53 protein-coding genes and 1 riboswitch (1 of these 54 running past the window's edge) are annotated in these 54833 nt (G+C 74.1%); of the genes, 29 read left to right on the forward strand and 24 right to left on the reverse strand.

The genetic code is table 11. The annotated features are described in order from the left end of the window. Positions 1-225: 225 nt before the first annotated feature. Positions 226-960, forward strand: coding sequence for an MgtC/SapB family protein (locus tag ACIPLC_RS29245; RefSeq protein WP_400476021.1), 735 nt, complete (start codon positions 226-228; stop codon positions 958-960). A 65-nt stretch (positions 961-1025) separates the two neighbouring features. Next, complete coding sequence (locus tag ACIPLC_RS29250) at positions 1026-1703, forward strand: YoaK family protein (RefSeq protein ID WP_400476022.1); 678 nt, start codon at positions 1026-1028, stop codon at positions 1701-1703. Between the two features lie 93 nt (positions 1704-1796). Here the strand turns inward: ACIPLC_RS29250 and ACIPLC_RS29255 are convergent, their stop codons facing one another. From ACIPLC_RS29255 to ACIPLC_RS29265, 3 genes are all read right to left on the reverse strand, one after another. Next, a complete protein-coding gene (locus ACIPLC_RS29255; protein WP_400476023.1) occupies positions 1797-2453 on the reverse strand; it encodes a hypothetical protein in 657 nt (218 codons plus the stop codon). 1741 nt (positions 2454-4194) lie between these two features. Further along, on the reverse strand, positions 4195-4647 hold the full coding sequence (locus ACIPLC_RS29260; RefSeq protein ID WP_400476024.1) for an NUDIX hydrolase: 453 nt from the start codon (positions 4645-4647) through the stop codon (positions 4195-4197). 45 nt (positions 4648-4692) lie between these two features. Further along, the gene (locus ACIPLC_RS29265) at positions 4693-6201 is read right to left on the reverse strand and encodes an SDR family NAD(P)-dependent oxidoreductase (RefSeq protein WP_400476025.1); all 1509 of its coding nucleotides are present in this window, start codon (positions 6199-6201) and stop codon (positions 4693-4695) included. Between the two features lie 279 nt (positions 6202-6480). Between ACIPLC_RS29265 and ACIPLC_RS29270 the strand changes: the two genes are divergently transcribed. Beyond that, a complete protein-coding gene (locus tag ACIPLC_RS29270; RefSeq protein WP_400476026.1) occupies positions 6481-7920 on the forward strand; it encodes a GuaB1 family IMP dehydrogenase-related protein in 1440 nt (479 codons plus the stop codon). On the opposite strand, the gene ACIPLC_RS29275 is transcribed toward ACIPLC_RS29270, so the two are convergent. The 3 genes from ACIPLC_RS29275 to ACIPLC_RS29285 form a co-directional block, all read right to left on the reverse strand. Next, the gene (locus tag ACIPLC_RS29275; protein WP_400476027.1) at positions 7881-8933 is read right to left on the reverse strand and encodes a DUF5995 family protein; all 1053 of its coding nucleotides are present in this window, start codon (positions 8931-8933) and stop codon (positions 7881-7883) included. The two genes, ACIPLC_RS29270 and ACIPLC_RS29275, sit on opposite strands and share 40 nt — an antisense overlap. 95 nt (positions 8934-9028) lie before the next feature. After that, complete coding sequence (locus ACIPLC_RS29280; protein WP_400476028.1) at positions 9029-9226, reverse strand: DUF3224 domain-containing protein; 198 nt, start codon at positions 9224-9226, stop codon at positions 9029-9031. Positions 9227-9344: 118 nt separating this feature from the next. Beyond that, entirely contained in the window at positions 9345-10433 is a 1089-nt protein-coding gene (locus tag ACIPLC_RS29285) for a PP2C family protein-serine/threonine phosphatase (RefSeq protein WP_400476029.1), read from the reverse strand. Positions 10434-10560: 127 nt separating this feature from the next. Between ACIPLC_RS29285 and ACIPLC_RS29290 the strand changes: the two genes are divergently transcribed. The 3 genes from ACIPLC_RS29290 (at position 10561) to ACIPLC_RS29300 (ending at position 13415) form a co-directional block, all read left to right on the forward strand. Then, positions 10561-11529 carry a pseudouridine synthase gene (locus ACIPLC_RS29290; RefSeq protein WP_400476030.1) on the forward strand — a complete coding sequence of 323 codons (969 nt, stop codon included), beginning with the start codon at positions 10561-10563 and terminating at the stop codon, positions 11527-11529. Between the two features lie 72 nt (positions 11530-11601). Further along, positions 11602-12351 carry an SDR family NAD(P)-dependent oxidoreductase gene (locus ACIPLC_RS29295; protein WP_400476031.1) on the forward strand — a complete coding sequence of 250 codons (750 nt, stop codon included), beginning with the start codon at positions 11602-11604 and terminating at the stop codon, positions 12349-12351. Next, entirely contained in the window at positions 12348-13415 is a 1068-nt protein-coding gene (locus tag ACIPLC_RS29300; RefSeq protein WP_400476032.1) for an S-adenosylmethionine:tRNA ribosyltransferase-isomerase, read from the forward strand. The genes ACIPLC_RS29295 and ACIPLC_RS29300 overlap by 4 nt, the downstream gene beginning before the upstream one ends. Positions 13416-13434: 19 nt before the next feature. On the opposite strand, the gene ACIPLC_RS29305 is transcribed toward ACIPLC_RS29300, so the two are convergent. The 4 genes from ACIPLC_RS29305 to ACIPLC_RS29320 all read right to left on the reverse strand — a co-directional run bounded on the left by ACIPLC_RS29305 (position 13435) and on the right by ACIPLC_RS29320 (position 19878). Then, entirely contained in the window at positions 13435-13839 is a 405-nt protein-coding gene (locus ACIPLC_RS29305; RefSeq protein WP_400476033.1) for a nuclear transport factor 2 family protein, read from the reverse strand. 154 nt (positions 13840-13993) lie between these two features. Continuing rightward, a complete protein-coding gene (locus tag ACIPLC_RS29310; RefSeq protein WP_400476034.1) occupies positions 13994-17674 on the reverse strand; it encodes a SpoIIE family protein phosphatase in 3681 nt (1226 codons plus the stop codon). A gap of 84 nt (positions 17675-17758) precedes the next feature. Further along, positions 17759-18238 carry a hypothetical protein gene (locus ACIPLC_RS29315; protein ID WP_400476035.1) on the reverse strand — a complete coding sequence of 160 codons (480 nt, stop codon included), beginning with the start codon at positions 18236-18238 and terminating at the stop codon, positions 17759-17761. A 164-nt stretch (positions 18239-18402) separates the two neighbouring features. Then, positions 18403-19878 (reverse strand): MFS transporter, encoded by a 1476-nt coding sequence (locus tag ACIPLC_RS29320; RefSeq protein ID WP_400476036.1) that lies wholly within the window; start codon positions 19876-19878, stop codon positions 18403-18405. Positions 19879-19999: 121 nt separating this feature from the next. Here ACIPLC_RS29320 and ACIPLC_RS29325 point away from each other — a divergent pair, with 121 nt between their 5' ends. Continuing rightward, the gene (locus ACIPLC_RS29325) at positions 20000-20542 is read left to right on the forward strand and encodes a winged helix-turn-helix transcriptional regulator (protein ID WP_400476037.1); all 543 of its coding nucleotides are present in this window, start codon (positions 20000-20002) and stop codon (positions 20540-20542) included. 114 nt (positions 20543-20656) lie between these two features. Here ACIPLC_RS29325 and ACIPLC_RS29330 read toward each other — a convergent pair whose 3' ends face one another. From ACIPLC_RS29330 to ACIPLC_RS29355, 6 genes are all read right to left on the reverse strand, one after another. Then, complete coding sequence (locus tag ACIPLC_RS29330; RefSeq protein WP_400476038.1) at positions 20657-21946, reverse strand: alpha/beta hydrolase family protein; 1290 nt, start codon at positions 21944-21946, stop codon at positions 20657-20659. 139 nt (positions 21947-22085) lie between these two features. Continuing rightward, positions 22086-23273: a thiolase family protein gene (locus ACIPLC_RS29335; RefSeq protein WP_400476039.1), complete on the reverse strand. Its 1188-nt coding sequence runs from the start codon at positions 23271-23273 to the stop codon at positions 22086-22088. A gap of 100 nt (positions 23274-23373) precedes the next feature. Next, positions 23374-24138, reverse strand: a complete 765-nt coding sequence (locus ACIPLC_RS29340; protein ID WP_400476040.1) for a hypothetical protein — start codon at positions 24136-24138, stop codon at positions 23374-23376. 326 nt (positions 24139-24464) lie between these two features. Continuing rightward, positions 24465-25553 (reverse strand): serine hydrolase domain-containing protein, encoded by a 1089-nt coding sequence (locus tag ACIPLC_RS29345; RefSeq protein WP_400476041.1) that lies wholly within the window; start codon positions 25551-25553, stop codon positions 24465-24467. A 176-nt stretch (positions 25554-25729) separates the two neighbouring features. Then, a complete protein-coding gene (locus ACIPLC_RS29350; RefSeq protein ID WP_400476099.1) occupies positions 25730-26797 on the reverse strand; it encodes a glycoside hydrolase family 19 protein in 1068 nt (355 codons plus the stop codon). Positions 26798-27113: 316 nt separating this feature from the next. After that, the gene (locus tag ACIPLC_RS29355; protein ID WP_400476042.1) at positions 27114-27527 is read right to left on the reverse strand and encodes an HIT family protein; all 414 of its coding nucleotides are present in this window, start codon (positions 27525-27527) and stop codon (positions 27114-27116) included. Positions 27528-27694: 167 nt separating this feature from the next. On the opposite strand from ACIPLC_RS29355, the gene ACIPLC_RS29360 reads away from it, so the two are divergent. After that, positions 27695-27883, forward strand: a complete 189-nt coding sequence (locus tag ACIPLC_RS29360; RefSeq protein WP_400476043.1) for a YegP family protein — start codon at positions 27695-27697, stop codon at positions 27881-27883. A 198-nt stretch (positions 27884-28081) separates the two neighbouring features. Here ACIPLC_RS29360 and ACIPLC_RS29365 read toward each other — a convergent pair whose 3' ends face one another. Further along, positions 28082-28777 (reverse strand): MSMEG_1061 family FMN-dependent PPOX-type flavoprotein, encoded by a 696-nt coding sequence (locus tag ACIPLC_RS29365; RefSeq protein WP_400476044.1) that lies wholly within the window; start codon positions 28775-28777, stop codon positions 28082-28084. Between the two features lie 139 nt (positions 28778-28916). Here ACIPLC_RS29365 and ACIPLC_RS29370 point away from each other — a divergent pair, with 139 nt between their 5' ends. The 11 genes from ACIPLC_RS29370 to ACIPLC_RS29420 all read left to right on the forward strand — a co-directional run bounded on the left by ACIPLC_RS29370 (position 28917) and on the right by ACIPLC_RS29420 (position 38538). Further along, positions 28917-29231 carry an antibiotic biosynthesis monooxygenase family protein gene (locus ACIPLC_RS29370; protein WP_400476045.1) on the forward strand — a complete coding sequence of 105 codons (315 nt, stop codon included), beginning with the start codon at positions 28917-28919 and terminating at the stop codon, positions 29229-29231. A gap of 180 nt (positions 29232-29411) precedes the next feature. Next, a riboswitch (FMN riboswitch) is annotated at positions 29412-29539 on the forward strand. A 209-nt stretch (positions 29540-29748) separates the two neighbouring features. Continuing rightward, complete coding sequence (locus ACIPLC_RS29375; RefSeq protein ID WP_400476046.1) at positions 29749-30411, forward strand: riboflavin synthase; 663 nt, start codon at positions 29749-29751, stop codon at positions 30409-30411. Positions 30412-30467: 56 nt separating this feature from the next. Further along, entirely contained in the window at positions 30468-31055 is a 588-nt protein-coding gene (locus ACIPLC_RS29380; protein WP_400476100.1) for a nicotinamide riboside transporter PnuC, read from the forward strand. Beyond that, positions 31052-32359, forward strand: coding sequence for a bifunctional 3,4-dihydroxy-2-butanone-4-phosphate synthase/GTP cyclohydrolase II (locus ACIPLC_RS29385; RefSeq protein WP_400476047.1), 1308 nt, complete (start codon positions 31052-31054; stop codon positions 32357-32359). The genes ACIPLC_RS29380 and ACIPLC_RS29385 overlap by 4 nt, the downstream gene beginning before the upstream one ends. Before the next feature lie 50 nt (positions 32360-32409). Then, the gene (ribH, locus tag ACIPLC_RS29390; protein ID WP_400476048.1) at positions 32410-32883 is read left to right on the forward strand and encodes a 6,7-dimethyl-8-ribityllumazine synthase; all 474 of its coding nucleotides are present in this window, start codon (positions 32410-32412) and stop codon (positions 32881-32883) included. Between the two features lie 99 nt (positions 32884-32982). Further along, on the forward strand, positions 32983-33255 hold the full coding sequence (locus tag ACIPLC_RS29395) for a phosphoribosyl-ATP diphosphatase (RefSeq protein WP_400476049.1): 273 nt from the start codon (positions 32983-32985) through the stop codon (positions 33253-33255). Between the two features lie 45 nt (positions 33256-33300). Continuing rightward, a complete protein-coding gene (gene hisG / locus ACIPLC_RS29400; RefSeq protein ID WP_350883551.1) occupies positions 33301-34149 on the forward strand; it encodes an ATP phosphoribosyltransferase in 849 nt (282 codons plus the stop codon). Positions 34150-34349: 200 nt separating this feature from the next. Further along, entirely contained in the window at positions 34350-34790 is a 441-nt protein-coding gene (locus ACIPLC_RS29405; RefSeq protein WP_400476050.1) for a PH domain-containing protein, read from the forward strand. A gap of 276 nt (positions 34791-35066) precedes the next feature. Further along, entirely contained in the window at positions 35067-36410 is a 1344-nt protein-coding gene (locus ACIPLC_RS29410; protein WP_400476051.1) for a hemolysin family protein, read from the forward strand. Next, entirely contained in the window at positions 36407-37453 is a 1047-nt protein-coding gene (locus ACIPLC_RS29415) for a hemolysin family protein (RefSeq protein ID WP_400476052.1), read from the forward strand. Before ACIPLC_RS29410 ends, ACIPLC_RS29415 begins: the two co-directional genes overlap by 4 nt. 98 nt (positions 37454-37551) lie before the next feature. Beyond that, on the forward strand, positions 37552-38538 hold the full coding sequence (locus ACIPLC_RS29420; protein WP_400476053.1) for an NAD-dependent epimerase/dehydratase family protein: 987 nt from the start codon (positions 37552-37554) through the stop codon (positions 38536-38538). Positions 38539-38565: 27 nt separating this feature from the next. On the opposite strand, the gene ACIPLC_RS29425 is transcribed toward ACIPLC_RS29420, so the two are convergent. Next, a complete protein-coding gene (locus ACIPLC_RS29425) occupies positions 38566-40515 on the reverse strand; it encodes an AAA family ATPase (protein WP_400476101.1) in 1950 nt (649 codons plus the stop codon). Positions 40516-40923: 408 nt separating this feature from the next. Then, a complete protein-coding gene (locus tag ACIPLC_RS29430) occupies positions 40924-41556 on the reverse strand; it encodes a uridine kinase (RefSeq protein ID WP_400476054.1) in 633 nt (210 codons plus the stop codon). A gap of 209 nt (positions 41557-41765) precedes the next feature. Between ACIPLC_RS29430 and ACIPLC_RS29435 the strand changes: the two genes are divergently transcribed. Further along, the gene (locus tag ACIPLC_RS29435; protein ID WP_400476055.1) at positions 41766-42929 is read left to right on the forward strand and encodes an acyl-CoA dehydrogenase family protein; all 1164 of its coding nucleotides are present in this window, start codon (positions 41766-41768) and stop codon (positions 42927-42929) included. 173 nt (positions 42930-43102) lie between these two features. On the opposite strand, the gene ACIPLC_RS29440 is transcribed toward ACIPLC_RS29435, so the two are convergent. Next, the gene (locus ACIPLC_RS29440; RefSeq protein WP_400476056.1) at positions 43103-43591 is read right to left on the reverse strand and encodes a hypothetical protein; all 489 of its coding nucleotides are present in this window, start codon (positions 43589-43591) and stop codon (positions 43103-43105) included. A gap of 229 nt (positions 43592-43820) precedes the next feature. Between ACIPLC_RS29440 and ACIPLC_RS29445 the strand changes: the two genes are divergently transcribed. The 5 genes from ACIPLC_RS29445 (at position 43821) to fxsA (ending at position 48839) form a co-directional block, all read left to right on the forward strand. After that, positions 43821-44261, forward strand: coding sequence for an Lrp/AsnC family transcriptional regulator (locus ACIPLC_RS29445; protein ID WP_350883567.1), 441 nt, complete (start codon positions 43821-43823; stop codon positions 44259-44261). A gap of 31 nt (positions 44262-44292) precedes the next feature. Beyond that, a complete protein-coding gene (locus ACIPLC_RS29450) occupies positions 44293-45906 on the forward strand; it encodes an amidohydrolase (protein WP_400476057.1) in 1614 nt (537 codons plus the stop codon). 74 nt (positions 45907-45980) lie between these two features. After that, complete coding sequence (locus ACIPLC_RS29455; protein ID WP_400476058.1) at positions 45981-46463, forward strand: GNAT family N-acetyltransferase; 483 nt, start codon at positions 45981-45983, stop codon at positions 46461-46463. A 101-nt stretch (positions 46464-46564) separates the two neighbouring features. Continuing rightward, positions 46565-48205 (forward strand): apolipoprotein N-acyltransferase, encoded by a 1641-nt coding sequence (lnt, locus tag ACIPLC_RS29460; protein ID WP_400476059.1) that lies wholly within the window; start codon positions 46565-46567, stop codon positions 48203-48205. Between the two features lie 55 nt (positions 48206-48260). After that, the gene (fxsA, locus tag ACIPLC_RS29465) at positions 48261-48839 is read left to right on the forward strand and encodes an FxsA family membrane protein (protein ID WP_400476060.1); all 579 of its coding nucleotides are present in this window, start codon (positions 48261-48263) and stop codon (positions 48837-48839) included. Between the two features lie 97 nt (positions 48840-48936). Here fxsA and ACIPLC_RS29470 read toward each other — a convergent pair whose 3' ends face one another. From ACIPLC_RS29470 to ACIPLC_RS29480, 3 genes are all read right to left on the reverse strand, one after another. Next, entirely contained in the window at positions 48937-49311 is a 375-nt protein-coding gene (locus tag ACIPLC_RS29470; protein WP_030306127.1) for an RNA polymerase-binding protein RbpA, read from the reverse strand. A gap of 275 nt (positions 49312-49586) precedes the next feature. After that, on the reverse strand, positions 49587-51203 hold the full coding sequence (locus tag ACIPLC_RS29475) for a hypothetical protein (RefSeq protein ID WP_400476061.1): 1617 nt from the start codon (positions 51201-51203) through the stop codon (positions 49587-49589). A 112-nt stretch (positions 51204-51315) separates the two neighbouring features. Beyond that, on the reverse strand, positions 51316-51510 hold the full coding sequence (locus ACIPLC_RS29480; RefSeq protein ID WP_063346460.1) for a hypothetical protein: 195 nt from the start codon (positions 51508-51510) through the stop codon (positions 51316-51318). 433 nt (positions 51511-51943) lie between these two features. Here ACIPLC_RS29480 and ACIPLC_RS29485 point away from each other — a divergent pair, with 433 nt between their 5' ends. The 4 genes from ACIPLC_RS29485 to ACIPLC_RS29500 all read left to right on the forward strand — a co-directional run bounded on the left by ACIPLC_RS29485 (position 51944) and on the right by ACIPLC_RS29500 (position 54628). After that, positions 51944-52360, forward strand: a complete 417-nt coding sequence (locus ACIPLC_RS29485; protein WP_400476062.1) for an ankyrin repeat domain-containing protein — start codon at positions 51944-51946, stop codon at positions 52358-52360. A 24-nt stretch (positions 52361-52384) separates the two neighbouring features. Beyond that, a complete protein-coding gene (locus ACIPLC_RS29490; protein ID WP_400476063.1) occupies positions 52385-52897 on the forward strand; it encodes a GNAT family N-acetyltransferase in 513 nt (170 codons plus the stop codon). A gap of 45 nt (positions 52898-52942) precedes the next feature. Beyond that, positions 52943-54016, forward strand: a complete 1074-nt coding sequence (locus ACIPLC_RS29495; protein ID WP_400476064.1) for a serine hydrolase domain-containing protein — start codon at positions 52943-52945, stop codon at positions 54014-54016. A 114-nt stretch (positions 54017-54130) separates the two neighbouring features. Then, the gene (locus tag ACIPLC_RS29500; protein ID WP_400476065.1) at positions 54131-54628 is read left to right on the forward strand and encodes an NUDIX domain-containing protein; all 498 of its coding nucleotides are present in this window, start codon (positions 54131-54133) and stop codon (positions 54626-54628) included. A gap of 7 nt (positions 54629-54635) precedes the next feature. Here ACIPLC_RS29500 and ACIPLC_RS29505 read toward each other — a convergent pair whose 3' ends face one another. Beyond that, positions 54636-54833, reverse strand: the end of a protein-coding gene (locus ACIPLC_RS29505) for a vitamin K epoxide reductase family protein (protein WP_400476066.1). It continues 453 nt past the right edge of the window; the window shows 198 of its 651 coding nt (coding positions 454-651); its start codon lies beyond the right edge, outside the window; it ends in the stop codon at positions 54636-54638.

Genomic DNA, 54833 nt, shown 5'->3' on the forward strand with positions numbered 1-54833 from the left:
ATGCCCCCGCTGGAGACCCTCGGCAAGCCGGTCATGTCCACCGCCCGCAAGGTCGGCATGGGCGCCCTGCGCGCCTACCTCCTGGTCGCGATGGTGATGGTCATCATCAAGATCGTCCAGACCGCGCTCAACCACTGAGCCGCCGACCGCAGCCCGAACGGACGGGTGGTGGGCAGCGGCCCACCACCCGTCCGTCTCCCAGCTCCCAGTGAAGGAGGTGCCGTCGTGCACACCCTGACCACCGTCGACTTCCTCGTCCGGCTCGCCACCGGGGTCGCCTGCGGCGCGCTCATCGGCGTCGAACGCCAGTGGCGGGCCCGGATGGCCGGCCTGCGCACCAACGCCCTGGTGGCCGCCGGCGCCACCCTGTTCGTGCTGTACAGCGAGGCCGTCGGTGACATCGGCAGCCCCACCCGGGTCGCCTCCTACGTCGTCTCCGGCATCGGCTTCCTCGGCGGTGGCGTCATCCTGCGCGACGGCGCCGGCGTGCGCGGCCTCAACACCGCTGCCACGCTGTGGTGTTCGGCCGCCGTCGGGGTGCTCGCCGCGTCCGGGAAGTTCGAATTCGCCGTCCTCGGCACGCTCGGCGTCCTCGCCGTGCACCTGATCCTGCGCCCGGCCGGCCGGATGCTCGACCGGGCCCCGCAGTCCGGCAGTGACCCGGACTCCACCGTCCGCGCCACCGTCCACCTGGAATGCGAGCGCAAGGCCGAGACCCACATCCGTGCCCTGCTGCTCCAGGCCCTGTCCGCCTCCGGCCTGGCCCCCACCGGCCTGCGCGCCCGCCGCACCGACAACGGCGACGCCACCAGCCTGCGCGCCACCGTGGCTATCACCGGGCAGGTCGCCCCGGCCCTCGAACAGGTCGTCAGCCGGCTCTCCCTCGAACCCGGCGTCCGCGACCTGCACTGGCACCTCGACGACGAACCCGACGACCCGAGCCGCCCCGCGCTCGCCTGACGGAGGCGGCCCGCCCGGGGGAGGTAGAACGGAAGCACCGTCACGAGGCCGACCAGGAGGTCCCGATGCTCACCCCCGACCCCAGGCACGGACCGCTCGTGCCGATGCTGCTGGTGCTCACCGTCGTCACCGGGTTGGTGGACGCGGTGAGCTACCTCCAGCTCGGCCACGTCTTCGTCGCCAACATGACCGGCAACGTGGTCTTCCTCGGCTTCGCCCTGGCCGGCGCCGCCGGACTCTCCGCCACCGCCTCGCTGAGCGCCCTCGCCGCCTTCGTGCTCGGCGCCCTGGTCGGCGGCCACCTCGCCCGGCGGCTGCCCGACCACCGTGGGCGGCTGCTGACCGCGGCGGTCGCCGGCCAGGCGGTGCTCGTCGCCGCGAGCACCGTCCTGGCCGCCCTGGCCGGCCACACCTCCGAGCCGGCCCGCTACAGCCTCATCGGGCTGCTCGGCTTCGCCATGGGCGGCCAGAACGCGGTGGTCCGCTCCCTCAAGGTCCCCGACCTGACCACCACCGTGCTCACCATGACCATCACGGCCCTCGCCGCCGACCGCACCGGCCCCCGCCGCCTGGCCTCCGCCGTCTGGATGTTCGTCGGCGCCCTCGTCGGCGCGCTCCTCATCCGCCACGCCGACGTCCCCACCGCCCTGACCCTGGCCCTCACCCTCCTCGTCGTCGTCGCCGCCCTCACCCACCGTGCCGCCACACCTCACCCCGCCCCCGCCTGGACCCACCCTGTCTGACCTGGCCCGCCTGGACCCACCCCGTCTGACCCACCCCGTCTGACCTGGCCCCGGCGTCCCTCCGCCCGCTGGCTTTCGCTCGTCCGGAGGGGGTCAGTCGTCGTGGCGGTGGCCGGCGCGGCCGCTCCAGAGGGGTTCGAGGCGGGCCCAGCCCCGGGTCCAGGCTTCGTCGGTGCGGCGGTCGAGGGCGTTCAGGCGCAGGCGCAGGGCGAGGGTGAGCAGGGCCAGGAGGGAGAGGAGGACGCCGGCGCCGGTGCAGACGGCCGAGACGGCGACGGCGGCGCGGTTGGTCGGGGGTGAGGAGAGGGCGCCGGCGGGGTCGACCCAGACGGGGACGACGGTGCCGGTGGTGGCCGTGCGGGGGGCCTGGACGGTGCCGGTGTGCGACTGGCCGTCGGGGGAGGTCCAGGAGGCCTCGGCGTCGACGCGGCTGCCGTAGCCGCCGGAGAAGCGTCCGCCGGTGTCGGAGCCGTGGTCGGGGAGGGTGAGCACCACGGCGTCGACCTTGTGGAGGCGCAGGCGGTCGCTGTCGGCCTGCGGGGCGGTGGAGTGGTAGGCGAGCAGGGCGCTGCCGGTGGCGAGGGCGAGGGAGAGCAGGGCTCCGAGGGAGGCCAGCAGCCAGGCGCGGGCGCGGGCCCGGTCGACGGGCCGGACCAGCGGTTCGTGCTGGGTGCCGAAGGCCCGCCGCAGCCGGCGGCCGGTTCGCGGCGGGCGCGACGAGGGCCGGGCGGGGCGGGGTGTGCTGGACACGTCGACGGCTCCTCAGGGGTGTTGGGGCGGCGCGGTGGTGGGGCGCGGGGCTTCGTCACCCAATTTCCACCCGGCGGCCGCCCGCGCACAAGAGTCGTGCGGGCTCGTACCACCGGGACCTCCGGACGGCGCCGCCGCGCGCCGGTCGTGTTCCGGGCCGCGACCGGCGCGCGGCCGCCCGGGCACCCCGACCGCGCACCCGGGACGTTCGGCCCTCGGCAGCGGCCGGCGGGCCGGGCAGGCTTGGGTCCGGCCGCATCCTTCGTGCGAGGGGACGGCTTGGCCCGGTTGACCGTGGGGGTGCCGGGCCGTGGTGCGGTGCAGGGGGTGAGCGTGGGGCTGCCTCCTGCCCGCCCGCACCCGGGTGACGGTGTTTCCGACGGGGTTTCCGCAGAGCGTCCGACAGGGTTTCCGGCGGGGGTTCCGCAGACAGGGGCCGTATGCGTCCTGGCCGTACCGCTGGCCTCGGCGGTGGCGGCCCGGTTCGCGCTGCGCCGGGTCACCATCTCCCCGCTGGGCGTCAGTCGCCGGGTCACCCCGCAGCCGCCCCGGGCCTGGCGGCTGATCCCGCTGCTGGCCGGGCTCGCGGAGCTGGTGTACTTCATCGGCCGCCGCCCGGCCACCGGGAACGGGCAGGCGGCGGCCTACCTGCCCGGGTTCCTGCTGGTGATGCTGGGCCTGGTGATCGCCGGGTCGTGGCTGACCATGGTCGCCGCCCGGACAGTCGCCCGCCGGACCAGCCGTCCGGCCACGCTGATCGCGGTGCGCCGGCTCGCGGACGACCCGAAGGCCGGGTTCCGCGCGGTCAGCGGCCTGATCCTGGCGCTGTTCGTCACCACGTCGATGATCTGCATCATCGGCACGATCAACGCCAACCGGGACTCGCCGGGCGGCGATCAACTGTCCCGCGCGTCCGTCGTGCAGGGTGAGTACTGGGACGACAAGCCGCTGACGGGTTCGGTGCCGGAGCAGGTCCTGGCCAAGGTGCGGGCCGTACCGGGCCTCCGGGGTCTCGCGGTGGTCCACGGAAATCCGAACGGGCTCGGGAAGGTCGCGGCGGGCCCCCGTCCGGACGCTCCGCTCATCACCCCCACCCCGGTGTCCTGTGCGGACCTCGCCAAGATCCCGGTGATCGGCCACTGCGCGGTGGGGGCGAGCGTCGCGGCCGTCCCGTCGCGCGAGTTCCTCAACCTCACGTCGCGCCCGGACGCCGAGTGGCCCGCCGTCCCGGTCTCCGCGGAGGAGGTCGCGAAGCTCCCGGTCCGGCTGCTCTACGCCACGACCGACGGATCGACCGCGGCGAAGGAGCAGGTCCGGACGGTGTTCACCGCGGCGTGGCCGGACCACGACGCGCACACGGTCGGCGACTGGGCCACCGAAAGGCAGCAACAGCTGGCCGGCTGGCGGCAGTTGGCGAACGTGGTGCTGCTGACCACGCTCCCGATCGCCGGGTGCAGCCTGGCGGTCAGCGTGGTGGCCGGACTCTCCGACCGCAGGCGGCCGTTCGCGATGCTGCGGCTCACCGGCTCACCGGCTCACCGGCTCACCGGCTCACCGGCTCACCGGCTCACCGCTGCGCCTGTTGCAGCGGGTGATCGCGCTGGAGAGCGTGCTGCCGCTGCTGAAGCGGATCACCGGCCCCGAGGCCGCCCGCAACGGCTGACGGACCCTCGGCGCCCCGGTGATGAACCCCCGGTGCCCGGGCGGTGGACCGCCGTCGCCCGGGCGTACCCCGTCGTCCTCAGCGGGCGACGGGGTACCCGGTCGTTCCGGCCCGGGCCGCCGACGGCCGTTCCGGCAGCCAGCTGCCGAGGACCAGCGAGGACGGGTAGAACATCGGCTCCGGCAGCGCGTCCAGCGCGACGCGCTCCCAGCCGCCGCAGGCGTGCGGCTCGGTGACGACCGCCTCGGCCAGGCTCGGCGGCGCTAGCACGGCGGCCGTCAGCCGGGGCCGGCCGAGCTCGTGGTCGAGCAGCAGGGCGAGCACCCGCATCTCCTCGGCGGGCAGCACGATGCCGGTCTCCTCGGCGAGTTCACGGGCCGCGGTCTGCTCGAAGGACTCGCCCGGGTCGACCTTTCCGCCGGGCAGGCTCCAGGTGGGCGGCTCGCCGGCGGTGGTGCGCCGGCCGATCAGCACCCGGCCGTCCCCGGTGGGCACGATGATTCCGGCGCCGAGCAGCGGTGCGGTGGTCAATTCGCCATCTCCTTCGCGGGGATCGGGGACTACCGGGATCGGGGGCTACCAGTTGGAGCGCTCGTAGTCCTTCAGGAAGCAGCCGTACAGGTCCTCGCCGCGCTCGCCGCGGACGATCGGGTCGTACACCCGGGCCGCGCCGTCGACCAGGTCGAGCGGGGCGTGGAAGCCCTCGTCGGCCAGTCGCATCTTGTCCGGGTGCGGCCGCTCGTCGGTGATCCAGCCGGTGTCGACGGCGGTCATCAGGATGCCGTCGGACTCGAACATCTCGTGCGCGCTGGTGCGGGTGAGCATGTTGAGCGCGGCCTTGGCCATGTTGGTGTGCGGGTGCCCGGCGCCCTTGTAGCCGCGGGCGAAGACGCCCTCCATCGCGGAGACGTTGACCACGTACTTGCGGCGGGACGCGGAGGCGGCCATCGCCGGGCGCAGCTGGCTGATCAGGATGAACGGCGCGGTGGAGTTGCAGAGTTGGACCTCCAGCAGCTCGACCGGGCCGACCTCGTTGACGGTCTGCACCCAGCTGTTGGTGGGCGCGAGGTCGGGCACCAGGCCGCCGGCGTCGATCGCGGTGCCGGCCTCGATCCGGGCGGGCGTGGCGGAGCCGGTGACGAGCGCGAGCGAGGTGACGTCCTCGGCGGCCATCCGCTGCGCGTCGCCGCCCGCCTGGTGGGGGAGGGCGGGCAGGTCGACGCTGCCGCTGCCGAAGCGGCCGATGGTGGTGGCCTGCGGCAGCTCGCCGGCCGGCAGCGGCGCCGACTCGGCGGCGATCAGCTCGCGGTAGGACTCCGGCGGGCGGCGCACGGTCTGCGCGGCGTTGTTGATCAGGATGTCCAGCGGGCCGTCGGCGGCGACCTCGTCGGCGAGCGCCATGACCTGGGCCGGGTCGCGCAGGTCGATGCCGACGACCTTGAGGCGGTGGATCCACTCGGCGCTGTCCGGCATCGCCGTGAAGCGGCGGATGGCGTCGTTGGGGAAGCGCGTGGTGATGGTGGTGTGGGCGCCGTCGCGCAGCAGCATCAGTGCGATGTACATGCCGATCTTGGCCCGGCCGCCGGTGAGCAGCGCGCGCTTGCCGGTGAGGTCCGCGCGGGCGTCCCGGTGGGCCCGGTTCTTGACCGCGCAGTCCTGGCAGAGGTTGTGGTAGAACGCGTCGACCTCGACGTACCGCTGCTTGCACGTGTAGCAGGAGCGGGGCCGCTCCAGGATGCCGGCGATCTCGGTGCTGGTGACGGTGGTCAGGCCGAAGGCGCCGGCGGTCTCGTCGTCGATCCGGGTGGGTGCGCCGGTGGCGGTGCGGGCGGTGACCTCGCGGTCGTTGGCGGTCTTGCGGGCCCGGGTCTCCTGGCGGCGGCGCTGCTTGAGGGTACGGAATATGCCGCCGACGGCCTGGCGGACGGTGATCGCGTCCGGGTGGTCGACGTGCAGCTCGTCGAGCTCGGCGAGCACGTCCAGGCAGAGCCGCAGTCGCTCCGGGTCGAGGCCGGGACCGTAGTCGATCTCCTCCCCGGTGTCCGTGCCGCTCTGGTCCTGCTTGATGTCCACGCCCGCCGTCATTGCCTGTCGCTGCTTCCCGCTCGCCTCGCCGTTACCGCGTGAATGCTACGGGAGCGGCCCTGGCCGGGGCGAAAACCGTCGGGCTTGGATGATCATCCAAGTCTACGCGCGGAGCATTGATCTTGGTTTGTACACAGTGCCAGCAATGGACCTCGAACTGGCTTTTGATCCCACCGTCCCGGAGAATCGAATGCTGGGTGCCGGGCGCCCGAGTGCGCCCGGCGGCAGTGCCGCAACCGCACCCGAGGTGTAATTTCTCCCAGCCAGAGAGCCCCCTTCATGCGCTTCCTGAACGACCTCAAGCCCTCGTACGACTTGACGTACGACGACGTCTTCATGGTCCCCAGCCGTTCCGCCGTGGGCTCCCGGCAGGCGGTCGACCTCTCCTCGAACGACGGCACCGGCACCACCATCCCGCTGGTCGTCGCCAACATGACCGCCATCTCGGGCCGCCGGATGGCCGAGACCGTCGCCCGCCGCGGCGGCCTGGTCGCCATCCCGCAGGACATCCCCACCGAGGTCATCGCCGAGGTCGTCTCCTGGGTCAAGCAGCGCCACCTGGTGCACGACACCCCGATCACCCTCGCCCCGGGCGCCACCGTCGCCGAGGCGCTGTCGCTGCTGCCCAAGCGCGCGCACGGCGCCCTCGTGGTCGTCGAGGACGGCAAGCCGGTCGGCGTCGTCACCGACTCCGACTGCCAGGGCGTGGACCGCTTCACCAGCCTCGCCGAGGTGATGTCCCGCGAGCTGCTGCTCCTGGACGAGGGCATCGACCCGCGCACCGCCTTCGACAAGCTCACCGAGGCGCACCGCAAGCTCGCCCCGGTCGTCGACGCCGAGGGCCGACTGGTCGGCATCCTCACCCGCAAGGGCGCGCTGCGCGCCACCCTGTACACCCCGGCCGTGGACGCCGCCGGCAAGCTGCGGATCGCCGCCACCGTCGGCATCAACGGCGACGTGGCCGGCAAGGCCAAGGCCCTGATCGACGCCGGTGCCGACGTGCTGGTGGTGGACACCGCGCACGGCCACCAGGAATCAATGATCAGCGCGCTGCGCGCGGTGCGCGGCCTGGCCCCGCGGATCCCGATCGTGGCCGGCAACGTGGTCTCCGCCGCCGGTGTCCGCGACCTGGTCGAGGCGGGCGCCGACATCCTCAAGGTCGGCGTCGGCCCCGGCGCCATGTGCACCACCCGGATGATGACCGGCGTCGGCCGCCCGCAGTTCTCCGCCGTGCTGGAGTGCGCCGCCGAGGCGCGCCGGCTCGGCAAGCACGTGTGGGCCGACGGCGGCGTCCGCCACCCGCGCGACGTCGCGATGGCGCTGGCCGCCGGCGCCTCCAACGTGATGATCGGCTCCTGGTTCGCCGGCACCTACGAGTCCCCGGGCGACCTGCAGACCGCCGCCGACGGCCGCCAGTACAAGGAGAGCTTCGGCATGGCCTCGGCCCGTGCGGTCAGCAACCGCACCTCCCAGGACTCCTCGTACGACCGGGCCCGCAAGGCGCTGTTCGAGGAGGGCATCTCGCACTCCCGGATGTTCCTCGACCCGGCCCGCCCGGGCGTCGAGGACCTGATCGACTCGATCGTGGCCGGTGTGCGCAGCTCCTGCACCTACGCGGGCGCCAACACCCTGGAGGAGTTCCAGGAGAAGGCGATCGTCGGCATCCAGAGCGCGGCCGGCTACGCCGAGGGCAAGCCGCTGCACTCCAGCTGGGCCTGATCGGGCCGGGCCTGAGCGCCCGATCCTTCACCGGCCGGCCGGTTCCTCGCCTCGGGGAGCCGGCCGGCGGCCGTGTGGGGCGCGGCCGGTGCCGTGCCCGGCGCGTCCACGGCGTCCACCGCGTCCGGTGTCGCGCTGGCCGGCGCGTCCGGCGCGTCCACGGCGTCCACCGCGTCCGGTGTCGCGCTGGCCGGCGCGTCCGGCGCGTCCGGCGCGTCCACCGTCCCCGGTGAGCCGGCCGCGGCCGGTGCGGGGTGCAGGCCGAGCGGGAGCAGCAGGGCGTGGCCGAGCAGGCCGACCGAGCCGTCCAGCGCGGCGGCGAAGGCCCGGGCGGCGGCCGGCACCGCGCGCAGCTCCCAGAGCGCCTGGACGGCGGCCCACGCCCCCTCGCGGGCGGCCTCCACCGACCAGGCGCCGAGCAGGTGGGTGAGCGGCTCGGCGCGCTCCAGCAGGTCCGGTCCGGGCATCAGCTGCTCCCGGACGGCCGTCTCCACCTCCGCCAGCAGGTCGTTGATCCGGTGGTAGTCCGCCGCGAGCCCGGCCGGCTCGCAGCCCCGCCGCCGACAGGTGTCCACGACGGCGAGCGGCAGGTCGTGCTGGATGTGGGCGCTCATCCCGGCCAGCGCGAACTGCAACGGGTGCACCCCCGGATGGGCGCGCAGCGCGAACAGCGGTCGCCAGCAGGCGGGCGGCTCCTGCCCGGCCGCGTCGGCGGCCACGGCCAGCAGGTAGCGCCCGGCGAACACCGCGTCCAGCCCGGCCATCGCCGCCGGATCGGCGAAGTACGGGCCGCCGAGCCGGTCGCGGACGGCCTCCGTGACGGTGAGGTAGAGCCGGTTGAAGACCGCCACCCCGTCGGTCGGCGGCAGACCCGCCCCGATGCCCCGCAGCCGATCGACCACCTCCTCGACCGTGACCGGCGCCGTGACCGTAACTGCGGCCGTCACCGCGACCGTACCCGTGGCCATCACCGTGACCGGCGTGCCGTCCGCCGTCATCGTCGTACCGGGCATGCGCCACCCTCCGATGTCGATCGTGCACTGATCGCATCATCGTGACAGCGCGGACGGCAGCCCGGTGGGCGCGGCGCGCGGGGGAGACCAGGTGATCAGCCCAGCTCGTACTCCAGGACGTAGGCGTGGGTGCCGGCCTCGTCGACGGTCAGATGGAACTCGCCGGTGCCGCTCAACCCGCCCGTGAAGTTCTTGGAGACCCGGACCCGCCCGAAGGCCACGCCCTCGCGCTCCTCCGTCTCCACCGGTTCGAAGCCGGTCAGCTCGAACGACCCGCTGGCCTTGGCCCCCATGGCGCTTCCCCTTCGACGATCGGCAGCCGGTCAGCCCCTCACCGACCGTGTGCGAAGCCTTGCACACGGCACTGACAATCGGCGGGGCCGTCACCGCTCCCGTCCGCCCCCCCGCCCGTCAGTGCTCCCAGCGGACCGCCAGCAGCGCCGCGTCGTCCGTCAGCCCGGCGTCGCCGACCCAGTCGTCGACGTCCGCGAGCAGGTCCTCCAGCAGGTCCGCGGGGCTCCCCGCGGGCAGCCCCGGCAGCCGTTCCTCCAGCGGGTAGAACCGCCCCTCGGCGTCGCGGGCCTCGGTGACCCCGTCGGTGTACAGGAGCAGCAGGTCCCCGTGCAGCGGCTCGAACCGGCCCGTCGGATACCCGCCGCCGGTCAGCCCCAGCAGCCCGAGCGGCGGCGCGGCGAACGGCGGCGCCAGCGCGCGCACCCGGCCCGCGCGGCGCAGCAGCGGGTGCGGGTGGCCGCAGTTGACGAAGCGGACCGGCCCCCGCCCCAGGGGCGCGGTCAGCAGCAGCGCGGTGGCGAAGCGCCCCTCGTCCGGACGGGCGGCGAGCGCCGCGTCCAGCCGTTCGGCCAGCCGCCCGAGGTCGGGCTCGGTCCGGGCCGCCTCGCGGAACACCCCCAGCACGTCGGCCGCCGTCTCCACGGCCGACAGCCCGTGCCCCTGCACGTCCCCGAGCAGGATCCGGGTGCCGTAGCGGGTGTCGACCACCGCGTACAGGTCCCCGCCGATGCGCGCCTCGGCCGCCGCCGCGACGTAGCGCACCGCGGTGCGCAGCCGCCCGATCCGCTCCGGCGGCGGGCGCAGCAGGGCCCGCTGCGCCGCCTCGGCGACCGTCCGGACGTGGAACAGCTCCCGCTCCCGGGCCGCGACCAGGACGACGTTGGCGGCGCTGGCCAGGGTCGCCGCGAGCACCGTGATCAGCGCGGTGATGTGCACCTCGGCCGGCAGCTCGCTGTTGGTGGTCTCCAGCAGCCCGACCGCCACGACGGCGATGCCCCCGGCGGCCAGCGGCACCCGGGCGCTGCGGCTGGTCGCCCCGGCCAGGACCGGTGCGACCGCCAGCACGGGGGAGAGGGTCGTCCCGGGCCCGGTCACCAGGTCGGCCACCACGGCGGCGACCAGCAGCCCGAAGGCGCAGACCAGCAGCAGCCGGGTGCGCCGTGGCAGGTGCAGCGGCGGAACGCCGTCCGGGCCGTCTGCACTCACTCGTCCTCCCGGCTGCCCCCGGCGGATTGGCGACCTACCGTCCCACTGTGTCCGCACCCCCCGCGCGCGGCACCTCGGGGACCTCGGGCGAGGCCGCCCCGAGCGGGCGGACTACGCTGGCCGGGAGATGAGACGCAAGAGCCGCCGCCCGGCCTCCCCCCTCCCGCAGCGCCACGGTGTGGACCCGGTGCACCTGCGGCTGCCGCCCGAGGGCTCCTGGCCGACCGTCCGCGCCTACCTGGTCGAGCGGCTGCCGGCCGTGGGCGCCGGGCGGATCGACGCGGCGCTGAGCGGCCGCGAGATCGTCGGCGAGCACGGCCCGGTCGCCCCGGACGAGCCGTTCCGGCCCGGCGCGCACCTGTGGTTCTACCGGGACCTCCCCGCGGAGGTCCGCGTGCCGTTCGAACTGGAGGTGCTGCACCGCGACGAGCACCTCGTCGTCGTCGACAAGCCGCACTTCCTGGCCACCACCCCGCGCGGCCGGCACGTCGTCGAGACGGCGCTGTCCCGGCTGCGGCACAGCCTCGACCTGCCCGCGCTCAGCCCCGCGCACCGGCTCGACCGGCTCACCGCGGGCCTGGCCATGTTCGTGGTGCGGCCCGAGGAACGCGGCGCCTACCAGACCCTGTTCCGCGACCGGCTGGTGCGCAAGGAGTACCAGGCGATCGCCCCGCACGATCCGGCGCTGGACCTGCCGCGCACCGTGCGCAGCCACATCCTCAAGGAGCGCGGGGTGATCGCGGCCCGGGAGCTCGACGCGCCGCCGAACAGCGAGAGCCGGATCGACCTGCTGGAACGCCGCGACGGCCTGGGCCGCTACCGGCTGCGGCCGCTGAGCGGGCGCACCCATCAGCTGCGGCTGCACATGTGCGGCCTCGGCGTGCCGATCCTCGGCGATCCGGTGTACCCGGTGGTGCTGCCCGAACCGGCCCCGGACGACTTCCGCCGTCCGCTCCAACTCCTCGCCTCGGTGGTCGAGTTCACCGACCCGCTGACCGGCCGGGAGCGCCGCTTCGACACCCGCCGCACCCTCGCCGCCTGGACGGACCCGGAAGCCTGGGCCGCCGGGCTCGGTCCAGCGACCCAAGCACCCTAGGCCCAACGGACGACCGGGTCCCGGTTCCGGCGGCCGATCCGCCGCCGCCCCCCGCAGGGCGAGGGTGGGGGCATGAACGCAGCACAGCACACCGCCCCCGCCCCCGTCGCCGTGGTCACCGGCGCCTCCCGGGGCCTCGGCCTGGCGCTCGCCCGGGCCCTCGCCGCCGACGGCTGGCGGCTGGTGATCACCGCCCGTGGCGCGGCCGGACTCGCCGCCGCCGAAGCGGGCCTGTCCGCCGTCACCAAGGTCGTCGCCCTGCCCGGTTCGATCGTCGACGACGACCACCGTGCCCGTCTGACCGCGGCCGCCGACGGGCTCGGCGGCGCGAGCCTGCTGGTCAACAACGCCGGTACGCTCAACGGCGCGACCGCGCCCGGCGCCGAGCCGCTGCCCCGGCTGGCCGACTTCCCGCTGCCGGACCTGTTGGAGACCTTCGAGGTCAACGCGCTCGCCCCGATCGCCCTCACCCAGCTCCTCCTGCCTCAGCTGCGCGCCCGCGCCGGGAGCGTGCTCAACATCAGTTCGGACGCCGCCGTCGTGCCCTACCTCGGCTGGGGCGGCTACGGCGCCAGCAAGGCGGCGCTCGACTTCGCCACCGCCGTACTCGCCCGTGAGGAGCCGGAGTTGCGGGTGTGGGCGGTGGACCCGGGCAGCATGCGCACCGGGATGCTGCAGGAGGCCAGCCCCGGCGAGGACATCTCCGGCGAGCCGCTGCCCGAGGAGGTGGCGCCCGTCCTGCTCGGCCTGCTGCACGACCGTTCCCCCTCCGGCCGCTACCGCGCCGAGGACCTGAGGGTCGCGGCCGGGGGTGGGCGATGACCACACTCACGGACCTCGGCCTCGACGTCACCGTGCCGCCCGAATTCTCCGCCCGGGCACCGGCGGAGGCGCGCGGCGGGGCGCGGGACGGCGTGCGGATGCTGGTCGGCCGGCGCGACCGGGGGAGCGTCGAGCACCGCCGCTTCACCGATCTGCCCGAGGTGCTGCGCGCGGGAGACCTGCTGGTGGTCAACAATTCGGCCACCCTTCCGGCCGCGCTGCCCGGCCGGCTGCCCGACGGCACGGCCGTCGCGCTGCACCTGTCCTCCGCCCAGCCCGACCAACGCGGCGCCCACCTGGTGGAGTTGCGGCGGGTGGTGCCGGGGGAAGCGGCCGTCTACTACCCGCCGGCCGACTCCCCGGCCCGCCCCGGTCTGCGGGTGGCGCTGCCCGCCGGCGGCGCGGCCGAGCTGGTCGCGCCGTTCACCGCCCGCCTCTGGTACGCCCGACTCGCGCTGCCCGCAGCGCTGTTGCCGTACCTTGAGTCGCACGGCAAGGCGATCCGGTACGGGTACGTGGACCGCGACTGGCCGATCGAGGCCTACCAGACGGTCTTCGCGGCCGTCCCCGGCAGCAGCGAGATGCCCAGCGCCGCAAGGCCGTTCAGCGCGGAGGTGGTGGCCCGGCTGGCGGGTCGCGGGGTGCTGGTGGCGCCGGTCACGCTGCACACCGGGGTGGCCTCGCCGGAGGCGCACGAGGCGCCGTACGCCGAGCGGTTCCGCGTCCCGGCGGTCACCGCCCGCCTGGTCGGCCACGTGCGGGCCGGCGGCGGGCGGGTGATCGCGGTCGGCACCACGGTGGTGCGCGCCCTGGAGTCGGCTGCCGCGTCGGACGGCACCGTCCAGGAGGCCGACGGCTGGACGGAGTTGGTGATCACCCCGGAGCGCGGGGTGCGCGCGGTCGACGGCCTGCTCACCGGCTGGCACGAGCCCCGCGCCTCGCACCTGCTGATGCTGGCCGCCGTCGCCGGGCGGCCCCTGCTCGCCGAGTGTTACCGGGCCGCCGTCCGACACCGTTACCTCTGGCACGAGTTCGGCGACGTGAACCTGCTGCTGCCGGACTGATCGCTCGGGCCGGCAGCGCTCAGGCCAGCAGCGTCTGGGCGACGTGGTGGGTGTCCAGGTACTCGCGGACGGCGGTGATCAGGCCGTTCGCCACGGTGAAGACGCCCAGGCAGTGGTTCTCGTACGCGGCGCCGTTCGCGGCGGTGCCCTTGACGGTCCACTCGGCGACGGCCTGCCGCCCGTCGCCGAGCACCTGGGTGAGGGTGATCTCGGGCAGGCCGTCGGGGGCGAAGAGGGCGCCGACCTGGCCGAGGAACTCCCCGAAGATCTCCTGCTTGCCGTGCCAGGTGCGGGACAGCGCGAGGTTGCCCGGGTAGGACCAGGTGGCGTCCTCGGCGAACAGGGCGATGGCGGCCTCGCGTTGGCCCGCGGCGAGGAAGGTGACGTAGTCGGTGACGACGGTGCGGGCGTCGGTCTGCTGCATGGTGACTCCTCCGGTGCGGCCGGTCGGGACTGTCCCGCCGTGGCACCAGGAAACCCGGTCGGGGCCCGGACCGGCCAACAACCGCACCGCCTGGGCGACAACCGGTGGTTGTGGTAGCAGGCCGGGACAGTGACCCGAAGCCGGGTCGCCCGGATCACTCGGACGAGCCGCCCGGGGGCAGTTCCAGCTCGAACCAGACCACCTTGCCGTCCCTGGTGCGGCGGCTGCCCCAGCGGTGCGCGAGCTCGTTGACCAGGTGGATGCCGCGCCCGCCCTCGTCCTCGGCGCGGGCGCGCCGGATCCGGGGCGCCTCGCTCTCCTGGTCGGCGACCTCGACGGTGAGCGTCTGGTTGCAGAACAGCCGCAGCTGGGTGGGGGATCCGGCGTGCACCAGGGCGTTGGTGATCAGCTCGCTGGTGAGCAGTTCGGCCCAGTCGGCGAGCGGTTCGAGGCCCCAGGCGGCCAGCGTCTCGCGGGTGAAGCGGCGTGAGTGGGCGACCATCGCGCGGTCGCCGGTGAGCGGCAGGCTGGCGATCCGGTCCGCGCCGACCGGTCGGACCTGCGCCATGATGACGGCGATGTCGTCCTCGCTGGTGCGGCCGGTGAGTTCGGCCAGGACGGCGTCGCAGGTCTGCTCCAGCGAGCGGCGCCGGTCGGCGACCGTCCGGCAGAGCAACTGCAGCCCCTCGTCGATGTCGTGGCCCCGGCGCTCGACCAGCCCGTCGGTGTAGAGCACCAGGATGGCCTCCTCGGGGAGGGTGAACTCCACGCTCTCGAACGGGACTCCGCCGACGCCGAGCGGCGCGCCGGGCGGCAGTTCGACCAGGTGCGCCCGCCCCTGCGGGTCGGCGACGACGGGCGGCAGGTGGCCGGCGCAGGCGGCGGTGCAGTGGCGGTCCAGAGGGTCGTACACCACGCAGACACAGGTGGCGAACTGGCCCTCGCCGAGCGCGGTGGAGGCCTCGTCCAGCCGGTGCAGGACGCGCTCCGGGTCCAGGTCCAGGGTGATCAACGTGCGGGCAACGGTGCGTAGTTGGCCCATGGTGGCGGCGGCCCGGATGCCGTGGCCCATCACGTCGCCGACGATCAGCGCGACCCGGCCGCAGGACAGCGGCACGACGTCGAACCAGTCGCCGCCGACCTCGCTCACCACGCTGCTGGGCAGGTAGCGGTAGGCGATCTCCAGGCCGAGCGTGCGGTGGATCTCCTGGGGCAGCAGGCTGCGCTGGAGGGTGAGCGCGGTGTCCCGCTCGCGCCGGTAGAGCCGGCCGTTGTCGATCGCGAGGGCGGTGCGCGCGGCGAGTTCCTCGGCCAGCGAGCGGTCCTCCGGACCGAACGGCTCCGGGTTGCGGGTGCGGACGAACTCCGCGCCGCCCAGTACGAGTCCGCGCGCCACCAGCGGCACCATCAGGTACGAGTGCACCCCGGCGGCCATTCCCGGCTGCACCCGGTCGGGCGAGGCGGCGATCCGGCGCATCTCCTCCTCGGTCACCTCGGAGACCAGGATCGAGCGCCGGGTGCGCAGGCTCTGCGCGTACAGCTGGGCGGACTGCGAGGTCTCGCCGACCTGGTCGGAGGCCGCCGTCATGGTGCCGCCCCGGGTCGCTTCGCCGACCGCCACCGCCCGCATCAGTACCGAGTCGTTCTCCGGGACGGGGCCGGGCTCCTCGCCGCCGAGCACCGTGTCGCGCAGGTCCACGGTGACGAAGTCGGCGAAGCGCGGGATCACCATCTCCACCAACTCCTGGGCGGTGCGGTGCAGATCGAGGGTGGTGCCGATCCGGGTGCTGGCCTCGTTGAGCAGCGACAGCCGCTGCTGCGCGGCCCGGGCCTCGTCCAGCGCCCGCTGCCGGGCGGCGGCCGCGTCGCGCTCGCGGGTGAACAGCAGCGCGTTGTCGATCGACACGGCGGCCCGCACCGCCAACTCGCCGGCCAGCGCCAGGTCGTCGTCCTCGTACGGGCGTTCCACCAGGGTGCGGTAGAAGCCCGCGACGCCGACCGCGGTACCGCGCGCGATCAGCGGGACGACCATGAAGGAGCGGACGTTCTGCTCCCGCACCGCCGCGGTGCGCACCGGGTCGCCGGCGAACCAGGCCATCCCCTCCGCGTCCATCCGCGGCACCAGGACCGGTTCGCGGTGCGCCAGGCACCACGCGTACGGCGAGCCCGGCAGGAAGCGGTGCACCCCGCCGCGCCGGGCGATCGGCTGCATGGTCGAGCCCGGCACCGAGTGGAAGGCCATCCGCCGCAGCAGCGCCGAACCGTCCGTCGGGGCGCGGGCCTCGCGCTCCCCGCGGACGAGCTCCTCCAGCACCTCCACCACTACGGTGTCGGCCAGCCGGGGCGTCGCCACCTCGGCCAACTCCTGGGCGGTCTGGGCGAGATCGAGCGTGGTGCCGATCCGGGCGGAGGCCACGTTGACCAGCGCCAGCCGCTCCTGGGCGGCCCTCGCCTCGCGCAGCGCCTGCTGCCGGGCCAGGACGGTCCGGTGCTGGCGCAGGTACAGCAGGGCGTTGTCGATCGCGACGGCGGCCCGTGAGGCCAGCTCGTCGCCGAGGGTGATGTCGGCCTCGGCGAAGGACTCCCGCTCGCCGCGCCGCGAGTACACCACCATGCCGAGCGTGGTGCCGCGCGCCACCAGCGGGGTGATCCGCACCGAGCGCGGCCGGTCGCCGAGGTAGGTCCGGCGGTGGCTCTCGGTGATGGCCTCGCTCAGCAGCGGCAGCTCCCACGACGGCACCACCACCGTCCGCCCGGTGGCCAGCGCCCGGGCGTACGGGGAGTCGGGTGTCAGCTCGTACAGCGACTCCACGGGCAGTGACTCGGCCGGGTACAGCGGGTCGGCGGTGGCCAGGGCCAGCCGGCGGACCAGCTGCGGCGCGTCGGGGTCGGGCGGTTCGCCGTTCCGCCCGGCCACCAGCACCTCCAGCGCGAACACCCCGCTGATGTCGGCGACCCGGGGCACCATGGTGTCGGCCAGCTCCCGGGCGGTCTGCCGCAGGTCGAGCGTGGTGCCGATGGAGGCGGTCGCGTCGACCAGCAGGGCCAGCCGCTCCTGGGCCCGCGCTGCCCGGGCGTCGGCGCGGAACCGCTCGGTGACGTCGATGACGGTGGAGCTCACGCCGAGCACCCGGCCGCCGGGCGCCTGAAGCCGGAAGTACGAGGCGGACCACGCGTGGTCGCGCTGCGGGTCGTCCGGGGTGCGGCCGTGCGAGCGGGTGTCCACCACCGGTTCGCCGCTCTCCAGCACCTGCCGCATCACCGCCTCGGCCTCCGCACCGTTGATCCCGGGCAGCACCTCGGTGAGCCGGTGGCCGAGCTGCTCCTCGACGGGCAGGCCGTTGGCCCGGGCCAGTGCCTCGTTCAGCCGGACGAAACGCAGCTGGGTGTCGAAGACGCCCATGCCGACCGGGGACTGGGTGAAGAAGCCGTCGAGCACCGCCAGGTCGGCCTGGATCCGGCGCAGCGTGGTCACGTCCGAGGCGACGGCCAGCACCAGCGTGCGGCCGTCCGGCCCGGTGATCGGATGGGTGCGGAACTCCAGGTTCACCAGGTGCCCGTCCCGGTGCCGGACCGGGAACACGCCGGACCAGGCCCGGCCGTTCAGGATCTGCTGGAACAGCTCCAGCACCTCGGGCCGCTGCTCCTCGGAGGTCAGCAACCGGGCGGCCTTGGCCCCGATCGCCTCGCCCGGGGAGTAGCCGAGCAGTGCCTCCGCGTCGCCGCTCCAGCTCAGGATCCGCCCGTCGGCCTCGATCAGCGCCGTCGCGATCGGCACCATCAGCAGGGCGTCCTGTCGCGGCTCGCCCTGGTGGTGCTGGTTGTCGTTCACCATGGCCAGAGAAACCGTCCGGAGATCGTCCCCACCAGCCCTGCCATCTTCGCACGCGGCCCCGGCGGACCGCTCACCGTAGCGGGCTCACCGCAGCGGCAGCAGGCGCTCCAGGAAGAACTCGCCGAGCTCGTCGACCTCGTCGTTCAGGGACTGCACGAGGTACCGGCCGGGCGGCACCTCGACGGTCAGGTAGTCGCCGGTAGCGAGGATCCGCTCGCCCTCGTACAGGACGTCGGCGAGCAGGTACCGCCCGGCGGTCAGCTCGACCACCGGACCATCCACCCAGGCCCCGGAGCGCAGCAGCTCGGCCACGTCGGGCAACGCCTCGTCGGAGGCGGAGTAGGAGCGGACGAAGACCCGGTCCTCGGCCAGCCAGCGGACGGGCATCGCGAGGCCGGCGAGGACGACCGTGTCGCCGTGCCTGGGCACCGGCAGGGCGGCCGCGTACTCGCCGTAGAGCTCCTCCGACTCCTCGCCCGTCCACTCGGCGACGGCGGCCTCCGGGCACAGCACGTACAGCCCGAGGTCCGTCTCGTCCAGCCACGCCCGTTCCGTGTCCCTCATGCGGGGCATCTTCCCATGTCAGACGGGCTACCGGTCGGCGGATGAAGGAGCTGCAAGGTCGGCCCCGGAGAGCAAGCCCCGGAGAGCAAGCCCCGGAGAGCAAGCCCGGGGGAGGCCCGGCGGCGGTCGAGCGCGGGAAGTCGGTCAGGCCGACTTCCCGCGCTTCACCGCGTCGCGATCCGTTCGCGGGCCGGGGCCGCCTCCGGGTCGCCGTCGCCCCGGGCTTCGGCGGCGCGGGCGACCAGGGCGAGCAGTGCGCCGACGAGGCACAGGGCGGCGGCGACCAGGACGGCCCGGTCGGTGCCCGCCGCCAGGGCGCGGGCGGCGGCCTCCCGGCCGGGGCCGCCCGGTCGGGCCGAGCCCGCGACGGCCACGGTGACCGCGACGCCGAGCGCCGAGCCCACGTACCGGGAGGTGTTGTTGGCGCCGGAGCCCATGGCCGCCCGGTGCGCCGGGACGCTGCTGACCGCCAGCCGGGCCAGCGCCGCGTTGAGCACCCCGCTGCCGACGCCCGCCACCGCCAGGCCCGGCGCGAGTCGCAGCCAGCCGGAGCCGGGCGCCAGCCCGTACAGGCCCGCCTCGCCGAGGCCGCAGACCGCGAGCCCGACGGCGACCTGTGCGGTGGCCGACAGGTGCGCCGCCAGCCGCCGTGCCTGGAGTGCGGACAGCACCGACAGGCCCGACCAGAGTGCCAGCACCCCGCCCGCGGCCAGGCCGGACAGGCCCAGCACGCCCTGGAGCAGGGTCGGCAGGTAGCTCATGAAGCCGACCAGTGAGAGCCCGGTGAACAGCGCCCCGCCGGTGGCGGCGACGAAGCCGGGGCTGCGGAACAGGGAGAGGTCCAGCATCGGCTCCCGGACCTTCGCCTCGACCAGCCCGAACAGCGCCAGCAGCAGCACCCCGAGCGCCAGCAGCGCGACGACCACCGGCCGCCCCCAGCCGCCGCGCCCCTCGGCCAGTCCGGCGATCAGGCAGGTCGTCCCGCCGGCCAGCGCCAGCACCCCGTACGGATCGAGGGCGCGCGGCCGTTCGGCCCGCGACTCGGTGAGGACGGCGGCCGCGTACGCCGCCACGGCGGCCGAGACGACCGCGATCCCGCCGCTGACCGCGCGCCAGCCGGCCCACTGCTCGACCAGCGCGCCGTACACCGGGCCGACCGCGATGCCGAGGCCGACGGCGGCGCCCCAGACCCCAAGTGCCCGGATCCGGCCCGGTCCGGGCGGGTGGGCGTGGCTGATCAGGCCGAGCGCGGGTGCCAGGACGGCGGCCGAGGCGACGCCGAGCAGCACCCGGGCGGCCAGGTAGACGGCGCCGCCGGGGGCCAGCGCGGCCAGCGCCTCGGCGGCGGCGAACAGTAGGACACCGAAGGTGAAGACCCGTTTGCGGCCGTGGTCGTCGGCGGCGCTGCCGGCGGTGAGCAGCAGGGCGGAGATGCCGACCAGGGTGCCGGTGAGGATCCAGGTCCGTCCGGTGGCCCCGAGGTGGGCGGCCTGGGCGGTGGCGGCGAGCGAGGCGGTGGGGGCGGTGTAGGCGACGGTGACCAGCGCGGTCGCGGCCGCGGTGGCGGCCAGGGTGGCGCCGGGCCGGGCGGGCAGGGCGGGCCCGGTGCTGGGGGAGGAGCCGGGTGGTGCGGGGGACATGGGTGTTCCCTCCGGAGCGCGGACCCATGGGTCTGGTGAATGAACCTTCGTCTCGATCGGCACGCTACCACCATTGGTCTGGTCATTGAACTCACGGTCCGGGTGGACTAGGCTGGCCCGCATGGCGCTGGGAACCGACTACGCATGGCAGGACTGCGCACTGGCCCGCGCCCTGGAGGTGGTCGGCGAACGCTGGAGCCTGCTGATCGTCCGCGACGCCTTCTACGGCGTGCAGCGCTTCAACGACTTCCTCGCCCACCTCGGCATCCCCCGCGCCGTCCTCACCGCCCGCCTCAACGCCCTGGTCGCGGCCGGAGTGCTGCGCAAGGAGCCGTACCAGCAGGCGCCGCTGCGCCACGGTTACCTGCTCACCGAGACCGGCCTCGAACTGTGGGGACCGATCTACCAGTTGAGCCGCTGGGGCGGCCGGCACGCGACCGCGGGCGGCCCGCACCACCTGTTCGCGCACGCCGTCTGCGGCACCGACCTGGACGTCGTCGGCGCCTGCCCGCGGTGCGGCGGCGCACCCGTCCCGCCGGCCGAGGTCGCGATGCGGCCCAACCCCGCCCGCGGCGGCGGGCACCGGGACGACCCGGTCTCCCGCTCCCTGGTGCGCCCGCACCGGCTGCTCGAACCGATTGCCTCGGCGGCGCTGGCCGCCTAGCGGCGGGCGGAAGCGGCAAGCGGCAAGCGGTGGGCGGCAAGCGGCAAGCGGCAAGCGGCGAACGGCGACGCGGCCGCCGGCAGGCTGCCGACGGCCGCGCACACCACGTCCCGGTCACGGGTGGAACGTCACCTCCGGGTTGGCGGCGGCCGGCCCGTCGAGGAGCGGCTGCTGCACGTCCTTCAGCTGCATGTCGAAGAAGGCCGCCACGTACGAGCGGGTGAGCTCGATGCCCCGCTGGCCGGACATCGTGGTGCCGGGGGGCTCGGGCAGGTTGAGCTTCTCGAAGAACAGCGGGAAGTCGGTGAAGGTGCCGTGGTTGGAGCCGGCGAAGGTCAACCAGCGCTTCCAGCCGTCGAGGTGGGGCCAGCTCTCCGTCCAACTGCTGTCCTCGGCGCCGTCGGGCAGCGGGTGGCCGATCATCAGGAAGGGCTTGCCGCCGATTCCGGAGGCGGGCACCGTGACGTCCATGGTGCCGTCCAGGTCCACCCCGGCCCGGATCCGGTCGTCGGTGAGCAGGGACGGGACGGCCGAGGCGCCGCCGGCCGAATGCCCGGCCATCCCGATCCGGTCACGGTCGATCATGCGGGCGTAGCGCCAGGCGGGGTGGGGGCGGGCGGTCAGCTGGTCGATGACGAAGGAGACGTCCTTCGCCCGGCTGTTGTCGACGGCCGCCCAGGACTCCGGGGTCGTCAGCTTGTCGCAGAGCAGACACGGAAGGGTCTGCCCGTCGGGGAACGTCGTCCCGGTGTTCTCGTAGGTGTGGTCGACCAGCGCGACGACGTACCCGCGGCTGGTCAGGTCCTCGGCGAGGCTGCTCAGCGAGGCCCGGGGCATGGTGAAGCCCGGCGACAGCACCACCAGCGGGAAGTGGCCGCCCTGCGGGCGCGCGTCGGACTTCGCCCAGGTCCGGGTGCCGGTCACGGCCCCGGTCGGGATGGTGTTGCCCGGGAGCTTCCCGTCCAGCAGCATCCGGGCGGCCTCGGGGGTCATGTACGGGGCGGCGCTGCCCGTCCCGGCCTTCGCGGGGTAGTACATCGACACCATCAGCTGGCGCGGACCGGCGGAGGGGACCCACGGGTCCGGGCGGTCCTGGTCCACCAGGTGCAGGATCTCCTGCCCGACCGCGTACGGGCCGGTCGGGCGCGGGAGGTCGACGTGGACGGCGGCCGGACTGGAGGCCGAGGCGGAGGCGGAGGCCGAGGCGGAGGTGGAGGTGGAGGCGCCGACCGGGGCGGAGGTGGAGGCGCCGACCGGGGCGGAGGTGGAGGCGCCGACCGGGGCGGAGGTGGAGGCGCCGACCGGGGCGGCGGGCGCGGCCAGGGCCGGTGCGGCGGCGGCGACGGACAGGGGCAGGGCGAGCAGTAGGGCTGCCGCGGCTGCGGTGGTGCGAAGTCGGCTCATGTGAGGGACGGTAGGCCGGGGCACCGGAAGTTGACGTCCCCTCAGCGACGGATAGATCCCTTCCGGGCATGCAGGTGGGGACCCTTAGGGGTCGGCCGGACCAGGGTGCCCCCGGCCCGATCCGCCCCCCGGACGGGCCCTAATCGAGCGCCTCCAGGATCGTCGCGTTCGCCAGGCCGCCCGCCTCGCACATGGTCTGAAGTCCGTACCGGGCGCCGCGTCTACGCAGTTCGTGCACGAGGGTGGTCATCAGCCGGGTGCCGCTGGCGCCGAGCGGGTGGCCGAGGGCGATCGCGCCGCCGTTGACGTTGACCTTCGCCGGGTCGGCGCCGGTCTCCTGGAGCCAGGCCAGGACGACACTGGCGAAGGCCTCGTTCACCTCGAACAGGTCGATGTCGGCGAGCGAGAGTCCGGAGCGCCGCAGGACCCGCTCGGTGGCGGGCAGCACTCCGGTGAGCATCAGCAGCGGATCGGAGCCGGTGGCGGCGAAGGAGTGCAGCCGGGCCAGCGGGCGCAGGCCGAGCCGGGCGGCGGTCTCGCTGCTGGTGATCAGCACGGCGGAGGCGCCGTCGTTGATCGGGCTGCTGTTGCCCGCCGTCACCGACCAGTTGATCTGCGGGAAGCGCTCGGCGAAGGACGGGTCGGCGAAGGACGGCCGCAGGCCGGCCAGCACCTCGGGCGTGGTGCCCGGGCGCACCGACTCGTCCGCCGTCACCAGCCGCCCGTCGTCGGTCGGCACCGGGGCCAGTTCGGCCGCGAACCGGCCGTCCGCGTGGGCCCGTGCCGCCTTGGCGTGCGAGCCGGTGGCGAACTCGTCCATCGCCTCGCGCGAGATCGACCACTTGGCGGCGATCAGTTCGGCGCTGACGCCCTGCGGGATCAGCCCGCCCGGGTAGCGGGCGGCGACCGCGGCGCCGAACGGGTCCGCCCCCGGCGGCACGTTGGACCACATCGGCACGTGGCTCATCGACTCGATCCCGCAGGCCACCACCAGGTCGTAGGCCCCCGCGATGACGCCTTGCGCCGCGAAGTGGACGGCCTGCTGGGAGGAGCCGCACTGCCGGTCGACGGTGGTCGCCGGGACGGACTCCGGGAACCCGGCGGCGAGCCAGGCGTAGCGGGTGGTGTTCATCGCCTGTTCGGCGACCTGGTCGACGCAGCCGCCGATCACGTCGTCCACCAGGGCCGGATCGACACCGCTGCGCCCGATGAGGGTCTGGAGGGTGTGGGCCAGCAACTCCACCGGGTGGACGCCCGAGAGCGCTCCTCCCGGCTTGCCCTTCCCGACGGGCGTGCGGACGGCTTCGACGATCACGGCGTCGCGCATGGCGGCCGACTCTTCTGTGCGGGCGGATGGGAACGGTTGGGGAACCGAACTCACTGTAGAGCTACGAGTTTGGAAATCCAACCCTTGAATCGTCCGCCGCTCAGAGGCTCCGGGCCCGGACCTCCTCGACGAAGGCCGCCGCCGCGCCGGCGTTCGGCACCGGGAAGGTGAGCGGCAGGCCGGCCGAGTGCGTCCGGATCTCCAGCTCCCCGAGGGCCGAGGCCCGTGCGGACCGCACCTCCGCCCACCGGAACGCCTCCGTCGCGGCGAGCGGGTGCGGTGGCCGGTGCACCAGCCCGCCGGCCGTCAGCGTCAGCCGCCCCCGGGCGAACCGGACGCCGCCCTCGGTGAGCAGCGCCTCGTGCAGCGCGGCCCGGAGGGTGGGGCGGAGCCGCTCGTCGAGCTCCCGGAAGAGCCCGTCCAGCCGACGCAGCTGCGCCAGTGCGAGCGGCTCGTCCGCGCCGACCAGCCATATCCGGCCCTGCTCGCCCACCCCGCGCCGCCCGCCGGGGGAGTACTCGGTGGCCTCCACCGCGCTCCACGGCAGGGGCCGCTCCGCGCCGTCCGCCCCGACCAGCACCAACCCGTGCTCGTGCACCCGGACGGCCCGCAGGCCCGGTGCCGGCCGCAGCCGCCCGTACCCGCTCGCGGCCGTGATCGCCGCCGCGGCGACCACCGGTGCGGGCCACCACTCCCCGGTCGCCAGCCAGGCCACCCCGGCGACGGTGGCCGCCGCGGTGTCCACCCATGCCCGCGCCCGCCACGGCAGCGGCCGGAACCGCCGGTACACCCGCACCGCCCGGCCGAGCCGCCCGCCGCCGCCCGCGACCGACCGCGCCCGCGCCAAGGGCCACACGACTGTCACCTCGGCCACCTCCCGCTGAGCGAACACCACAACCGGAACCACGACTGTCAGATCTTCAGCATCGACTGATCGCCGCGCCCTCGTACAGGGCCAATTCGTACCTCTTGGCCCCGAATCGGCTTCACCCCATCCTCCACCTCACTCCGTCGACGGCCTCACCCGGTCCTCCACTCGACCCCGGCCCACCACCGCACCGTGTCCTTCACCGCACCGTGTCCTTCACCGCACCGTGTCCTCCACCTCCCTGCGTCGTCCACCTCCCTACGTCGCCGACCTGACTGCGGCGCCGACCGCGCCGCGCCCTCCACCTGCCCCGTCCAATCACCTCATCTCGTCGTCGCGTACTCGTTCTGCAGCGTGCGCAGCAGGGCCGTCCCGGCCGGATCGGCGGAGCGGCGGGTGTTGACCAGCACCGCCACCCCCACCTGCTTCTCCGGATCGAAGGCCACGAAGGAGCGGAACCCGCCCGTGCCGCCGTTGTGCCAGATCTGCAGGTGGCCGCCCTGCTGGGTGTGCAGGCGGTGGCCGAGCCACCCCAGGTGCATCCAGGCGAACGGGTTGACCCGGTGCCGGGTCTCCCGGGTGAGGGTGATCGCGGGCGCCAGCGGCGCGTCCGGCTCGCGGCCGGCGGCCAACTGGGCCCGCAGGAGTATCGCCAGGTCGGAGGCGGTCGACCGGAGCCCGCCCATGCCGGGGATGTCCGCGAGGTCCCAGTACGGCACGGGCCGCCCGCGGGAGGTGTGCCCGTGCGCCAGGCGCTCGGACTGCTCCCGGTCCGAGTGCAGGTGGGTGTCCACCAGTCCCAGCGGCCGGCAGATCTCACGCGCCACCAACTCCTCGTAACCGGTGCCGGCCCGGTGGGCGAGGGCCAGGCCGAGCAGCCCGGCGCCGAGGTTGGAGTAGCGGAAGCCGCGCCCGGGTCTGGCCCGCAGTCTCGTCCGGGCGAGCCCGGCCAGGACGTACTCGGTGCTGCAATGGGCGTACGGATCGGGCTTGTTGGGATTGAGCAGCGCCGTCGCCAGCAGGCCCCGGGGCAGCCGGGGGAGCCCGGAGGTGTGGGTGGCGAGGTGCCGCAGGGTGATCGGCTGCCCGCCCCTGGCCGGGACGGTGACACCGCCGGGCCGCACGTCGGCGAGTACGTCCGCGAGCACCTCGGCGAGCGGTTCGTCGAGTCCGGTGGCGGCCCCACCGGAGTCGGCGAGCACCAGCCGGGCGAGGACGAGCGAGGTGAACACCTTGGTGACGGAACCGACTTCGAACAGGGTGTGCGGCCCGGGCGCGGCGCCGCCCGGACCGGTCCGCCCGGCGCCGTGGATCTCCACGCCGCCGTCGGCCAGCCCGGCGACCACCGCGCCGACGTGCTGGCCTGCGAGCCGGTCGGCGGTCTGTTGCACAAGGCGGGCGAGTTCGTTCATGACTGTGAGCCTAGGCCGCCGCGACCTGCGAAGTCGTCCGCCGGAACGACGATTTAGACCCCCCTCCGCTGCTCCCGCAGGAGTACGCCCCACTACGCTCGGCAAGGTACGGGCACCACGGTGTGATGATCGGTCCGGGCGTGGCGGGGCGCGTGACGGGGAGGGGGAGCGGGCCGTCAGCAGCTCAGGTTGCCCCCGGGGTCGGTGCCGAGGATCTGGACGAAGCTCTGGTAGAGGCTGATCCGGTGCTGCATCTGCGCGGGGTTGTTGCCGTTGCACTCCAGCGAGCCGTTGATGCTGCGGATCGTCTCACCGAAGCCGTACCCGTTGACCATGGCGTTGTGCGCGGTCATGGTGCCCGGCCCGTTCTGGGTGTTCCAGTACCAGAGGCCGGTCTTCCAGGCCACCGCCGGGTCGGTCTGCACCAGGTTCGGGTTGTTCAGCAGGTCGATGCCGAGCGCGTCGCCGGCGGCCTTGTAGTTGAAGTTCCAGCTCAGCTGGATCGGCCCGCGCCCGTAGTACGCGGCCTGCCCGGCCGGGCACCCGTACGGCTGCGAGGTGTCGCAGTAGTGCGGGTAGTTGGCGGTGTTCTGCTCGACCACGTACACCAGCCCGCCGGTCTCGTGGCTGACGTTGGCGAGGAACGCGGCGGCCTCCTGCCGGCGCACGGTGTCGCTCCCGGTGCCCGCGAAGCCGGGGTAGGCGCTGAGCGCGTCGATCAGGCCCTGGTAGGTGTAGAAGGAGTTCCGGCCCGGGAACATCTGGTCGAACTGGGCCTGGCTGACCGGGAATCCGCCCGGGTTGGGCGGCTGGGTCGAGCCGCAGCTGTACGGCTCCCAGTACCAGGTGCTGATGACCGGGTCGTAGCCCGGGTTGTCGTGGGTGGCACGGTAGTAGCCGCCGTTGGTGTACCGGACGATGTCGCCGGCGACGTAGGCGTGGCCGGCCACCCAGGCGGGGTAGTCGCAGGTGCCGGACGACGGGGTCGGCGTCGGGTCGGTGGACCCGCCGCAGGAGCCCTGGTCGGCCCAGACGCCGGTGCCGCCGGTGCTCGGGGGCTCGTTCTGGGTCCACCACTTGGCGGTCCAGTTGTGCCCGTCGTACGAGACGGCCGTGCCGCCGGTGTAGGAGGTGGCCGCGCTCCACGGCGTGCCGCAGGCGGTGGCGCTGGCGGAGGCGGGGAGGAGCACCGCGACCGCCAGCGCCGTGACCACGGCGGAGAGCAGCGCGAGCAGGCGTTTCATCGACACGTCATCACCCCTTGTGCGGTGGGGGCCGCACGTCGTCGTGACAGGGACTTGAGCGGGCAGAGGGGCCGGGCCCCGGGCGGGGGCGCGCCGGAGGGGCGGCCGACCGGGGTGTGGGCCGGTGCGGGGCCGCGAAGCCGACTCAAGCGGAGTGTTCTATACCTGTCAAGGCAGTTGGTGAAACTGGCTTACAAACGTGGGCGAGCAGCCGCCGACAGGCCGCGCGAACCCCACCGAACCCGAAAACCCCCGCGCCCCGAAGCCCCTGCGCGCCCACTCGGCCCTGCGCGCCCCCTCGGTCCCGCGCTCCCCGTCAGTCCCCGAGCGCCGCCCGCAGCCGGGCCGCGACCTCCGCCGCCCCCGCCTCGTCCGGGTACGTCCCCCGCGGCCAGAAGAAGCCGCGCAGCCCGTCCTTCGGATTGCGCGGTACCACGTGGACGTGCAGGTGCGGCACCGACTGGCTGATCCGGTTGTTCGTCGCCACGAAGCTGCCCGCCGCCCCCAGCCCCTGCTCCACCGCGGCGGCCACCCGCTGCACCTGGAGGAAGAACGGCCCCACCTCGGCGGCCGGGAGGTCCGCCAGGGTGCGGTGGTGGGCGCGCGGGACGACCAGCACGTGGCCGGGGAACAGCGGCCGCCGGTCCAGGAAGGCCACCGCCGCCTCGTCGTCCAGCACCCGGTGCGCGGGCTCCTCGCCCGCCACCACCGCACAGAAGACGCAGTCCATCCGTCCATTCAAACCACGGGCGGCCGCCCCGGCACCTCCGCGATCGCGCGGTTGCGCGGCGTCACCCGTCCGGCCCCCGAGCGGGTGCGGCGGCCCGGTCGGCGGGCGCACCGTGCTGGAGGGGGTCGACCAGAGGCGCGCCGCGCGCCGCACGAGGAGGTGGCCCGATGGCGGGCAAGTTCGAGGTCTACGAGGACGCCGGCGGCAAGTACCGGTTCCGGCTCAAGGCGGGCAACGGCGAGATCGTCGCCACCGGCCAGGGCTACTCCAGCAAGGAGGCCGCCCACAAGGGCGTCGAGGCCGTTCAGCGGGCGGCCACCGACGCGCCGGTGGTGGACCTGCCCAAGGCCGCCTGAGCGCGCCGGGGCGCCCGCCGCCTGCACCGCGCCTGCCGCCTGCACCGCGCCGGGCGCCTGCCGCCTGAGCGCGTCGAGTGCCGAGCGCCGGCCGCCACGCGGCACCACGCCGTGTGGCGGCCGGCTCGGTGCCGCCAGCAGGTGCCGCCAGTAGGTGTCACCGGCAGGGCCACCAACAGCCGCCACCCGTAGCGGTCGTCACTCGTAGCGGTAGAGCAGCGCCTCCCGCTCGTTCTGCTCGATCATCTCGATGGTCAGCGAGTCGTCCCGCAGGTGCGAGAGCGTGACCTCGGCCGAGGTCGGCTGCGCGTCCTTGGCGAGCCAGTTCTCCGGCTTCCACGCCGAGCCGCGCAGGAAGGCCTTCGGGCAGTGCGCGTACACCTCCTCGACGGCCACCACGATCGCGCTGCGCGGGGGCTTGCCGACGGCGGTCAGCTGCCGCAGCAGCTCCGGGTCGGTGGAGACGCAGGCCCGCCCGTTGACCCGCAGCGTGGTGTCCCGGCCCGGGACGACGAAGAGCAGCCCGACCCGGCCGTTCTCCAGGATGTTGTGCAGGGTGTCCAACCGCTTGTTGCCGGTGGCGTCCGGGATGGCCAGGGTGTGTTCGTCGAGGACGGAGACCACTCCGGCCGGTCCGCCGCGCGGGGAGACGTCGCAGCGCCCGGCGGCGTCCGAGCTCGCCACGAACACCAGCGAGGAGCAGGCGATCAGCCGCCGCGCGACCTCGTGCAGGTGGGCGACCTGCTTGTGGCGCGCGTGCTCGCCGGGCTGCTCGTAGATCTCGCGCAGCTGCGCCGGGTCGGTCAGCGCCCCCGCGCTGAGAGCAGCGAACAGGCTGCCCGGCGCGTCCGGGACGGCGGTTGACGAACTGACAGATTCCGGTGTGCTGGTCATACCGGAAATCTAGCCGAGCCCCTTCCCGGCGCTCCGGCCGCCGGCGGTGCAGCCCTCCGTAAAGCTTCCGCCCTAACCCTCCCCACCAGCGGTTTTACCCTGATAATGGGGCCAGGCGCTCCGCTCGGAGGTGGTGGTCGTGATCGTGAGGATCTGGGCCGGGCAGGTCCTGGCCAGTCGCATCGAGGAATTCTGCGCGGTGCTGGCAACCCAGGTGATCCCGCAGCTCGGGCGGACCGACGGTTGTCTCGGCGGCGAACTGCTGCGCTCGGTGACCGAGGACGGACACCGGGTGCTCGTGGTGAGCCGCTGGCGCGACGAGGAGGCCCTGCGCGGGTACGCGGGGCCGATGTGGCGGATCCGGCCGGTCTGGTCGGAGGGCGAGCTGTGCTACCTCGCGCACCCGCCGGTGGTCTCCCACTTCACGTCGATCGCCGCGCCCGTCACGCTCTGACCGCGTCGGTCGCGCCGCGCCCGCGTCGGTCGCGCGCCGCGCCCGCGTCCGTCATGTTCGTGGGCGCGACCTACCACCCGGCCGCACATTCCCCGCACCCGCGTGAAACAGGCCACAGCGGAAGGCTCTCCCTGGGCTTGCGCACGCCGTGGCAGAATGACCACAACAGCAGTGACGTTCAGCGCACTCCGGGGTCGGTGAAAATCCGAACCGGCGGTTACAGTCCGCGACCCGTCCGCAGCCAGCGGCCGGTTGACCAGGTGAAATTCCTGGACCGACGGTTAAAGTCCGGATGGGAGGCGTGCGCGGGCGGACGAAGAGCAGTATCCGTGGTCCCCCGGTGGACCACGGCCAGGTGAACGGCGGGAGAGGTGTCTCCCGGGCCGGGCGAGCGATCCCCCGGCGGCCTCGGCATCCCGGCGACGGGTCGTGCCGTCGGCTCGTGCACCGTTGCCCGTCCGTGTCATCTCCCTCTGCCGCCCCGGAGTCCGCGCCCCCAAGCGCGAGGAGAACCCGGGTGTTCACCGGCATCATCGAAGAGCTCGGCGAGGTCGTGTCGATCGAGGAGATCGGCGACTCCTCGCGAATCCGCCTGCGCGGCCCGGTGGTCTGTACGGGTGCGCGGCACGGCGACTCCATCGCGGTCAACGGCGTCTGCCTGACCGTCGTCGACAGCTCCGACCAACTGGCGGCCGACACCGGCGAGTTCAGCGCCGACGTGATGGCCGAGACGCTGCACCGCTCCAGCCTCGGCGAGTTGAAGCCCGGCTCCCGGGTCAATCTGGAACGCGCCATGGCGCTCGGCGACCGGCTCGGCGGCCACCTCGTCCAGGGCCATGTCGACGCCACCGGCACGCTGTTGGGCCGCGAGCCCGGCGAGCGCGACGCGGCCGGCGACCTGCGCTGGGAGGTGCTGCGCTTCTCGCTGCCCGGCACCATCTCCCGCTACCTGGTGGAGAAGGGCTCGATCACGGTCGACGGCGTCAGCCTCACCGTGGTGGAGGCCGCCCGGGACAGCTTCACCGTCAGCCTCATCCCCGCGACCCTCGCGCTGACCACGCTCGGCGCCAAGGCCGTCGGCGAGAGCGTGAACCTGGAGGTGGACGTGCTCGCCAAGTACGTCGAGCGGCTGCTCGACTCCCGCACCCTTCCCCCGACGATCGCCGGAGAGTCCAAGTGAACTGGCTCAGCGGAGAAGCGTTCACCGTCTTCGGCGAGCACGTGAAGTGGGCCGACATGTTCGGCAACCTGCTCGGCCTGGCCGGTCTGGCCTTCGGCTGGCGCCGTTCGGTCTGGAGCTGGCCGCTCCAACTCCTGTCCGGCGCCGTGCTGATCGCCGCCTACCTCGGGGGCCACGTCCCCGGCCTGATCGGCAAGCAGCTGATCGTGCTCGTCGCCGCCGGCTGGGGCTGGGCCCAGTGGCGGCGGGGCCGCCGGGACACCGGCACGATCGCCGTCCGGTTCGCCACCTGGCCCGAGCGGGCCGCCCTGGTGGCCGGTACCGCGGTCGGCACGGTCGCGCTGGCCTGGCTGTTCACGGCCCACCCCAGCCTGTCCTGGAGCCCCTGGTCGGACGCCTACATCTTCGTCGGCACGCTGGCCGCGATGGTCGCCCAGGCCCGCGGCTGGCTGGAGTTCTGGTTCGCCTGGATCGCCGTCGACGTGGTCGGCGTCCCGCTCGCCTTCGACAACGGCTTCCCCTTCTCCGGTCTCACCTACTCGATCTACTTCGTCCTGGTGCTGCTCGGCCTGCGCTCGTGGTGGCTGAGCAGCCGTGAGCCGCGCGTCAACTCCGCCACAGTCCCGCAGGGAGCCACGGTATGACCGAGAACCACACCGCCGACCGCGACCGCGACCTCGGCCACAAGCGAGACCACGACCGCGACCGCGACCTCGCACTCGTCCTCGACCCGGTCGAGCGCGCGATCGCCGACATCGCCCTCGGCCGCGCCGTGATCGTGGTCGACGACGAGGACCGCGAGAACGAGGGCGACATCGTCTTCGCCGCCTCCGCCGCCACCCCCGAGCTGATGGCCTTCACCATCCGCTACAGCTCCGGCGTGATCTGCGCCCCGCTGACCGGCGAGGAGCTGGACCGGCTCAAGCTGCCGCCGATGACCCAGGTCAACGAGGACCGCAAGGGCACCGCGTACACCGTCTCGGTGGACGCCCGGGAGGGGGTCGACACCGGCATCTCCGCCGCCGACCGCGCCCGCACCGTCCGGTTGCTGTCCTCGCCCGGCACCGAGCCCGGCGACCTCACCCGCCCCGGGCACGTGTTCCCGCTGCGCGCGGTCGAGGGCGGCGTGCTGGTGCGCCCCGGCCACACCGAGGCCGCCGTCGACCTGGCCCGACTCGCCGGGTTGTCGCCGGCCGGTGCGATCGCCGAGGTGGTCAACGACGACGGCACCATGGCCCGGCTGCCCGAGCTGGTGGCCTTCGCCCGCGAGCACGGCCTCGCGATCATCTCCATCGAGGACCTGATCGCCTACCGCCGCCGCACCGAACTGCACGTCGACCGGGCCGCCGTCACCGCCCTGCCCACCGTCCACGGCGACTTCACCGCCGTCGGCTACCAGGGCACCATCGACGGCGTCGAGCACATCGCCCTGGTGGCCGGCGGTCTCGGCGCCGACGGCCGGCTGCCCGAGGGCGAGGACGTCCTGGTCCGGGTCCACTCGGAGTGCCTGACCGGAGACGTCTTCGGCTCGCTGCGCTGCGACTGCGGCCCCCAGCTGGAGGCCTCGCTGCACAAGATCGCCGAGTCCGGCCGGGGCGTGGTGCTCTACCTGCGCGGCCACGAGGGCCGGGGGATCGGCCTGGCCCACAAGCTGCGCGCCTACGAGCTCCAGGAGCAGGGGCGCGACACCGTCGACGCCAACCTCGACCTCGGCCTGCCGGCCGACGCCCGCGACTACAGCATCGCGGCGCAGATGCTGGTGGACCTCGGCGTCCGCTCGCTCACCCTGCTCACCAACAACCCGGAGAAGCTCACCGCGCTCACCGAGCACGGTCTCAAGGTCAAGGGGCGCGAAGCGGTCGAGATCGCGCCGGGTGAGCACAACCTGCGCTACCTGCGCACCAAGCGCGACCGGATGGGCCACGACCTGCCCGGCCTCGACTCCTGACCACGCCCGCACGCCCCACCCCCACCACACGACGGACAGGAAGTACGAACATGAGCGGCCACGGAGCCCCCGAGCTGACCATCGACGGCGCCGCCGACCTCAAGGTCGCCGTCGTCGCGGCCCAGTGGCACGACGAGGTGATGAACGGCCTGCTGGACGGCGCCCACCGGGCGCTCAAGGAACTGGGCGTCGCCGAGCCGACCGTGCTGCGCGTCCCCGGCACCTTCGAGCTGCCGGTCGCCGCCAAGCGCCTCGCCGACCACGGCTACGACGCGGTCGTCGCCCTCGGTGTGGTGATCCGCGGCGGCACCCCGCACTTCGACTACGTCTGCCAGGCGGCCACCGCCGGCCTCACCCAGGTGACCGTCGACACCGGTGTACCGGTCGGCTTCGGCGTGCTGACCTGCGACGACGAGGAGCAGGCGCTCGACCGCGCGGGCCTGCCCGGCTCCGCGGAGGACAAGGGCCACGAGGCCGTCACCGCCGCCGTCGCGACCGCCGCGGTGCTGCGCGCCGCGCTCTGAACGGACCGCCCCGACCCGGGCCGTGGACGTCCAGCGGACTGTCCACGGTCCGGGACCGTTTACCGTCGGTCAGCCCGCACGCCGTAAGGTGAGTCCATCATGGCTTCGAAGACATTCGAGGAGCTCTTCGCCGAGCTCCAGCAGAAGGCCGCCACCGGCGACCCCTCGTCCTCCCGTACCGCGCAGCTCGCCCAGCAGGGCGTCCATGCGATCGGCAAGAAGGTCGTCGAGGAGGCCGCCGAGGTCTGGATGGCCGCCGAGTTCCAATCGGACGATCAGACCGCCGAGGAGATCTCACAGCTCCTGTACCACGTTCAGGTGATGATGATCGCCCGCGGGCTGACGCTCGACGACGTCTACAAGTACCTCTAAACCCGAACCGCACATCCCTCCCCACAGGTAAGGAACCAACCTCCCATGCTGCGCATCGCCGTCCCCAACAAGGGTTCGCTCTCGGGTCCCGCGGCGGAGATGCTCCATGAGGCCGGCTACCGCCAGCGGAAGGACCCCAAGGAGCTCGTTCTCGTCGACCCGAACAACGAGGTCGAGTTCTTCTTCCTGCGCCCGCGCGACATCGCCGTCTACGTCGGCTCCGGCCGCCTGGACATCGGCATCACCGGCCGCGACCTGCTGCTGGACTCGCACTCCAACGCCGAGGAGGTGCTCGCCCTCGGCTTCGCCGCGTCGACCTTCCGCTTCGCCCGCCCCGAAGGCGTGGCCGTCGAGGACGTCAAGGGCCTGGAGGGCCTGCGGATCGCGACCTCCTACACCGGCCTGGTCGAGCAGCACCTCGCCGACCACGGCGTGAAGGCGACCGTCACCAAGCTGGACGGCGCGGTGGAGACCGCGGTGCAGCTGGGCGTCGCCGACGTGATCGCCGACGTGGTGGAGACCGGCACCAGCCTGCGCAACGCGGGCCTGGAGGTGTTCGGCGAGCCGATCCTGATCTCGGACGCCGTGGTGATCCGCCCCAAGGGCGCGGGCGAGGACACCCGGGTGGACCAGTTCCTGCGCCGCCTCCAGGGCGTGCTGGTGGCCCGCCGCTACGTGCTGATGGACTACGACATCCGTGCCGAGAAGGTCGGCGCCGCCGTGGCGCTCACCCCCGGCCTGGAGTCGCCGACCGTCTCCCCGCTGCACACCGAGGGCTGGGTGGCGGTGCGCTCGATGGTGCTCCGCAAGGAGGCCCAGCAGATCATGGACGACCTGTGGGGCATCGGCGCCCGGGCCATCCTGGTCACCAACATCCACGCCTGCCGCCTCTGACCGGCGCGGCGGCGACCTCGCCCGCCACGGTGCGGGTAAGGAACGGTTGAATGGGGCGGGGACGCTGACCGGCGTCCCCGCCCTTCGTCCTGATCCGCCCGCCGCGGCGCCACCGCGTCGCTGTCCGGATCCGCCCGCTGCCCGGAACCGTCGTTCCCGGGAACGACCGTTCCCCTGAACCACCCCACCGGAGACCCCACGTGTCCACGCCGCCCGTCGAGTTCCCCGTCACCTGGGCGCCGCGCCGCACCCGCGCCGTGCTGCTGCCGGTCTGCGTGCTGCTGGTGGTGCTGTTCGCCATGATGGCCGTGGTGCTCCCGGAGAACTGGCAGCTCAACGACCGGATCATGATGGCGGGCAGCGGCGTGCTGTTCGCGTGCGTGGGCCTGATGCTGGCCCGCCCCCGGGTGCGCGCCGACGCGCAGGGCGTGACGGTGGTCAACTTCGTCCGCAGCCGCCGGCTCACCTGGGCCGAGATCGTCCGGGTCAACTTCCGCCAGGGCGATCCGTGGGCCACCCTCGACCTGGCCGACGGCACCTCGCTGGCCGCGGTCGGCATCCAGTCCGGCGTCGGCAAGGACCAGGCGATCGCGGACGCCCGCGCCCTGCGCGACCTCGTCGAGCACCACGCCCGGGCCTGAGCCCCGCACCGGCACCGGCACCGCCGGTGCCGCCGTCGCCTGCCTCCCCCCCCCGCAGGGCACCTCCGGGCCCGTCCGGACCTGGGAATCCTCGGTCCGGCGGGTCCGAACACTCTTCCTACCATCGTCCGGGTATGGTCTACGCTGGTAAAAGCAGGGCAAAACTTCCGTCCTGCCCGAAAGACGACTTGAGGAGTGACTTCCCCCCTCGATGGACGATCCGTCCGGTAGTACCTGCGCCGCCCACCTTCCTGTCAGCGGAAGGCAGGCGGCACTGTGATCACCGCCTGGCTGCTGTTGCTCGCAGCCCTCCTGCTGATCCTCGCCAACGGCCTGTTCGTGGCCGCCGAGTTCGCCTTCGTGACCGTCGAGCGCGGGGCGGTCGAACGTTCCGCCGAGGCCGGCGACGCCAAGTCCGGCCGCGTCGCCCGGGCCCTGCGGCACCTCTCGTTCGAACTCTCCGGCGCCCAGCTCGGCATCACCGTCACCTCGCTGGTGGTCGGCATGCTCGCCGAGCCGGCGCTGTCCACCCTGCTCAGCCCCGTCATGACCGGGATCGGGGTGCCCGAGTCGGCCGCCCGCGGCGTCGCCGTGGTCGTCGGCATGGTGCTCGCCACCGTGGTGCAGATGGTGATCGGCGAGCTGGTCCCGAAGAACTGGGCGATCTCCCGCCCGCTCCAGGTGGCCCGCGCGGTCGCCGCCCCGCACATGGCCTTCTCCTTCGCCTGCCGCCCGCTGATCAGCTTCCTCAACGGGGCGGCGGACCGCACGGTCCGCGCCTTCGGCGTCGAGCCGCAGGAGGAGCTGGACCACGCCAGGACCCCGGCCGAACTGGTCTCGCTGGCCCGTCACTCGGCCAAGGCCGGCGCGATAGACGAGGAGTCGGCGACCCTGTTCGTCCGCACCCTGGGTCTGGGCGAGCTGACCGCCGAGTCCGTGATGACCCCGCGGATCGACGTCGCCGCCCTCCAGAGCGACGCCACCGCCTCCGACGTGATCAACCTGACCCGGGCCACCGGCCTGTCCCGCTTCCCGGTCTACACCGACAGCCTGGACGAGGTCACCGGCATCGTGACCCTCAAGGACGCCCTCGCCGTCCCGGCCGCCCGGCGCGGCCTGGTCCGGGTGAGCGGGCTCTCCTCGCCGCCGCTGCTGGTGCCCGAGACCCTGCCCGCCGAGCGGCTGCTCGACCAACTGCGCCGCCTCCAGCCGATGGCCATCGTGGTCGACGAGTACGGCGGCACCGCCGGCGTCGTCACCGTCGAGGACATCGTCGAGGAGATCGTCGGCGAGGTGCAGGACGAGCACGACCCCGCCGACCGCCCCGAACTGCTCCCGCTGCCCGTGGTGGACGGCCTGCCGGCCTGGGAGGCCGACGGCCGCGCTCGGATCGACCAGCTGGAGGCCATCGGCCTGAACGCCCCGGACGGCCCGTACGAGACGCTGGCCGGCCTGGTCGCCGACCTGCTCGGCAAGCTGCCCGAGGTCGGCGAGCAGGCGGAGCTGCCGGGCTGGCGCTTCACCGTGACGGGTGTCGACCGGCACCGCACCAGCCAGGTCCGGGTCGAGCGCACCAGCGCACCGGCCTCGTTCGGAGACGACCAGGAGAACGTCCGATGACCGCGCTCCAACTGGCCGTCGCCGTCCTGCTCCTGCTCGGGAACGCCTTCTTCGTCGGCGCCGAGTTCGCCGTCGTCTCGGTGCGCCGCAGCCAGATCGAACCGCTCGCCGAGGCCGGCCACAAGCGCGCCCGCATCGTGCTGCACGCGCTGTCCAACGTGTCCGCGATGCTGGCCGCCGCCCAACTCGGCATCACCGTCTGCTCGCTGGGCCTCGGCGCCCTGGCCGAGCCGACCATCGCCGGTCTGCTGGAGGGCCCGTTCCACGCGATCGGCGTCCCGTCCGGTCTGATGCACCCGCTCTCGTACGGGATCTCGCTGGCCGTCGTGGTCTTCCTGCACATGGTGATGGGCGAGATGGTGCCCAAGAACATGGCCATGGCGGGGCCGGAGAAGGCCGCGCTCTGGCTCGGCCCGCCGCTGGACCGGCTGGCCCGCTGGCTGGCCCCGGTGATCAGCCTGCTGAACGCCATCGCCAACGGTGTGCTGCGGCTGTTCCGGGTCGAGCCCAAGGACGAGGTCGAGTCGGTGTTCACCACCGAGCAGCTGATGTACCTGCTGGTCGACTCCAGGGACGCCGGCCTGCTCGACGAGGGCCGCCAGGAGCGCCTGGAGGACGCCCTGGAGCTGGGCCACCGCCCGGTCACCGAGGTGCTGCTCAAGCCCGAGCAACTGGTCACCGTGGATACCAAGGTGACCGCCGCGGAGGTCGAGCAGCTCGCCCTGCGCACCGGCTTCTCGCGCTTCCCGGTCACCGACGGCGACCCGGCCGGCCAGGGCTACCTGGGCTACCTGCACCTCAAGGACATCCTCGACGTGGAGGACCCGTCCGCGCCCGTCCCGGCCCGGTTGTGGCGCCCGATCACGGTGCTGCGCGGCAGCCTCCCGCTGGACGACGCGCTCGGCGCGATGCGCCGGGCGACCTGCCACCTGGCCGCCGTGCTGGACCAGGACGGCCGCACGCTCGGTGTGGTCATGCTGGAGGACGTGCTGGAGGAGCTGGTCGGCGAGATGCACGACCCGGACCACCGCTCCGCCGCCTGAGGTTCCCCCTTTCGCTGACGGCGTGTCCGCTGCGGGCGATTCCGCTCTGAGCGTTCAGCCGTTCCCATGCCGACCACCCTGGGCGCAGGGTGGTCGGCATGAGGCTTCTCCTGCTGGGTGGAACGAATTTCGTCGGACGGGTCGTCGCCGAGGAGGCGCTGGTCAGGGGATGGGAGGTGACGGCCCTCAACCGGGGTACGCAGCCCGCGCCCGCGGGCGTGACCGCACTGCTGGGCGACCGCACCGCCGAGGGCGGGCTCGCGGCGCTGGCCACGGGGGAGTGGGACGTGGTGGTGGACACCTGGTCCGGAGCCCCGGCGGCGGTGCGCGACAGCGCCCGGCTGCTGGCCGGCCGGGTCGGCCACTACGCGTACGTCTCCAGCCGGTCGGTGTACGACTACCCGCTGGCGCGCGGGGCGGACGAGTCGGCGAAGGTGGTCGAGTCGTCCCCGGACACCGAGGGCGGGGCGCCCTACGCGGAGGCCAAGCGCGGGGCCGAACTGGCCCTGGAGGCGGAGTTCGGCGGGCGCGCCCTGCTCGCCCGGGCCGGGCTGATCCTCGGCCCGCACGAGAACATCGGCCGGCTGCCCTGGTGGCTGAACCGGATCGCCCGGGGCGGCCCGGTGCTCGCCCCCGGCCCGCACGACCTGCCGCTGCAGTACATCGACGTCCGCGACCTCGCGAGCTGGCTCCTGGGCGCGGTGGTGGCGCGGCTCGGCGGCGCGTACAACGTGGTCAGCCCGTCGGGCCACACCACGATGGGCGAGCTGCTGGAGGCCTGCGTGCGGGTCACCGGCTCGGACGCGGACCTGCGCTGGACCGACCCCGAGCGCATCCTGGCGGCCGGCGTCGAGCCGTGGACGGAGCTGCCGATCTGGCTGGCGCCCGGCGAGCTGAACGACTTCCTGCACGGCGCGTCCGTGGACCGGGCGGTCGCCGCCGGGCTGCGCTGCCGGCCGGTGGGCGAGACGGTCGAGGACACCTGGGCCTGGCTGCGGTCGATCGGCGGCGTCGCCCCGCTGCGCGCCGACCGGCCGCAGGTCGGGCTCGACCCCGAGCGCGAGGCGAAGCTGCTCCAGGGCTGAGCCCGGCGCGATCCCGGGGAGCCGGTCTCAGCCTCGGCCGTCGATCAGCTCCCCGTAGGCCTGGACGAGGTCGGGCAGGCGCAGGGTCGCCAGGTCCTCCCGGCCCGGCGGCTCGCGCAGCAGCGAGAGCCGCAGGTCCCGGTAGGCGCAGGACTTCTCGTACAGGGTGCGGATGAACCGGCCGTTTCCCAGTTCGTCGATCCAGCCCTCGCGGACCACGTGGGTGCAGATGCTGGCCAGTTCCTCGGCCGCGTCCTCGTCCCAGCCGTCGCCGTCCCGGCCGGCCAGCGCGGCGCCGATCGCGGTCAGTTCGGTGGGGCGGTAGCTGGGGAAGTCGACCCGGGTGGTGAAGCGGGAGTTGAGGCCGGGATTGGTGGCGAGCAGCCGGTTCATGCCCTCGGGGTAGCCGGCCAGGATCACCACCAGGCGGTCCCGGTTGTCCTCGGCGCGTTTCAGCAGCACCTGGAGGGCCTCGTCGCCGTAGGCGTCGCCCTTGGTGTAGCCGGAGTTGGAGAGGCTGTACGCCTCGTCGATGAACAGCACGCCGTCCAGCGCCGAGTCGATCAGCTCGTTCGCCTTGACCGCGGTCTGGCCGAGGAACTCGCCGACCAGGTCGGCCCGTTGGGCCTCCACCAGGTGGTCGCCGGAGAGCAGCCCGAGGGCGTGGAAGACCCGGCCGAGGATCCGGGCCACGGTGGTCTTGCCGGTGCCGGAGGGGCCGGAGAAGACGAAGTGGCGCTTGGGCGGCTGGACCGGCAGGCCCTGCGCGGCCCGGAGTCTGGACATCCGCAACTGCGCCGACAGCGCCCGCACCTGGCGTTTGACCGGCTCCAGGCCCACCATCAGCGAGAGTTCCGCCAGCGCCGCGTCCAACTCGCGCTCATCGTCGACCGGTTGGGCGGCGGGTACGGGAGCGGTGCGGGGCTGGGCCTCGGCGCGGACCGGGAGCGGCAGCGGGGCGGCGGAGCCGGCCGGCGAACCCGACCGCTCGCCGGTCGCCTGCGGCGCCGGGTCCGCCGTCGAACCGTCGCCCGGGCCTGGACCCATGAGGAACCCGACCCCCTCGACGAACCCGACCCCGCCGGTGTACCCGGCGCCCTCGGTGAATCCGGGGGCCGCGTCGCCGAATCCGCCCGCCGTGGCGTACCCGGCCCCGTCCTGGAAGTCCGCTCCGTCGGCTTCGTCCGGCTCGTCCTCCTCGTACCCGGCCGGCCGCCCGCCCGTCGGCAGGCCGCCGTCCAGCAGGGCGTCCGGCAGGTCGTCCGCCAACGCGTCCTCCGCCGCGATCGCGGCCAGCCGCGCGGCGGTGTCCATGAACACCGGATCGGCCCGGTGCACCGCCCGGTAGAGCGGCAGCGCGGCCGCACTGCGCCCGGCGCCCTCGTACGCCCGGGCCAGCCAGTACCGCAGCTCCTTGCGCTGGGGCTGCTCGGAGCGGCAGCGGGCCAGCGAGGCGGCCAGCGGCGCCTGCGCCTGGGCGCACATGTCCAGCCGGACCCGTGCCATGCCGGCGAACAGCCCGGCCTCGATGCCGAGCAGCGGGTCGTCCAGCAGCCGGTCGGTGTCCCGGATCAACTGCTCCCAGTCCTTGAGCAGATAGGACCGGCAGGCGTACAGGAACTGGGCGGACGCGTCCTCGCTGGGCGCCGGGCACTGTTCCAGCGCCCGGTCCAGCTCGGCCAGGTGGCGGCCGTCCAGCCAGTGCGAGGCGTGCGCCAGCGCGAGGTCGCGGGCGTCCTCCAGGACGGGCTGCACCCACCAGCCCAGCCAGTACCAGGAACTGAGCGGTCGGCGGTGGCGCCGCCGCTGCTCTCCGAACCGTTTCTGGTTGCGGTACATGGCCAGCAGCGCCGCCGAGGTGTCGCTGCGCAGCGCGTGCAGGCCGAGCCAGGCGTCGGCCATGCCCGGGTCCAGCCGGACGGCCGCGCGGAACTCCTCCTCGGCGCGGGCGTACGCGCCCGCCGTGTAGGCGTCCATGGCACGCAGCCACGCGCGCTCGGCGAGCCGGTCCGGGCCGCCCGCGTTGCTGTCGGAACTGTCCACCGTCGTCACTCACGCCCCCCGCGGCTTGGCCCGGGGCTCGGTGGCGGGTTGCCTGCGTGCAGCCGGGCCGGTGGTCGGAAGCCCCCGGGCGCATCTGCGCCTGCGAGGAATCGTACCGGCGTGGCGCTGATCCGGAAGGGTGCCCACGGAGCCAAATGCGATCGCGTGAGCGGTCGTTGAGCGGGCGGGAGCCAGCAACGGCGACGGGGGAGCGCGATTCGGAAAGGGACCGGACGGCGCCCCCGGCTCACGGGGGAACAAGCCGGGGGCGCCGGGTCCGAGGCGGCCGGAACATCCCGTTCCGGCGGCTGAGGAGAACCTAAATCCTGGCGATACCGCAGGTCAAGGGCTTGTTGAAGGTTCACCCACGGTGCCCGGCGTGATTCGGCCGGTCACCCCGTCGACCCTCGTCCCGGCGAACGGGCGGCTCGGATCGGCGGCGAAATGCGCCGATTCGGCCCGAGCCCAGCCGGCCCAGAACTCGGCCAGATCCGGACCGTCCCGCTCCTCGCCGCGCCGCCGGGCCGAGGCGGCGTCCAACTCCATCCAGATCACCCGGGCCAGCCACGGCCGCACCGCCCGCCGCCCGGCGCCGACGCCCTCCACCAGCACCACCGGAGCGGCCGGCACCGCGGCCGCGCCCGCGAAGCGGCGCAGCGTCCAGTCGTACACCCGGTACGCGCCGTCCCGGCCGGCCGCCAGCGGCTCCAGCACCTGCTCGCGCAGCCGCCCGGTCCAGCCGAAGGGCTCGGCGTGGGTGGCCAGGTCGTCGAGGTGGACCACCGGCGCCCCGCCGAGTGCCGCCGCCAGCCGCCCGGCGAAGGTCGTCTTGCCCGAACCCGCGTGCCCGTCCACCGCGACCAGCCGCACCGGCCCGCAGGAGGGCGGCAGCGCGCGCAACTCCGCCGCGAGCGAGGCCACCGCGTCGCCGGAAGCGGGCGGAGGGGCGGGGGAGAGGGTTCGGGAGGCAGCCACAACGGCAACCCTACGGTGCCGTACCCCACCAGTCCGTCCAGTTACTCCTGGGTGATCGTGACGGCGGCGCGGGTTTCCGGCATACTCGCATCGCCATGCCTGTGAACGGCCGTTCACCGTAATCCGGTGCCGGTCGGGCCGACCCGCCACACCCGCGCCGGACCAGCCACACCACGCTCCGGTGCCCGATCGAGGAGGCGACCGCCGCCATGACCCCGTCCCCTGTGAAAGCCGTGGAGCGCCAGCTGCCCAGCGAGGAGGCCCACGAGCTGCTGAGCCTCACCCGGGACCTGGTCCAGCGCGAGCTGCAGCCCCGCGCGGCCGAGGACGAGGCCGCCGGCCGCTTCCCGCGGGAGGTCTTCCGCACCCTCGGCGAGGCCGGCCTGCTCTCCCTCCCCTACGACGAGAAGTACGGTGGCGGCGGGCAGCCCTACGAGGTGTACCTGCAGGTGCTGGAGGAGCTGGCGGCCGGCTGGCTGGCCGTCGGACTCGGGGTGAGCGTGCACACCCTCTCCTGCCACGCGCTGGCCGGCTTCGGCACCGAGGAGCAGCGCGGCCGGTGGCTGCCCGGGATGCTCTCCGGTGAGCAGCTCGGCGCCTACTGCCTCTCCGAGCCGCAGTCCGGCTCGGACGCGGCCGCGCTGCGCACCCGGGCCGACCTCGACGGCGACGCGTACGTGGTGAACGGCACCAAGGCGTGGATCACCCACGGCGGCCGGGCGGACTTCTACAGCGCCCTGGTGCGCACCGGCGACGAGGGTTCCAAGGGCATCAGCTGCCTGCTCGTCCCGGGCGACGCGCAGGGCCTGTCGGCCGCGCCGCCGGAGCACAAGATGGGCATGCGCTCCTCGCCGACCGCGCAGCTGCACTTCGACGGCGCCCGGGTCACCCGCGACCGGCTGATCGGCGAGGAGGGCCAGGGCTTCCAGATCGCGCTCGCCGCACTGGACTCCGGCCGCCTCGGCATCGCCGCCTGCGCGGTCGGCGTCGCCCAGGCCGCGCTCGACCTCGCGGTCGACTACGCGCGCACCCGCCGCCAGTTCGGCCGCCCGATCGCCGACTTCCAGGGCCTGTCCTTCATGCTCGCCGACATGGCCACCCAGATCGAGGCCGGGCGGGCGCTCTACCTGTCCGCCGCCCGGCTGCGGGACGCGGGCCGGCCGTTCTCCAAGGAGGCGGCGATGGCCAAGCTGTTCTGCACCGACGCCGTGATGCGGGTGACCACCGACGCGGTCCAGGTGCTCGGCGGCTACGGCTACACCCAGGACTTCCCGGCCGAGCGCTACATGCGCGAGGCGAAGGTGCTGCAGATCGTCGAGGGCACCAACCAGATCCAGCGCCTGGTGATCGGCCGCCACCTCACCAAGGGCTGAGCCGGGGCCGGGCCGAGGTTGAGCCGGGGGCCGAACCAGGGGCCGGGGCCGGGCCGAGGTCGAGCCGGGGGCTGAGCCCCCACACAACGGCCTCCGGCCGTCACTCCAGGGTGCGGAGTGACGGCCGGAGGCGTCTCTGATCCTGCGTCAACCCGCCTGCACGGTCCGGCGGATCAGCGCCGGACCAGGCGGCGGCGCTGCTCGGGGATGGCCGTGGCGACCGTGGCGACCGGGGCGATGGAGGCTCCCGTGGCGACGGCGGCGGTCCGCGCCGGCCGGTGCGCCACCGCGTGCGAGAACGGCTGGGTGCGCCAGTCGAGTTCGCTGGGGAGCCGGAACAGGGCGTCGAGCCCGGCCGGTTGGGCGTCCGCCGAGGTCTCCACCTCGGCGAGGTCGTCGGTCGGCGTGCCCGAACCCGGGCACAGCGCGGGGGCGAAGGGGTTCCAGGCGGTCGGCAGCAGCGCGTGCTGCGGCAGCCGCTCCTCGTCGGCCACCAGGGCGATCGGGCGGCGGCACTCGGGGCAGTGCACCCGGAAGATGTCCCAGGTCTCGGCCTCGCCCGGGTCTATGCCCGGGACGTGGCCGTGATCGACCGCGAGGTCGTCGCGGCCGGTCGTATCGTCGGTCTCGTCGGCGCCCAGGGCACGCTGGTCAGTCGGCATGAGGATCCCCCTCGGATCGGGCCCGGCGTGGTCGCCCGGGGCCACAACCAGCACTTCCCTGCGATTCGGGCTCATAACCCTGCGGTCCGGTGCACCGTGATGCACCGGGTGTGTCCTTGGCCACATCCACTGCCACATTCGCCTGGCATTTGCCCGCCTGACACCTGCGGGCACCCGATGTGACACCGCGTGCGCCCCCCGTGCCCCCGACCGGGTAGGTTTGCGCACTGTGGAGGATCTCGACCAACGCATCGTCCAGCTGCTCCTAGAGGACGGCCGGATGAGCTACACGGACCTGGGCAAGGCCACCGGCCTGTCCACCTCGGCGGTGCACCAGCGGGTGCGCCGCCTCGAACAGCGCGGGGTGATCCGCGGCTACACCGCGATCATCGACCCCGACGCCGTCGATCTGGCGCTGACCGCGTTCATCTCGGTCAAGCCCTTCGACCCCAGTGCCCCGGACGACACCCCCGAACGGTTGGCCGGCCTGCCCGAGATCGAGGCCTGCCACAGCGTCGCCGGCGACGAGAACTACATCCTCAAGGTGCGCGTCGGCGCCCCCGGCGACCTGGAGGACCTGCTCGCCCGCATCCGCAGCGCCGCCGGCGTCTCCACCCGCACCACCGTCGTCCTCTCCACCCCCTACGAGGCGCGACCCCCGAGGCTCTGAGGACGAACCCCGCAGGTGCAGACTTAGCGGCATGACCGAACGCACCCCCCGGACCGTCCTGCTGCGCGGCGGCGCCGTCTACAGCCCCGCCGACCCCTTCGCCACCGCGATGCTCGTCGAGGGCGAGCACATCGCCTGGGTCGGCAGCGACGGTGCCGCCGAGGCGTACGCCACCACCGCCGACGAGATCGTCGAGCTGGACGGCGCCCTGGTCACCCCCGCCTTCGTCGACGCCCACGTGCACGCCACCGCCACCGGCCTGGCGCTCACCGGCCTCGACCTCACCGGCAGCCCCTCGCTGGCCGCCGCCCTCGCCGCCGTCACCGCCTTCGTCGACGCCCGGCCCGAGCCGGGCGGGGTGCTCATCGGCCACGGCTGGGACGAGACCGGCTGGCCCGAGGGCCGCCCGCCCACGCTCGCCGAACTCGACGCCGCCGCCCGTGGCGCCGCGCTCTACCTCTCCCGCACCGACGTGCACTCCGCGCTCGCCACCACCGCGCTGCGCACCCTCGCCGCCGGCCTGGCCGAGCGCCCCGGCCACACCGCCGACGGCCCGCTCACCAAGGACGCCCACCACGCCGTCCGGCAGACCGCGCTCGCGCACCTCACCCCCGAGCAGCGCGGCCGCGCCCAGCGCGCCACCCTCGCCCGGGCCGCCGAACTCGGCATCGGCGCGCTGCACGAGTGCGCCGGCCCGGAGATCTCCTCGGAGGCCGACCTGGCCGCCCTGCTGGCCCTCGCCGCCGCTGGCGAAGGCCCCGAAGTCTTCGGCTACTGGGGCGAGTTGGGCGGCATCGGGACGGCCCGCCGGCTCGGCGCGGTGGGCGCCGGCGGCGACCTCTTCGTGGACGGCGCACTGGGCTCGCACACCGCCTGCCTGCACACCCCCTACGCCGACGCCGAGCACACCGGCACCGCCTACCTGACCGCCGAGCAGGTCGCCGACCACGTCGCCGCCTGCACCGAGGCCGGGCTCCAGGCCGGCTTCCACGCCATCGGCGACGCGGCCGTGGCCGCCGTCCTGGACGGTGTCCGGGCGGCCGGGGAGCGGGTCGGTGCCGGGCGGGTGAGGGCGCTGCGCCACCGCGTCGAGCACGCCGAGGCGCTGGACGACAAGGCCATCGCGGCCTTCGCCGAGCTCGGCCTCACCGCCTCCGTCCAGCCCGCCTTCGACGCCGCCTGGGGCGGCCCGGACGGCATGTACGTCCAGCGCCTCGGCGCCGAGCGGGCCGCCGTGCTCAACCCCTTCGCCGCCCTGCTGCGGGCCGGTGTCCCGCTGGCCTTCGGCTCGGACGCCCCGGTCACCCCGCTCGACCCCTGGGGCACCGTGCGCGCGGCCGCCTTCCACCAGACCCTGGAGCACCGGATCTCCGTCCGCGCCGCCTTCACCGCGCACACCCGTGGCGGCTGGCGCGCGATCGGCCGCGACCAGGACGGCGTGCTCGTCCCCGGCGCGGTCGCCAGCTACGCGGTCTGGGCCGCCGACGAACTGGTCGTCCAGGCCCCCGACTCCCGGGTGGCGGGCTGGTCCACCGACCCGCGCTCCGGCACCCCCGGCCTGCCCGACCTCACCCCCGGCCGTCCCCTGCCGGCCTGCCTGCGCACCGTCGTCCGCGGCCGCACTGTCCACCGGGCCGCCGAGTAAGACCAGACCAGACTCGAGTGGAGCCGAGAAAACCCAGGTGAAGCGACGGCCCGACGGCCCATAGGTTGACCGCCATGGCGACCAACCCGCTGGTGCCCGCCGACTTCACCGTCCCCCGCGAGCTGCTCGCCCCGGAGTTCCGCCTGGAACCCCTGGGCGAGCAGCACGACGACTCCGACCTCGCCGCCTGGTCAGGGGCGTGTGCGGCAAGGCCCGAGCAGCATCGACCACATCCGCGCCACCCCCCCGGCTTCGTCGGCCGCAACCGGCCGCCGGTCGCCGGGACGACGGCGGAGCAGAACCTCGCCGACCTGCGCCGGCCCGCCGCAGACTTCGCGAACCGCGCCGGCTTCGCCTACACCGTCCTGGATCCCGCCGGGGGCGAGGTGATCGGCGGCGTCCACCTGTACCCCGACCGCGAGGACCCGTCCGTGGCGGCCGTCAGCTCCTGGGTCCGCGCCGACCGCGCCGAGCTGGACGCCCCGCTGCACCGGGCCGTCTCCGCCTGGCTCGCGGAGCGTTGGCCGCTGGGCGAGGTCCGGTACGCGAGCCGCTGACCCTGCTACCACCCTGACCTCACGCTTCCCCGACCTTCCGGGGTACCTTCTTCGGACAGCGTCCGAACAGCAAGATCCAGGAAGATGGTGCGCCGGTGGCCATGCCCGTCACCCAGGAACGGTCCGGGGCCGTACCCGAGCCGGTGGAGTCGGCGCCCGGGCCCGGTCGCGCCGCCCGCGCCGTCGCCAAGCTCCGGGCGGGCCTTCCCCGCACCGGCCTCGCGGCCCTGGCCGGACTGCTGCTCGGGCTCGCCTTCCCGCCCTTCGACCTGTGGCCGCTGTCGCTGCTCGGCGTCGCCGCGCTCTCCCTGCTCACCCGGGGCCGCACCGTCCGCCAGGCGGCCTGGACGGGCTTCGCCTTCGGCCTGCCGTTCTTCCTGCTGCTGCTCAGCTGGCTGCGGGTGGTCGGCTGGGACGCGACGGTCGGCCTGTCGGTCGTGGAGGCGCTGTTCCTGGCCGTCCTCGGCGCCGGCCTGGCCGTCACCTCCCGGCTGCCGGCCTGGCCGCTCTGGGCGGCCTGTCTGTGGATCACCCAGGAGTGGGCGCGCGACCGGCTGCCGTTCGGCGGCTTCCCGTGGGGGCGGCTGGCCTTCGCCAACACCGCGACCCCGTTCACGCCGCTGGCCGCGCTCGGCGGCGCACCGCTGGTGACCTTCGCGGTCGCCCTCTCGGGCGCCCTGCTCGCCTGGGCCGCGCTGCGCCTGCGCGGGCCGCGCAAGGCTCCCCGGGCCGCCGCGATGGCGGCGCTGGGCGCGGTGGCCGCACTGCTGGCCGGCTACCTGGTGCCGGTGCCGACCGCACCGGCCGACACCGTGAAGGTCGCCATCGTCCAGGGCAACGTGCCCAATCCGGGCATGGACTTCCTCGGCCGCCCGATGATGGTCCTCAACAACCACGCGGCGGCGACCGAGCGGCTGGCCGCGGACATCGACGCCGGCAAGGTCGCGCGCCCCGACATCGTGATCTGGCCGGAGAACTCCTCCGACCTGGACCCGTTCAGCGACCCGCTCGCCTACCAGCGCATCGACCAGGCCGTGAAGACGGTCGGCGTGCCCACCCTGGTCGGCACCCTGGTGGACGGTCCGGACGCGCAGCACGTCCAGAACGAGGGCATCGTCTGGGACCCGAAGACCGGCCCCGGCGCCTCCTACACCAAGCAGCACCCCGTCCCGTTCGGCGAGTACGTGCCGTTCCGCGCCCAGCTGATGAAGGTGGTCACCCGCCTCCAGCGGGTCGCCCGGGACTTCTACCCCGGTGACCACAACGGCGTCATGCAGCTCGGCCCGGCCCGGATCGGCGACGTGATCTGCTTCGAGGTCGCCTACGACGAGATCGTCCGCGACACCGTGGACAGCGGCGCCCGCGTCCTGGTGGTCCAGACCAACAACGCGACCTACGCCAAGACCGGCCAGCCCGAGCAGCAGCTCGCGATGAGCCGGCTGCGCGCCGTCGAGCACGGCCGGGCCGTGCTGATCGCCGCGACCAGCGGCATCAGCGCGGTGATCTCCCCGGACGGCACGGTCGAGCAGCGCACCGAGGAGCTGACCGCGGCCGAGCTGTCGGCGGTCGTCCCGCTGCGCGACGGCACCACCGTCGCCGACCGGGTCGGCGCCGTGCCGGAGTGGACGCTGGCCTTCGCAGGCCTGCTGGCCTGCGGCGCGGGTGTCCTGGTCGGCCGCCGGCGGAAGGTCGCCGCCGGAACACCGGCAGCCGGGGAATCGTTGGACCAGGTGGTGCCGTAGCCGGCCCGGACCTCCCGTGCGGCGCGCAGAGCACCGCTTGGAGTGGATTCGTACCGTGACCCAGCAAGCTACCCCCGCCCGTCCGGCCCCGCGCGGCAAGCTCCGCCGGGTGCTGCCGCTGCTGATCACCGCCTGGCTGGTGCTGGAGGTCTGGCTGCTGGTCCAAGTGGGCTCGTGGCTGGGCGGCTCCGTCGTCGTGCTGCTGCTCATCGCGGGCGCGCTGATCGGCGGTTCGCTGATCAAGCGGGCCGGCCTGAAGGCGCTGTCGGCGGCGATCGAGCAGAGCAAGGACCCGAAGTCCGAGCAGCCCCAGACCGGCACCAGCCTGACGGTGCTGGCGGGCCTGCTGCTGATCGTCCCGGGCTTCCTGTCGGACCTGGTGGCGCTCACCCTGCTGTTCCCGCCCACCCGGGCGCTCTGGCGGGCCGGCGGCCGCCGGGTGGCCGACAAGGCGCTGCGCAGCACCGTCGCCGCCGGGAGCGCCCCGTTCGCGGACGCGATGCGGCTGCAGGAGCAACTGCGCATCCACCGCCCGGACGGCAAGGTGATCCAGGGCGAGGTGGTGGAGCCGGACGCCGGTCCGCGCGGTCCGCAGGGCCCGGACACCGGCTACCGCCCGCCGATCTCCGGCTGACCCGCTCCCGCCCGGCAACGGGCGGGAGCGGCAACGCGAAAGGGACCCTGGTGACCAGGGTCCCTTTTCGTGTCCTCCCGCCGTGGCGGGAGCGAGGTCAGGCGCTCTTGCGGGTGTCCCGCGGGTGTACCGCGAGGTTCATCCCGCCGGAGCGGAGCACGGCCAGTCGCTCGGCCAGCACCTCCTCCAACTCCTCGCGGGTCCGACGCTCCATCAGCATGTCCCAATGGGTGCGCGTCGGCTTGACCTTCTTCTCCTCCGGCTCATCGCCGTCGAGAAGTACCGCCTCCTGGCCACAGAAGCGGCATTCCCAGGCCTGGGGGATCTCCGCCTCGACCGAGAAAGGAACCTCGAATCGGTGTCCGTTCTGACATGCATACTCGACGGTCTGGCGGGGAGCCAGATCGATACCGCGGTCGGTCTCGTAGCTAGTGGCCCCGAGTCGCGTGCCGCGGAGAGCTCGCTCGCTCATGAATCGTGCCTCCCGGGCTTATAGCCCACAGGACTAGTGGTCGCTGTTCTTCGTCGTTCGGTCAACGCTCGGCTTCCGACGAAGATTCCCGTCCCGGGACATGCGTCGTCTGTCGTGCCGCCCCTGTTTGTACCCACCGGCGCCCGATTTGTCACATCTGGCCGTGGATATCACCCTAGGTGTCACCTATTTCACATCTGGTGATCGGTCGGCCTTTCCGTGACGAGCCTACCGGGACGGGATTCGACGACCGTCGGCGCCCCCGCCCGCCGCGGTCAGGAGATCGGTCGGGAACGGATCATCGGCTCGCCCTTGGCGAGGTCGACCGGGTGGGCCCGGGGGGCCGGATCGGCCGGCAGCGCCACCGGCGGGCGCTCCGGCCGGGGCGGCAGGTCGGCGGCGGCCTCGGTGCGGGTGTCGCGGTGCGGGAGCAGGGCGATCACCGCGTCCCGCAGCTGGGCCGGGGCCTCCTCGTCCAGCGGGTCGACGGTGGCGGGCACCTGGAGTCGGACGGGGGTGCCGTTGCCGATCCGGGCGTAGCCGCGGCCGACGGGGGCGTGCGCGGCGGGCACGATGTCCAGCGGTGCGCCGAGCGCGGCGTGGCCCTCCTCGGGGCCGGTGGGGCCGAGCACGACCCGGGCCCGGGTGGTGGAGCGCACGGTCGGGGTGATCCGGTGCCGGGCCTCGACGTCGTCGGCGATCACCACGGTGACGCGGGCGGCGCGGCCGTGCCGCAGCGGCAGTTCCAGCAGGTCCTGCGGGTCCGGTCGGCCCTCGGCGTGGGCGAGCTCGCTCAGCTCGGTCGGGTGGTCCAGGAGCAGCCAGAGCGGCCGGGTGGCGTCCTCGGGCGGCGCGGTGCCGGCGTGCCGGGCGGCGTTCAGCGCGGCGAGCCGGCGCTCGGTCTCCTGGGCGGCCCACTCCAGCGCGGCCAGCGCGCCGTGCAGGCTGGTCTCCACGGTGTGCACGCCGGGCCGGTTGACCAGGCAGGCGTGCTCCCCGGTGCCGGCGCCGTCGACCACCACCAGGTCGCCGTACGGGAGCGCCTGGAGTGCGATCGAGCGGATCAGGCTGGAGGTGCCGTAGCCGGTGACGCCGAGCGCCAGCAGATGCGGCTCGGCCGAGCGCGGGCCGGTGCGCCAGACGACCGGCGGCTGCTGGGCGATCGCGCCGCCCTGGGCGACCGGGATGGTCCGGGCGGTGCCGTCCTCGTCGGTGAAGCCGAGCACGATCTCGCCGGGGGCGGCCACGAAGCGCTGGGCGACGATGGTCGCGGGCAGCGGGGTGAGTGCGGTGATCCGCAGCCGGTTGGACTCCTCGTCCCAGTCGAAGCGGTACTCCCGGGCCCGGCCGGCCTTGCCCTGGACGACCTGCTCGATCCGGGCCCGCGCGGTCGGCTCGGTGTCGGTGAAGTACGCCGGGTAGCCGAGTTCCAGCCGGGAGAGCCGGCCCTCGCCGTCGAACTCCCAGGAGCTGAAGGCGTTCTTGTAGTGGCCCTCGTAGTGGTACAGCGGGTTGGCGTCCTCGGGGCCGCACAGGTACGGGGTGAGCGCGGAGTAGAGCGCGCCGAGCTTGATGTCGGAGACGTCCGGGGCGGGCGGGGCGGGTGCCGCCTTGGGGGCCCGGCCGGCCCAGGCGGAGCTGGCCATCAGCGCGATCAGGGCGAACAGCAGGCCGTGCGGCAGCAGGTAGACGCCGACCAGCATCGCGGCGGTCAGGAACAGGGTCGGGCCGCGGCGGTCCTTCGGGGTGGCGTTCCAGCGGTCCTTGGCCCAGCCTGCGTGGTGGCGCAGCCCGCGGCCGATCACGGAGAGCGGGGCGAACATGTCGGAGGCGTGGTCCCCGGCGGTTCGGGCGAACTCGCGGCCCTTGCTGAGATGGCGTTGGAGCGGCATTCCTTGACTCCCCGGGCGGGTGGGACGGGTGGGGTGACGGGGGCGGGGCCCGTACGACGGGACCCGGGGCGGTGGGATCCGCGCCCGGGCCCGTGCGGGGGAGTGGCAGCGCCTAGAACTTGAGGCCGCCGAGCAGGCTCGCCAGGCTGGCGCCGCCGGCGGTGATGCTCGGGGCGATCGAGGAGCCTGCGACGTAGAAGCCGAAGAGGGCGCAGACGACGGCGTGGGAGACCTTTAGCCCGTCCCTGCGGAAGAACAGGAAGGCGATGGTGCCGAACAGGACGATGCCGGAAATCGAGAGGATCACGTTCTGCTCCTCGGGGAGGGGGGACGGGGACGTGTCACAGAAAGTGCACTAATCGTGACAAAAAGTAATAGATGATGGAACGGTGCAAATGGGTGGTTTTCCCGTTCAATACCGCCCTGGAGTCCGGGCGAAGGCAGGCGAACCGGCCGGGGTGGGGCCGTGCGTCGCGTAGTTCCAGCGCGGCGAGGCATTCCCGTCGGACGGGCGGGAGGTTTCCGGGGGGTCGGGAAAGTTCGCCCGGATGGCCGCCGTTCCAGGGCCGCCATCCGCCATCCGGACGCGCGCTGGCCCGGCCCGGCGCCCGGCCGCTACGGTGCGGTACGCGCAGTTGCTCCACCCGCAGCCCAGCCACCCGCAGCCCAGCCACGCGCTGAACCCGCCACCCGCAGAACCCGCCACCCGCAGAACCCGCAGACCGGAAAGGCCGCCCGCCATGACCGACGCCGCCAACCAGCAGCCCGCCGACGCCCCCGACGCCGAGGTGATCGCCCTGGCCGGAAAGCTCTTCGACGCCGCCCGGGCCGGGGAGACCGGCACCCTGGCCGCCTACGTGGACGCCGGCGCGCCCGCCGACCTCACCAACGACCGCGGCGACACCCTGCTCATGCTCGCCGCCTACCACGGCCACGCCGCCACCGTCGAAGCCCTGCTGGCGCGCGGCGCCGACCCGAACCGTGCCAACGACCGCGGCCAGACCCCGCTCGCCGGCGCCGTCTTCAAGGGCGCCGAGGACGTGCTGACCGTCCTGCTGGACGGCGGCGCCGACCCCGCCGCCGGCACCCCGAACGCCGTCGACACCGCCCGGATGTTCGGCAAGAACGAGCTGGTCGCCCGGTTCGAGGCCCGCTGAATCCAGGTCGTAGGCTCTTCCCTCATGGAGAGCACCACCACGGTGGCCGGAACCGTCGAGTTCCGCGTCACCGGCTACGCCCACCCCGATGCCCAGGCCCTGTCGGCGGAGGTGCAGCAGGAGTACGTCCGCCGCTACGGCGACCCCGACGAGACCGTGCTGCACGCCGACGACTTCGAGGCGCCGGCCGGCCTGTTCCTGATCGCCTACCTCGACGGCCGGCCGGTCGCCTGCGGCGGCTGGCGGGCCAAGCAGGCCGGGCCGGACGGGCTGCGCGACGGTGACGTCGAGCTGAAGCGGATGTTCGTCGTCCCCGCCGCCCGCGGCCGCGGCCTGGCCCGGGCGGTGCTGCGCCGCCTGGAGCGGACCGCCGCCGAGGCCGGACGCACCCGCGTCATCCTGGAGACCGGCACCGAGCAGCCCGAGGCCGTGGCGCTGTACCAGTCCGAGGGGTACGCGGCGATCCGGAAGTTCGGCATCTACCGCGAGCACCCGCAGAGCATCTGCCTCGGCAAGGAGCTGCCCGCGGCGGCCTGACCGGCCCGCCCGCCGGGTAGGCTCACGGCACCTCTGAGGGGGACGATGAGCCACCGACCGCCAGGAGCCGACCGGCTCCCCACCCTGGCCGTGCCCGGCGGGGAGCTGGACCGGCTGGTCCGGAGCGGCGTGCGCGCCGTCGGGGCCGGCGCCGTCTGGGCCGTCGGAGACGCCGGGGGGATGCTCGGCGGCGGCGCGCACGGCGCGCTCGGGCAGGGCCCGTACGCCCGGCTCGCCCCCGGGCCGGACACCCGGTACGACCTCGCCAGCCTCACCAAGATCGTCGCCCTCTGGCCCTGCGCCGGGGTGCTCCGGGAGGCCGGGCGGCTCCCGCTCGACGAACCGCTCGGCCGCTGGTGGCCACCCGCCGACGGGCACCCCGTCGGCGCGGTGACGGTCCGTCAACTCCTCGCCCATACCGCCGGAACGCTCCCGCGCACCGGCTTCGAGCAGCTCTACGGGCGCGACCTCGCGGCGATCCGGGCCGGGGTGATCGCCGCCCCGCTGCACCGCGAACCCGGCACGGCCGTCGAGTACACCGACCGCGCCGCCGTCCTGCTCGGCTACCTCGTCGAGGACCTCGGCGGCGCGCCGCTGGACGAGCTCGCCACCCGCTGGGCCTGGCGACCGCTCGCCATGGCCGACACCCGGTACGGTCCGCTCGGCCCCGCCGACACCGCCCACACCGCGCCCACCGAGTACGACCAGCGGGCCGGGAGCCACCTGCGCGGCGTCGTCCACGACCCCTCGGCCCGGCTGCTCGGTGGCGTCTCCGGCAACGCCGGGGCCTTCTCCACCGCCCGCGACCTCACCCGCTTCCTCACCGCGCTGCTCGCCCCGCCGCCCCAACTGCCCTGGGGCGAAGCCTGGATCGCCGAATCACTGCGCGAACAGACCGGTGGCCTCGCCCCCGTCCGCGGCCTGTCCTGGCTGTACGCCCCCGGCACCGACCCCGCCGAGGGCACCTTCGTCCACTACGGCTTCACCGGTACCGGCATCTGGATCTCCCGGCGGCTCGGCCGCTGGGCGCTGCTGCTCACCAACAAGGTCCACTACGACCGCGGCGTCCAGCCGCTCACCGACCTGCGCAACGCCTACCGGCGGGCGGTCTTCGGGTAGCACCGCCGTTCCGGCGAGTACCCGATCGGGTGGATTAGGGTACGAACCAGCGGATCCGGTACGGGGGTTGCGGCAGAGTGGCCACCGCGACGGGGCACCGGCGGAGGAGGCGCGATGACGGACACCTGGCTCTCGGAACAGGACTGGCTGGCCGGGCTGCTGCGCGCCTACGTCGGCTGCAGCGTGCTGCTCACCGGCGAAGGCGGCGACGTCCTGCTGCTGAAGGCCAGTTACCGCGCCCAGTGGCAGTTCCCCGGCGGCGGGATGGACCCGGGCGAGGGCCCCGCCGAATGCGCCGCCCGCGAACTGCGCGAGGAGACCGGGCTGGTGGTCGGCGAGCTGCGGCTGCTCGTCGTCGAGTGGCGCGATCCGATCCCCGGCCAGGGCGAACACGCCCACCCCGCCGTGCAGTTCATGTTCGACGGCGGAACGGTCGCGGCCGGCGCCGCCATCCGGGTGCAGGCCGAGGAGATCGCCGGGTACGGGTACTTCACCCCCGCCCGGGCGGCCGCACTGCTGCACCCCTGCGCGGCGCGCCGGCTCCGCCGGGCCCTGGAGGCCCGGCGGACCGGCGCCACCGCGCTGCTGCACTCCACGGGGTACGTCGGCTGACGGTCCGTCAGACCAGCGTGCTCCAGTAGTACCAGAACCGGTTGAGGACCAGCAGCGCGATCACCGCCGCCCACAGCACCGGCACCGCCCAGTGGTAGCGCGCCGCCTCCCGCACGACCGGCCGCAGCCGCGGGCCCACCGGGATCACCCCCGTCCGGAGGTTGTGCAGCGTCGTGTACCAGAACAGCACCACCACCGTCGCCCA

The sequence above is a fragment of the Kitasatospora sp. NPDC086801 genome, assembly GCF_044745805.1.
Taxonomy (GTDB): Bacteria; Actinomycetota; Actinomycetes; order Streptomycetales; family Streptomycetaceae; genus Kitasatospora.

Bases quoted from the DNA above. Each gene is read 5' to 3' on its own strand.
- ACIPLC_RS29300 (WP_400476032.1), top strand. From the start codon at position 12,348: ATGACCACACTCACGGACCTCGGCCTCGACGTCACCGTGCCGCCCGAA.
- ACIPLC_RS29250 (WP_400476022.1), top strand. From the start codon at position 1,026: ATGCTCACCCCCGACCCCAGGCACGGACCGCTCGTGCCGATGCTGCTG.
- ACIPLC_RS29450 (WP_400476057.1), top strand. From the start codon at position 44,293: ATGACCGAACGCACCCCCCGGACCGTCCTGCTGCGCGGCGGCGCCGTC.
- ACIPLC_RS29265 (WP_400476025.1), bottom strand. From the start codon at position 6,201: ATGACGGCGGGCGTGGACATCAAGCAGGACCAGAGCGGCACGGACACC.
- ACIPLC_RS29435 (WP_400476055.1), top strand. From the start codon at position 41,766: ATGACCCCGTCCCCTGTGAAAGCCGTGGAGCGCCAGCTGCCCAGCGAG.
- ACIPLC_RS29470 (WP_030306127.1), bottom strand. From the start codon at position 49,311: ATGAGCGAGCGAGCTCTCCGCGGCACGCGACTCGGGGCCACTAGCTAC.
- ACIPLC_RS29325 (WP_400476037.1), top strand. From the start codon at position 20,000: ATGGCGCTGGGAACCGACTACGCATGGCAGGACTGCGCACTGGCCCGC.
- ACIPLC_RS29310 (WP_400476034.1), bottom strand. From the start codon at position 17,674: ATGGTGAACGACAACCAGCACCACCAGGGCGAGCCGCGACAGGACGCC.
- ACIPLC_RS29355 (WP_400476042.1), bottom strand. From the start codon at position 27,527: ATGGACTGCGTCTTCTGTGCGGTGGTGGCGGGCGAGGAGCCCGCGCAC.
- ACIPLC_RS29415 (WP_400476052.1), top strand. From the start codon at position 36,407: ATGACCGCGCTCCAACTGGCCGTCGCCGTCCTGCTCCTGCTCGGGAAC.
- ACIPLC_RS29345 (WP_400476041.1), bottom strand. From the start codon at position 25,553: ATGAACGAACTCGCCCGCCTTGTGCAACAGACCGCCGACCGGCTCGCA.
- ACIPLC_RS29420 (WP_400476053.1), top strand. From the start codon at position 37,552: ATGAGGCTTCTCCTGCTGGGTGGAACGAATTTCGTCGGACGGGTCGTC.
- ACIPLC_RS29490 (WP_400476063.1), top strand. From the start codon at position 52,385: ATGGAGAGCACCACCACGGTGGCCGGAACCGTCGAGTTCCGCGTCACC.
- ACIPLC_RS29270 (WP_400476026.1), top strand. From the start codon at position 6,481: ATGCGCTTCCTGAACGACCTCAAGCCCTCGTACGACTTGACGTACGAC.
- ACIPLC_RS29495 (WP_400476064.1), top strand. From the start codon at position 52,943: ATGAGCCACCGACCGCCAGGAGCCGACCGGCTCCCCACCCTGGCCGTG.
- ACIPLC_RS29350 (WP_400476099.1), bottom strand. From the start codon at position 26,797: ATGAAACGCCTGCTCGCGCTGCTCTCCGCCGTGGTCACGGCGCTGGCG.
- ACIPLC_RS29365 (WP_400476044.1), bottom strand. From the start codon at position 28,777: ATGACCAGCACACCGGAATCTGTCAGTTCGTCAACCGCCGTCCCGGAC.
- ACIPLC_RS29455 (WP_400476058.1), top strand. From the start codon at position 45,981: ATGGCGACCAACCCGCTGGTGCCCGCCGACTTCACCGTCCCCCGCGAG.
- ACIPLC_RS29500 (WP_400476065.1), top strand. From the start codon at position 54,131: ATGACGGACACCTGGCTCTCGGAACAGGACTGGCTGGCCGGGCTGCTG.
- ACIPLC_RS29330 (WP_400476038.1), bottom strand. From the start codon at position 21,946: ATGAGCCGACTTCGCACCACCGCAGCCGCGGCAGCCCTACTGCTCGCC.
- ACIPLC_RS29360 (WP_400476043.1), top strand. From the start codon at position 27,695: ATGGCGGGCAAGTTCGAGGTCTACGAGGACGCCGGCGGCAAGTACCGG.
- ACIPLC_RS29275 (WP_400476027.1), bottom strand. From the start codon at position 8,933: ATGCCCGGTACGACGATGACGGCGGACGGCACGCCGGTCACGGTGATG.
- hisG (WP_350883551.1), top strand. From the start codon at position 33,301: ATGCTGCGCATCGCCGTCCCCAACAAGGGTTCGCTCTCGGGTCCCGCG.
- ACIPLC_RS29395 (WP_400476049.1), top strand. From the start codon at position 32,983: ATGGCTTCGAAGACATTCGAGGAGCTCTTCGCCGAGCTCCAGCAGAAG.
- ACIPLC_RS29335 (WP_400476039.1), bottom strand. From the start codon at position 23,273: ATGCGCGACGCCGTGATCGTCGAAGCCGTCCGCACGCCCGTCGGGAAG.
- ACIPLC_RS29475 (WP_400476061.1), bottom strand. From the start codon at position 51,203: ATGCCGCTCCAACGCCATCTCAGCAAGGGCCGCGAGTTCGCCCGAACC.
- ribH (WP_400476048.1), top strand. From the start codon at position 32,410: ATGAGCGGCCACGGAGCCCCCGAGCTGACCATCGACGGCGCCGCCGAC.
- lnt (WP_400476059.1), top strand. From the start codon at position 46,565: ATGCCCGTCACCCAGGAACGGTCCGGGGCCGTACCCGAGCCGGTGGAG.
- ACIPLC_RS29295 (WP_400476031.1), top strand. From the start codon at position 11,602: ATGAACGCAGCACAGCACACCGCCCCCGCCCCCGTCGCCGTGGTCACC.
- ACIPLC_RS29485 (WP_400476062.1), top strand. From the start codon at position 51,944: ATGACCGACGCCGCCAACCAGCAGCCCGCCGACGCCCCCGACGCCGAG.
- ACIPLC_RS29305 (WP_400476033.1), bottom strand. From the start codon at position 13,839: ATGCAGCAGACCGACGCCCGCACCGTCGTCACCGACTACGTCACCTTC.
- ACIPLC_RS29315 (WP_400476035.1), bottom strand. From the start codon at position 18,238: ATGAGGGACACGGAACGGGCGTGGCTGGACGAGACGGACCTCGGGCTG.
- ACIPLC_RS29280 (WP_400476028.1), bottom strand. From the start codon at position 9,226: ATGGGGGCCAAGGCCAGCGGGTCGTTCGAGCTGACCGGCTTCGAACCG.
- ACIPLC_RS29440 (WP_400476056.1), bottom strand. From the start codon at position 43,591: ATGCCGACTGACCAGCGTGCCCTGGGCGCCGACGAGACCGACGATACG.
- ACIPLC_RS29385 (WP_400476047.1), top strand. From the start codon at position 31,052: ATGACCGAGAACCACACCGCCGACCGCGACCGCGACCTCGGCCACAAG.
- ACIPLC_RS29290 (WP_400476030.1), top strand. From the start codon at position 10,561: ATGAGACGCAAGAGCCGCCGCCCGGCCTCCCCCCTCCCGCAGCGCCAC.
- ACIPLC_RS29425 (WP_400476101.1), bottom strand. From the start codon at position 40,515: ATGGACGCCTACACGGCGGGCGCGTACGCCCGCGCCGAGGAGGAGTTC.
- ACIPLC_RS29320 (WP_400476036.1), bottom strand. From the start codon at position 19,878: ATGTCCCCCGCACCACCCGGCTCCTCCCCCAGCACCGGGCCCGCCCTG.
- ACIPLC_RS29380 (WP_400476100.1), top strand. From the start codon at position 30,468: ATGTTCGGCAACCTGCTCGGCCTGGCCGGTCTGGCCTTCGGCTGGCGC.